The sequence below is a fragment of the uncultured Chitinophaga sp. genome (genome assembly GCF_902168175.1).
GTDB lineage: Bacteria > Bacteroidota > Bacteroidia > Chitinophagales > Chitinophagaceae > Chitinophaga.
Genome location: NZ_CABHOU010000095.1, coordinates 230685 through 288355, shown reverse-complemented (window position 1 = coordinate 288355; position 57671 = coordinate 230685). Strand labels below are relative to the sequence as shown.

General features: G+C 47.9%; 39 protein-coding genes, 1 tRNA gene and 1 riboswitch (1 of these 41 only partly in view). Of the genes, 11 read left to right on the top strand and 29 right to left on the bottom strand.

The window, feature by feature from the left end; genetic code table 11:
• Together QZT80_RS22420 and QZT80_RS22415 are read right to left on the bottom strand one after the other, a co-directional pair.
• Positions 1–1256 carry the 5' portion of a sodium:solute symporter family protein gene (locus tag QZT80_RS22420; RefSeq protein ID WP_295127556.1) on the bottom strand. 595 nt of this gene lie to the left of the window's left edge, so the window shows 1256 of its 1851 coding nt (coding positions 1–1256); it begins with the start codon at positions 1254–1256; the stop codon falls past the left edge of the window.
• A gap of 188 nt (positions 1257–1444) precedes the next feature.
• A complete protein-coding gene (locus tag QZT80_RS22415; RefSeq protein WP_295127553.1) occupies positions 1445–1600 on the bottom strand; it encodes a hypothetical protein in 156 nt (51 codons plus the stop codon).
• Between the two features lie 220 nt (positions 1601–1820).
• Between QZT80_RS22415 and QZT80_RS22410 the strand changes: the two genes are divergently transcribed.
• The gene (locus QZT80_RS22410) at positions 1821–2699 is read left to right on the top strand and encodes an AraC family transcriptional regulator (protein WP_295127550.1); all 879 of its coding nucleotides are present in this window, start codon (positions 1821–1823) and stop codon (positions 2697–2699) included.
• Between the two features lie 254 nt (positions 2700–2953).
• Here the strand turns inward: QZT80_RS22410 and QZT80_RS22405 are convergent, their stop codons facing one another.
• Positions 2954–4759 carry an ATP-binding protein gene (locus tag QZT80_RS22405; RefSeq protein WP_295127548.1) on the bottom strand — a complete coding sequence of 602 codons (1806 nt, stop codon included), beginning with the start codon at positions 4757–4759 and terminating at the stop codon, positions 2954–2956.
• A gap of 596 nt (positions 4760–5355) precedes the next feature.
• On the opposite strand from QZT80_RS22405, the gene QZT80_RS22400 reads away from it, so the two are divergent.
• Complete coding sequence (locus QZT80_RS22400) at positions 5356–8406, top strand: two-component regulator propeller domain-containing protein (protein WP_295127545.1); 3051 nt, start codon at positions 5356–5358, stop codon at positions 8404–8406.
• A 62-nt stretch (positions 8407–8468) separates the two neighbouring features.
• The gene (locus QZT80_RS22395) at positions 8469–9104 is read left to right on the top strand and encodes a response regulator transcription factor (RefSeq protein WP_295127542.1); all 636 of its coding nucleotides are present in this window, start codon (positions 8469–8471) and stop codon (positions 9102–9104) included.
• On the opposite strand, the gene QZT80_RS22390 is transcribed toward QZT80_RS22395, so the two are convergent.
• The 3 genes from QZT80_RS22390 to QZT80_RS26760 all read right to left on the bottom strand — a co-directional run bounded on the left by QZT80_RS22390 (position 9085) and on the right by QZT80_RS26760 (position 10596).
• Positions 9085–9966 (bottom strand): type II toxin-antitoxin system HipA family toxin, encoded by an 882-nt coding sequence (locus QZT80_RS22390; RefSeq protein ID WP_295128112.1) that lies wholly within the window; start codon positions 9964–9966, stop codon positions 9085–9087. The genes QZT80_RS22395 and QZT80_RS22390 overlap by 20 nt on opposite strands.
• Positions 9967–10061: 95 nt before the next feature.
• The gene (locus QZT80_RS22385; RefSeq protein ID WP_295127539.1) at positions 10062–10379 is read right to left on the bottom strand and encodes a HipA N-terminal domain-containing protein; all 318 of its coding nucleotides are present in this window, start codon (positions 10377–10379) and stop codon (positions 10062–10064) included.
• A gap of 7 nt (positions 10380–10386) precedes the next feature.
• Positions 10387–10596, bottom strand: a complete 210-nt coding sequence (locus QZT80_RS26760; protein WP_367112887.1) for a helix-turn-helix domain-containing protein — start codon at positions 10594–10596, stop codon at positions 10387–10389.
• Positions 10597–10892: 296 nt separating this feature from the next.
• Between QZT80_RS26760 and QZT80_RS22380 the strand changes: the two genes are divergently transcribed.
• The 3 genes from QZT80_RS22380 to QZT80_RS22370 all read left to right on the top strand — a co-directional run bounded on the left by QZT80_RS22380 (position 10893) and on the right by QZT80_RS22370 (position 12558).
• Entirely contained in the window at positions 10893–11126 is a 234-nt protein-coding gene (locus tag QZT80_RS22380; RefSeq protein ID WP_295127536.1) for a hypothetical protein, read from the top strand.
• Positions 11127–11265: 139 nt separating this feature from the next.
• Positions 11266–11766, top strand: coding sequence for a hypothetical protein (locus tag QZT80_RS22375; protein WP_295127534.1), 501 nt, complete (start codon positions 11266–11268; stop codon positions 11764–11766).
• Between the two features lie 141 nt (positions 11767–11907).
• Positions 11908–12558, top strand: a complete 651-nt coding sequence (locus QZT80_RS22370) for a hypothetical protein (protein WP_295127531.1) — start codon at positions 11908–11910, stop codon at positions 12556–12558.
• Positions 12559–12627: 69 nt separating this feature from the next.
• Here QZT80_RS22370 and QZT80_RS22365 read toward each other — a convergent pair whose 3' ends face one another.
• Together QZT80_RS22365 and QZT80_RS22360 are read right to left on the bottom strand one after the other, a co-directional pair.
• Complete coding sequence (locus QZT80_RS22365) at positions 12628–13788, bottom strand: aminotransferase class I/II-fold pyridoxal phosphate-dependent enzyme (protein WP_295127528.1); 1161 nt, start codon at positions 13786–13788, stop codon at positions 12628–12630.
• 97 nt (positions 13789–13885) lie between these two features.
• On the bottom strand, positions 13886–15214 hold the full coding sequence (locus QZT80_RS22360) for an APC family permease (protein WP_295127526.1): 1329 nt from the start codon (positions 15212–15214) through the stop codon (positions 13886–13888).
• 273 nt (positions 15215–15487) lie between these two features.
• Positions 15488–15713: riboswitch (cobalamin riboswitch) on the top strand.
• A gap of 103 nt (positions 15714–15816) precedes the next feature.
• Between QZT80_RS22360 and QZT80_RS22355 the strand changes: the two genes are divergently transcribed.
• From QZT80_RS22355 to QZT80_RS22345, 3 genes are all read left to right on the top strand, one after another.
• Positions 15817–17712, top strand: a complete 1896-nt coding sequence (locus QZT80_RS22355; RefSeq protein ID WP_295127524.1) for a TonB-dependent siderophore receptor — start codon at positions 15817–15819, stop codon at positions 17710–17712.
• Between the two features lie 13 nt (positions 17713–17725).
• Complete coding sequence (locus QZT80_RS22350) at positions 17726–18301, top strand: DUF6580 family putative transport protein (RefSeq protein ID WP_295127521.1); 576 nt, start codon at positions 17726–17728, stop codon at positions 18299–18301.
• Between the two features lie 74 nt (positions 18302–18375).
• On the top strand, positions 18376–19311 hold the full coding sequence (locus tag QZT80_RS22345) for an ABC transporter substrate-binding protein (protein ID WP_295127518.1): 936 nt from the start codon (positions 18376–18378) through the stop codon (positions 19309–19311).
• Here QZT80_RS22345 and QZT80_RS22340 read toward each other — a convergent pair.
• Both QZT80_RS22340 and QZT80_RS22335 read right to left on the bottom strand, forming a co-directional pair.
• The gene (locus QZT80_RS22340) at positions 19285–20580 is read right to left on the bottom strand and encodes a DUF5690 family protein (protein WP_295127515.1); all 1296 of its coding nucleotides are present in this window, start codon (positions 20578–20580) and stop codon (positions 19285–19287) included. The two genes, QZT80_RS22345 and QZT80_RS22340, sit on opposite strands and share 27 nt — an antisense overlap.
• Before the next feature lie 335 nt (positions 20581–20915).
• A complete protein-coding gene (locus tag QZT80_RS22335; protein WP_295127512.1) occupies positions 20916–21500 on the bottom strand; it encodes an XRE family transcriptional regulator in 585 nt (194 codons plus the stop codon).
• 164 nt (positions 21501–21664) lie between these two features.
• Here QZT80_RS22335 and QZT80_RS22330 point away from each other — a divergent pair, with 164 nt between their 5' ends.
• On the top strand, positions 21665–22234 hold the full coding sequence (locus QZT80_RS22330; RefSeq protein WP_295127509.1) for a MarC family protein: 570 nt from the start codon (positions 21665–21667) through the stop codon (positions 22232–22234).
• 44 nt (positions 22235–22278) lie between these two features.
• Positions 22279–22350, top strand: a tRNA-Arg gene (locus QZT80_RS22325).
• Positions 22351–22403: 53 nt separating this feature from the next.
• Here QZT80_RS22325 and QZT80_RS22320 read toward each other — a convergent pair.
• The 19 genes from QZT80_RS22320 to QZT80_RS22230 form a co-directional block, all read right to left on the bottom strand.
• Positions 22404–22835, bottom strand: coding sequence for a DUF5362 family protein (locus QZT80_RS22320; RefSeq protein WP_295127506.1), 432 nt, complete (start codon positions 22833–22835; stop codon positions 22404–22406).
• Between the two features lie 110 nt (positions 22836–22945).
• Entirely contained in the window at positions 22946–23926 is a 981-nt protein-coding gene (locus QZT80_RS22315) for an aldo/keto reductase (protein ID WP_295127503.1), read from the bottom strand.
• Positions 23927–23990: 64 nt separating this feature from the next.
• Entirely contained in the window at positions 23991–24839 is an 849-nt protein-coding gene (locus QZT80_RS22310; protein ID WP_295127500.1) for an aldo/keto reductase, read from the bottom strand.
• A 180-nt stretch (positions 24840–25019) separates the two neighbouring features.
• Positions 25020–26012, bottom strand: coding sequence for a hypothetical protein (locus QZT80_RS22305; RefSeq protein ID WP_295127497.1), 993 nt, complete (start codon positions 26010–26012; stop codon positions 25020–25022).
• Positions 26013–26024: 12 nt separating this feature from the next.
• Positions 26025–27185 (bottom strand): histidinol-phosphate transaminase, encoded by a 1161-nt coding sequence (locus tag QZT80_RS22300; protein ID WP_295127495.1) that lies wholly within the window; start codon positions 27183–27185, stop codon positions 26025–26027.
• A 27-nt stretch (positions 27186–27212) separates the two neighbouring features.
• Positions 27213–28799, bottom strand: coding sequence for a flavin monoamine oxidase family protein (locus tag QZT80_RS22295; protein ID WP_295127493.1), 1587 nt, complete (start codon positions 28797–28799; stop codon positions 27213–27215).
• A gap of 163 nt (positions 28800–28962) precedes the next feature.
• On the bottom strand, positions 28963–29877 hold the full coding sequence (locus tag QZT80_RS22290) for a glycoside hydrolase family 43 protein (RefSeq protein ID WP_295127490.1): 915 nt from the start codon (positions 29875–29877) through the stop codon (positions 28963–28965).
• A gap of 6 nt (positions 29878–29883) precedes the next feature.
• A complete protein-coding gene (locus tag QZT80_RS22285; RefSeq protein ID WP_295127488.1) occupies positions 29884–33000 on the bottom strand; it encodes a glycoside hydrolase family 2 TIM barrel-domain containing protein in 3117 nt (1038 codons plus the stop codon).
• 27 nt (positions 33001–33027) lie between these two features.
• The gene (locus tag QZT80_RS22280) at positions 33028–35001 is read right to left on the bottom strand and encodes an alpha-L-arabinofuranosidase C-terminal domain-containing protein (protein ID WP_295127485.1); all 1974 of its coding nucleotides are present in this window, start codon (positions 34999–35001) and stop codon (positions 33028–33030) included.
• A gap of 305 nt (positions 35002–35306) precedes the next feature.
• Positions 35307–36839, bottom strand: a complete 1533-nt coding sequence (locus QZT80_RS22275; protein ID WP_295127482.1) for a RagB/SusD family nutrient uptake outer membrane protein — start codon at positions 36837–36839, stop codon at positions 35307–35309.
• An 18-nt stretch (positions 36840–36857) separates the two neighbouring features.
• Positions 36858–40361, bottom strand: a complete 3504-nt coding sequence (locus QZT80_RS22270) for a TonB-dependent receptor (RefSeq protein WP_295127479.1) — start codon at positions 40359–40361, stop codon at positions 36858–36860.
• Positions 40362–40598: 237 nt separating this feature from the next.
• Positions 40599–41492, bottom strand: a complete 894-nt coding sequence (locus QZT80_RS22265; RefSeq protein ID WP_295127476.1) for a FecR family protein — start codon at positions 41490–41492, stop codon at positions 40599–40601.
• Between the two features lie 66 nt (positions 41493–41558).
• A complete protein-coding gene (locus tag QZT80_RS22260; protein ID WP_295127473.1) occupies positions 41559–42158 on the bottom strand; it encodes an RNA polymerase sigma factor in 600 nt (199 codons plus the stop codon).
• Between the two features lie 136 nt (positions 42159–42294).
• Complete coding sequence (locus QZT80_RS22255) at positions 42295–44685, bottom strand: ABC transporter permease (RefSeq protein ID WP_295127470.1); 2391 nt, start codon at positions 44683–44685, stop codon at positions 42295–42297.
• A gap of 134 nt (positions 44686–44819) precedes the next feature.
• Entirely contained in the window at positions 44820–45305 is a 486-nt protein-coding gene (locus tag QZT80_RS22250) for a hypothetical protein (RefSeq protein ID WP_295127468.1), read from the bottom strand.
• Positions 45306–45321: 16 nt separating this feature from the next.
• Complete coding sequence (locus tag QZT80_RS22245) at positions 45322–45780, bottom strand: hypothetical protein (protein WP_295127467.1); 459 nt, start codon at positions 45778–45780, stop codon at positions 45322–45324.
• 47 nt (positions 45781–45827) lie between these two features.
• Entirely contained in the window at positions 45828–48230 is a 2403-nt protein-coding gene (locus QZT80_RS22240; protein ID WP_295127465.1) for a prolyl oligopeptidase family serine peptidase, read from the bottom strand.
• 770 nt (positions 48231–49000) lie between these two features.
• A complete protein-coding gene (locus QZT80_RS22235) occupies positions 49001–52660 on the bottom strand; it encodes a GDSL-type esterase/lipase family protein (protein ID WP_295127463.1) in 3660 nt (1219 codons plus the stop codon).
• Positions 52661–52895: 235 nt separating this feature from the next.
• Positions 52896–57446 carry a GDSL-type esterase/lipase family protein gene (locus QZT80_RS22230; RefSeq protein ID WP_295127461.1) on the bottom strand — a complete coding sequence of 1517 codons (4551 nt, stop codon included), beginning with the start codon at positions 57444–57446 and terminating at the stop codon, positions 52896–52898.
• Between the last annotated feature and the right edge of the window lie 225 nt (positions 57447–57671).

The window sequence follows — 57671 nt, the reverse complement described above, 5'->3', positions numbered from 1 at the left end:
CCTGAGATGTAATTCATGGTAATGACCTTTTTTGTGGAAGCATGCGGATCTACATACTTCAGGTAGATGTCGTTTACGATATAAGCCTGAGCGGCGTTAAGGGTGCCGGAAAAGGTGCCCATAAAGGCACCGAGTAACCCCGTCAGCACTAACCCTAATAAGCCCACCGGTATAAATGCATTAACCGCTGCCGGTAATATTTTCTCAAAGTCGGTACCGGCCGGCGACTGCAACTCACCACTGATTTGCGGATAGTATAATAGTGCAAGTACCGTTAAACCCATTACCATCGCATATCTGACAGGTAGCAGGATGATGGATACGAAGCCGCTCATCTTACTCGCCTCCTGCGGAGAACGGGTACTCAGTATTTTCTGCATATCATAATTGGGTGCAGGGCCTGCAAGACTGGCGAATATGCCTTTAAACAACATCATCATAAAAAAGATACCGAACAGCGAAAACCCATCTTCTTCTATCTTTTTATTCGCATCGTCCACTATCCCCGCCCAGTTTAAGTCCAGCCTGGCACCGAACAACGGATCGAGCCAGCCTTCGGGCACATTGACAGCACCCTCACTGTGCAGTTTTATCATGGCGATAACCGCTATACTTACACAGGCCACTATCATGATCGCATACTTGATCATATCACCAACTACAATGCTGTGCATACCACCCAGTATGGAATAGAACATGGCGAACAGCGTAAATACAATACCATAGAAGTGTGGCACATATTCGGCCGACACGTTAAAAGGAATGTAAGGCTGCACAATATCCCAGGGAATAAAGATCTGCATGAACTTACCCAGGCCTACAAAGCCATAGGCCAGGAAACCAAGGCAGCTTAACAGCGCGAAGGCGACCACAATGTTATGGGAAGACCTCACGCCCTTACCCGCGCTCCCGAAACGGCCCGCCAGCCATTCGGCACCCGTGGTGGCATTGGAGCGCCGCAACCAGCGCGACAGGAACATCATCAAAAATACCTGGTTAAACACCGGCCATAACCAGGGAATCCAAATGCTTTTTAGTCCGTACACAAAACAGAGGCTCACCATCCACATGGTGCCTGAAATATCGAACATATCGGACGCGTCGCTGAGTCCCAGCATATACCAGGGCAGCGACTTACCGCCCATCAGGTAGTTCTCCTTGTTTTGCCGTGCCTTTTTTCTTAATGCCCATCCTATTACCACCATGGTCACCAGGTAGGTGAGAAGGATGAGGATATCTAATGCCTGTAACTTCATAGGTATCTGATGATATTAAATGCCGCCAGTAATACTTTGGGCGTTGATTGAAATTTTACAAACCCGGCAGCGGACACCAGGTTTTCGAACGGCACATAATAACCAGGATGGTTACCTAACTGCGCAATGACAGTGCAAAGGATTTTTCCTGATGATAATTACTATCACTCTAACTCCTGAATGTACGGCTAATTCAGATTAATTTCCTGCAGCCTGTTACCGGGCATGATATTATAACCACATTGATGCCTGATCGTAACAACGCCGTTACCGCTGCTGGAAAATAACCGGCCGATCCTGTCAAAAAGGATAGATTTAAGTTCGTGGAACACCTGTAATTTCATAACGTCATCTAATATACCCAAATGTATGGCCGCCACGTTATTAATTTAAATACTTTTTTATCCCTTTAAAATGATTTTTCTACTCCGAACTTAAAGGCAACCCACGGCACACATTACAGCACTGGACGCAAGCACTGAAAATATAATACGAAAAATATGGTACTAATTTTACAATGGTTTGTTTATTTTTGATCCGGAGTACGCACAAAAAAGGCCCGTTATGAAAAGCAAACTGCTTAGAGAGATTACGCCATTAACACAAAGTGACTGTTTCACTATTTTTTCCAGGGTAAAGTCCACATTTGATTTTCCGCTGCATTACCACGACGAGTTTGAACTGAACCTGATACAAAACGGTAAGGGAGCAAAGCGGGTGATAGGCGACCATATAGAGGAAATAGACGATTGGGAACTGGTGCTGGTAGGTCCCAATATCCAGCATGCCTGGTTTACCCACAAGTGCGAGAGTACCGAGATCAAAGAAGTAACGCTGCAGTTTCATAAAGACCTGTTCGACGATAAGTTACTGCGTCGTAACCAACTGAGTTTTATCCGCACCATGTTCGAGAAATCGCTGCGCGGTATCCTGTTCTCAAAAGAAACCATTCAACAGCTGGCGCCCCGCATCATAGAACTGCATCAGAAACACGGCTTCGATTCTATACTGGAACTGATGTCCATCCTGCACGACCTGTCTATTTCGAGGAACATCCGTGTGCTGTCGGATTCGTCTTTCAACAACCATGAGCAATTTTCCTATAACAGCCGCCGTATTGAGAAAACGCTGGAGTACATTAACCAGAACTTCGATAAGGCCATTACACTTGGCGAAGTAGCTAAACTGGCCAACATGAGCGAAGTGTCGTTCAGCCGCTTTTTTAAACAGCGCACCGGCAATACGTTTATCGACAGTGTAAATGAAATCCGCCTCGGCCATGCTTCCCGTTTACTGATAGACACTACACAAACTATTGCCGAGGTTGCCTACCATTGCGGCTTCAATAACATCTCCAACTTTAACCGGATATTCCGGAAGAAAAAAGGATGTACCCCGAAAGAGTTCCGCGAAAACTTTTCAGGCACCCGTACTTTCATTTGAAGCGATACAGAAGCTACTCTTCATAACACAAAGGTAGCTTCACCGCCAGCTCAAAACCTTAGCGTTTGAGAGAAAAAACTTAGCGTTTGAGAGAAAATGTTGGCGAGTAATAGGATTTTAACAAAAGAGCCTGAAGCATCCTGAAAGCATGGAGAGAGCAAGGAGAGAGATGGTAGTATTACATCAGTCGGCGCGTACAAAACGGGATTACACCACTGCATAGCTCAGCAATTTCTTCGTTGTACCAGCAATGACTAACATGCCACGGCTTCTTTATCCGTGAGCAGCACCAGCTGTGACTTATTTACATGCCTCACCACCGATTCTACCAACTGACGGCGCAGCACCGGCTTCACGATATACTCGTTAGCCCCCAGCCCCAACATCATTTCGTGCTCTTCTTTAAATGCGTTTGAAGACAATGCAATGATAGGAACACCTGCAAACTGCGGCATGCTCCGTAAAATGCGGGTTGTTTCTTTGCCATCCATTACCGGCATTGATATATCGAGAATAATCAGATCTGGTTTTAATACCTGCGCCACGGCAATACCTTCCGCACCGTTCACCGAAGTAGCTACTTCTACCCCGAGCGGCAACAGGAAGCGCTCGAGTATCATACTGTTCATTTGCTCATCTTCAATCACCAGCACCTTTTTTCCATGAAGGGAAGGATAATGCAACTCATCTCCACGCTGTACCTCTTCGCAGGCGCTTAGCGGCAGGCGCACCCGGAAAGCACTGCCCATCCCCTCTGTACTTTCTACCGTAATAACCCCGCCTAACTGCTCCACATAACGGCGGGTAATCACCAGGCCTAGCCCACTCCCCTTATGATCAGACGACATACCTAACTGTGTGAACGGACGGAACAACATCTGTAGTTTATCCGGCGCTATACCGGGACCACTATCTTTCACCGTAATTATCACTGAGTCCTGTTGCGCCTCTATACCCAGTATCACCACACGGTCGCGGGGCGTAACTTTGATGGCATTAGAAAGCAGGTTATTGAGGATGCGTGTTAGCTTCGACTGATCAATCATCACGCAATCCGGCAGCACGCCCGATGTTTCCACCAACATTTGCACACCCCCCATTTTCGCGATATTAGTATAAGTATTGGCTACAGGCTGCAACCAGCGTTCCAGCACCACCGGCTCCGGACGCAGCTCATCTCCCAGTCCTGCTTCAATTTTAGAAACTTCCAGCACGTTGGTGAGCATACCACGCAAATCATGACTGTTACAGAAAATATCTTCAATGATCTGCCGTGAGCCCGCAGGCATATCGCTATCCTGCGTTTCCTGCAATAAAATATCACTTAAACCAATAATAGCATTGATGTAATTCCTTGTTTCGTGGCTGGTTTCGCTGAGGTAACGCGACTTTTCGAAATTGGCTTTTTCCAGCGCCGCAGTACGCTCCTTTACCTGTGCCTCCAACTCAGCATTATACCTCGCCAGCCAGGAGTTCTGCCACTCCACCTGCCGCTGCAGGTCGTCGTTACTTTTACAATGAAAGGCAATAGCCAGTATGCAGAGCGAAAACACCACCGACATAATAAGCCAGCGGAACACATGTTGTATTTCCTGGGTAAATGGCAAAGCATTAATCACCTTTAACTCATAGTTCAGCTCCAGCAGCACAACACAGGCAATGGGCAACATGGCGCAAAAGAGAATCATCTTTAATTGCTCTACCTTAAAGGAAAGCAACACCACGCAAATGGCAAACACCGCAAACAGTTGCACCTCAGCGAGGCTGCCAAATATTACACCATAATAAAGGATGATACCAGCAAAAACGGCCTGCAATCCAACCTTGGCCTGTAAATAATATCGCTGGCTGTTGAGCCAGATTACGGAAGAAAAAAGCGGACTGAATAAAAAAGCAGGGTATAAGATGCGGGTTTCTCCGGAAAGTGCGAAAAACAAAACACCGTACACGACAACAAGTACCGCGCACAAAAAGCTAATGAGGTTTACAATGCGTATTCTTTTCGCTTCGTATTTGTCCAATCCGGAATGTATACCTGATAAAATCAGTTGTGTTAACATATCTGGGGAGATTACTGTTAAATGGAATCGAAGGTTCTTCTTCTGGTTCTTAACGGGTTAAGGATACTGGTCTGTCACAGCCAGGGTTTTGGTTCATCTAGTGTTGTTCGGGTTTTACTAAAGTTTCAGCTTCAAGAGTTTAAGTGTCCGGGCTAAAATAGAGATCTTTTCTTATTCGATTAAAGTTAATGAATTTTTATCACCAACATCAAATTTCGATATTAACATTACCATATACGATGAAAAATACATCACGGATTTTATAATTTGGGCCATGGACATACGTTCACGGCACAGCAATCGCATCTATATAAATAATGATGGGCTGTTTGTAATTGTTAATGGGTTGTTAGTAGTAGAGAACTACCGCACAGCGACTTCCGGCCTTACTGTTGTTATGGGACTGAGGGCATAGGCCGAATGATACTCGAAAATATCTTTTTTTCCGAAAGCCGCGGTGCGGTAGCAGTAAACGGAGGCATGAACCTCCGATACCTGCAGAAAGCAATGTTAAAGATAAACACGTTGCACGCCACTGGTAGCCACATAAACATGTGAAAACGAGGGATTATCACTATTTTTAATTATTCTTACCCATGCGTTTTTCCCGGCACATATCTACCTATATCTATACCGGCATTTTTATACTGCTGCTGCTTCAGCGCGCAACTGCCCAGCAGCACACCTATGTATACACCCACCGCACCGTGGAAGACGGCCTGCGCAGCAACCTGGTGATATCCCTGCATTGCGATAGTCGCGGTTATATGTGGGTAGGCACCTTTAACGGACTACAGTGTTACGATGGAGTAGAATTTCGGTTTATAGACCTGCCTGTAAAAAACGGGACCGTATCCGGAGAAACCGTGCAGCGGATTTACGAGGACAAAAAACACAAAACCCTATGGTTCGTAATGCTTACGGGTGTGGTAGCCTATAACTACCAGGAAAACACATACAAGTTCTACCCGGTATTACATGGCCGGCGCGAGGGCAGTGTTCAAATATCAAATATCTTCTGCGACAGCAACGACTACCTCTGGCTGATAAGCACCACAGATAATGCCTATATATTCGACAGTACGCAAAAAGCGTTTGTGCTTTATACCCGTTTTTTTCCAGAGGCACCGGGCAAAATCAATAACGTGCTGGAAGAAAAAAGCACCGGGCGGTATATATTTGGCACCAGCAAAGGTCTTTGCGTTTATGACCCTACATCCAAACAGTATTCATACTTCGGACACAACCTGCTCAAAATTCCTTATCTCGATGAGCAGCCACTATCGGAGTCGGTTAACCATATATACATCACACAAAAAGGATTGCTGTATATAAATATGTGGCCCATCGGATCGCCGGAGCCCTTTTTGTATCAATATAATATTGCCGGCAAACGACTGCGGAACATGAGTTACCTGAAGCCCAACAGCGTTAATGGCATTTTTGACGACATCTATGGCAAAACCTGGGTAGTAGGCGATAAGATGTTTTTGTTTGACCAGGCAGGTAATATGGTGGAAGAAATAGTACAGGCAAAAGTAAGCCGCTTTGGGCTCGACTACTCGCAATTGCACTATGTTACCCGCGACAACATGCATAATATCTGGATGGCGACCAATAACGGCATCTTCATCTTCAATAAGGAAAAACAAAAATTCCTCACCACTCACTTCGGTGATGCGGGAGCGCCCAACTATGAGCCAACCGATATACAGGAAGGGCCGGGTAAAGATATTTATGTGAGCTGCTGGGGACAAGGCCTGCTCGTATACGACAGCACCCTCACCCGGCTCAAAAAGCAATACCGTTATACCGGCAGCGACGAGTTTTTTAACCTCAACTGGAACCTCGAACCTGATGGCGACGGCAATATATGGGTTGCCAGTCAGCATGGCCGCTATGGAATACTGAACACCAAAACAGGCATTATGCGGTACGAGCGGTCAGACATTTTTGACAACCGCACCATCCGCTGCCTCGCAAAAGACACCGACGGCAACATCTGGATGGGCACGCAACGGGGACTGCTCATAAAATGGGATATTAGAAAGAAACAGTTTACACGTTACCAGGACAGTCTTTACCATACCCCGGCACCACTTTGGGGCCACATTATGGACATAAAGGGCGATGCGTTCAATAATATTTATGTGGGCACGGGTAGTTATGGTTTATTAAAGATGGATGCCCGCACAGGGAAAATCACCAAACGTTACGGACCCGACGAGCCCGTAAACAAACTGCTGAGCAACGGCGTAAACACCGTACTGATAGCAGGCGATACACTTTTTGTGGGCACGACAAGCGGTCTTTCCATTATCGATATCCAAACCGGGAAGAGTACTAATTACACGGAAAAGGAAGGGTTACCCGTAAGCGTTATCACTAACCTGCAACTCGCCAACCGCAACCTGTTTTTCACTACCAACTTTAGTATGGGAAAGATAAATCTCGACAACCGGAAAGTGGTGAATTACGGCCGAAAATACGGGGTGGTGGAAGAAGCCTTTGAACTGCCTGTAAACCAGCGTCTTTCCGACGGCCGCATTGTTATCGGTTCGGCCAAAAGCCTTATCTCTTTCCAGCCCGATGCGCTGGGCGACCCACAGCCGCCGCCGAATGTACACATCACCTCCTTACAACTGGGGAAGCAGCGGCTAAATGCAGATTCTATATTGGAGCGCAGCAATACAATACAGCTGGCATACGAGGAAAATTCCATTACCATCGGCTACAACTCTATGGCCTACCTCGACCAAGACAACATCAGCTACTACTATCAGCTGGAAGGCGTAGACCCTAATCCGGTGGAGGCGGGGCACCGCGTATTAGTGAACTACACAGGCCTGCCCAGCGGCCGGCACACCTTTAAAGTGTGGAGCGAAAATGGCGAAGGCCTTACATCTCCCAGTGTTACCAGCTTTACCCTCGTAATTGCCAGGCCCTATTACAGGCAATGGTGGTTTTTTGGGCTGATACTGTTGACACTCGGCGCGCTTTCCTACCTCGCTTACCGGCTGCGCATTAACCGCCTGCTGGCCACCGAAAAGGTGCGCCGCCGCATAGCCCGCGACCTGCACGATGATATGGGATCAACCCTCACCTCTATTAATATTATGACCACCGTAGCTAAACGGCATGTTCAAAAGGATACCGACAAAACTGAGGAGTTCCTGATCAAGATAGGCGACAGCACCACGCGCATGATGGAATCGATGGACGATATCGTTTGGTCGATCAACCCCAATAATGACAACATGCATATGATAGTGGCGCGTATGCGTGAATTTACCACCAGCATGTTTGAGCCCAAGGAAATAGGCTTTACTTTTCATGTGGACGAGCAGGTGTACAACCTCAAACTTACGCTGGAAAGCCGCCACGACTTCTTCATGATATTTAAAGAGAGCATCAATAATATTGCGAAACACGCGCAATGCAGCTTTGTGGAAATCGATATTAAATATAAAAAGCGCGTGCTGGTTATGCAGGTAACCGACAACGGGCAGGGTTTTGAGCAAACTACCGGCGATGGCGACGGTCTTTTTAACATGCAGCGCCGCGCCCAACGAATGAAAGGCTCGCTGGAAATACAGTCGCGGCCGGGCAATGGCACCCGTATATGCCTTCGATTCACTACTACATAACTATGTGATTGAATAAACCCCGGCTTCGGGCTACCTTTATAAAAATAACCCTTGCAGTAATTATGATCCGGATCGTGTTGTATGAAGACAATACCAAACTGCGTGAGAACCTCACGTTACTTATCGATGGCTCCTCCGACTTTGAGGTATGCGGTGCATTCAAGAACTGCGACCGCATACTAAGCGAAGTTGCCGAACTGGCCCCCGACGTAGTGTTAATGGACATAGATATGCCCGGCACCAATGGCATTGAAGGCCTCAAACTTGTACGCACCCGTTACCCCCATCTTCCCATCCTTATGCTTACCGTATTCGACGACGACAAAAACGTGTTCGAAAGCATAAAGGCCGGTGCAGACGGTTATCTTCTCAAAAAAACAACCCCCGAAAAGCTATTGGAACATTTGCGCGAAGTGTACAACGGCGGCGCCCCCATGACCTCGTCCGTAGCAAGGCAGGTACTGGAACTCTTCGCCCGCCAGCCCGGCGGCGAAAGGCGCGAACTGTACAACCTTACCGAGCGCGAACGGGAAGTTTTACAGTTACTGGTGAATGGTTATAGTTACAAGATGATTGCCGCGGAGATATTTATTTCCATTGATACGGTGCGGTCACATATCAAAAAGATATACGAGAAGCTGCATGTGAATTCGAAATCGGAAGCGGTGGCAAAGGCGTTTAAGGATAGGTTGTTGTGAGGCGATTGAGCTTTTCGGAGAAGAGATGCAGGTATGCTGCTTTAGACTCCTGATCGAGAAAAGACTGCTCCACCATTTTAATTGCTTTCAGGCTTTTGTCAAGCATCGCTTTTATTAGTAAAAGTGCTCTTGAGGCAGGAATCCCCAGCTTTTCACCCAGGACAATGAATTCGGCAGTGCCGGCGTAACGGTGTTTTAAGTAGTAAGAAGATCTTCTAACTCCGGTGTATAAATCCATTGCTGTATCAGGACTATTGCTATCATGTAATTTTGTACAAAGTAAATCATACGCCGGCGTCAGGGTGTAATCGCCCAGGTGCGAACGCATTATTGAGAATGAGCCAAGTCCGCCATCACCGTTAGAAAACAAATAATTGAATAACAATCTTCTGTAAAAAATAATGATCGCCGGACCCGACGCAGCAACATACTTCCTGATAAGCTTTCCCACATCCTCATAAGTATAGTCCTGAGCTTTAATGCTACGTTCCTTCAACTGTGCAAAGTCCTCCTGCTGAAAGCTTTTGTAGTTAGGTTCCACATCAAAACGCCGGGTTAAATATGCAGGCGTTTCATCGCTAAAAAAAACAAGCGCATTAATAGTGGTACTTATATCGAATACCGACGAAGCAATTTGCATTGTCAGATGTTCATTTTCGGGATACATAGCAGCATGTAAAAAATCGCCTCTTTCCGGTTGGGTTTTGACCAGGAACAATCCTTTTCTATTGCCTTTTGTCAATACTAATTCATCATCCTCCAGTGTAAGAGAGTATTTAGGTTGACTGCCTGGTATGGCCACCTTTAGTATATGCCTTTCGAAAGCCTCGCTATCGCTACCGGCGGGCGATGTAAACCTCATCACTGGTGGTACCTTTACGCCATCAAATAATTTCCGGCGACAATCACTACAATAAATCAGCTTCTTTTGCGGCTTGTAACAACCCGGGCATGCACCTACCATTCTCTGACAGTAATTGCGCCTATCGTGTCAACACCGGCAGTTTCAAGTAATAGGCTGAAATCGTCCGCGGCATCTATTCCCAGGGCTTCCTGCTGCAAGGTCCTGTTCTCTCCTTCCGATAACAAGCCGGAAAAGAAAGGGAATAATACCGGGGAAGAATACTCTGCCCGAACCTTAGATAAGGTGAGGCTTATAGATGGCGCATCCGGATCGTTGAAGTAAGCAGGATCGTATGTGAATATGAATTGCCTTTCATCTTTTTTATAAAGAATGCCAGCCAGCCTGTTGTTGTAGTATACGCCCGCTTTCATAGAAAATTTAAATGCTTTTCTTCACACGAACTACAAGTTCCATCCCCAATGTATTCAGTACACTTTCGAGCGTCTGAAAAGAGGGATTTCCCTTTCCGGTTTCCAGCAAAAAAACGGTTCTCTCCGCAACGCCAGTCATCTCGGCCAAATGAACTCGGTCCATACCGAAACTTTCTCTTCGTTTTCTAATGAGATCACCAACTTCTGATAGCACCATTTTGTAAGTTGTTGAAGACTACAAAATTACAGGCTATAATACACAGTTCAACTATCAATATTCCGATGGAATTATCGAAATGCCAGGGAGAAAATTGATTTGTCTATTTATAAAATCCCATATGATTTTTGACATTTCATTTGAATCCAATATTAACCAGAATAACTATTTTATCATCAAATTGATTGTTCCATTTTCACCATCTACCTCTAACTTTGTTTCTTCGAAACAAAAGATTTTATACGTGCAAAAGAGCAATGCGCACGTTCTATTTTTAAACCATAAAGTAGTTGTACATGAATCCATTTTTTCATGAAGGGAAAAGACTTACTGTGCTTATACTGGAAAGCAACCAACGCTTTACACCACTTTTCAGGGCAGCCGGAATAAAAAAAGGTAATGAACTGCGGTATCTCGAGAAAGAAAAACTCGGAAAAATAACCCGGTTGAAGTTTTGTGGCCTCCTGAAGGTAACAGAAGCATATTTTTACGCGCCGGCATTCATACAAACGGTGAGCAATAAAGTTTGAGCCTCTGTTTTATACCCTACATTCAAAATACGTAATCCGCACATTTTCACATAACTTGCACCCAACAAATCATACACTCAACCACTTTGGCCGTATATTTGTTAATTAACAGCGGACTAAATAAACAACCGATTATTTTATGAAGAAGATCCTCCATGCAATCATGGTTACGGGCCTGATGGCCGTAGCGTTCAGCGCATGTAAAACACAATCGCAGGCGCCCACGGCTAAAAGTGAAAAGAAAAATGTGAAAGGCACCTGGGTGTTGAATAATATTTCCTTTGAGGGACTGCCTAAAACAGCCAGGATAACCACGGTTTTCAGCGACATTCCTTACAAATGCCTCGAAGGCAGCGTTTGGACGCTTCCCAACGCTACTGCCAATGGCACCTACGCTATTACCTCGGGCGAAACAGGCTGCAGCCCTATCACCCAGAACATCGTTTGGTCTACCTACGACCGGGGCGGACAGGTTTATTTCCAGTTTAAGGAACTACTTAGCGGGGTAAAAGCCAAGAACACGCCGGACGGCTACCGTGTAGAACTGATTTCAGCAGGTGATGGCGGTATGACATGGCGCGCTCCCGTTACGGTAGATGGCACCACCGCCTATATCGTGTACGCTTTCAGTCGTCGATAAATAGCATACAAATACTTGATCTTAATCCGGTATATACATCCAAAAAGATGTTTATATACCGGATTTTGTATTTCCACAGCTTATTCCTTTCTCCTTCTTCCCTTTTGTTTATCTTTGCCGTCCTTATATTCAAGACTAGCAATGAAAGCATTTAATTTATTTATCAGATATCGTTTCCCGCTGGGAATAATTTTGTTGATAGCCGGCTTTGCCCTAGGCTTTGCATTTGGCTGGTGGGAAGCTTCCATTGTGCTGGTGCTGGCGGTTATATGTATTGTTACCCACTTCATGTTCGGCCCCATGCGGCTCGTACAGGAGGCTATAGAGGTTGGTGATGTAGAAACTGCCATGGGCCTGATGAACAAGGTTTGGTTCCCGAAACTGCTCTATAAACCCATCCGCTCTGTTTATTACTTCATGCAGTCTAACATGGCCATGTACAGCCAGGACCTGGACAAAGCAGAAGCTACTATCAAACAAAGTATCAAATCGGGCAGCCCGATGAAGGAATATGAAGGTATGCAGTACTTCCAGCTCGGTACGATCGCTTACCAGAAAAACGACATCAAAGAAGCGGACGTGAACCTGAAGAAAGCGCTTAAACTGGGTATGCCCGACAAAGAGAACACCGCAGCAGCATTGCTTACGCTTACCTCTATCTGCATGACCCGCCGCGACTTTAAATCGGCTAAACAATACTTCCGCCGCGCAAAAGAACAAAAACCCACCACGGAACAACTGGTAAGCCAGATCCGTGAAATGGATAAGTATATTTCCAGGATGCCGGGCTGATGCCAGGTTACTGAAAAAGGAAAAGTCCGCTGTAGTACGCAGCGGACTTTTTTTATGTCTTTACATAACCTACATCTTCCCCAATGCCTGTTCCAAATCCTTAATCAAATACCCCGGATCTTCCAAACCTATATACATGCGCACCATGCGGTGTTTAGGCTCATCCGCACTAAAATCTTCCGCAGGCATAGCTGCACAGGCCGGAAACGCCAGCGACTCATGCCCACCCCACGACACCGCCATCAGGAAATGTTGGAGGGAATCGCAGAAGCGCTCTACCTGCTCCAGTTTGTCTGCTTTCAATTGTATGGTGATGAGTCCGCAGCCACCCTGCATTTGCCGTTTGGCCAGCTCATATTGTTCAAATTCAGGATCAAGCGGATAAAAAACACGCTCGATATTGGACTGCGCTTTAAGCCAGTCCACCAGCACCTTTGTACTTTCGGTAATGCGCTGCAGCCTTATCGGCAACGTTCGCAGACCACGCAGCAGTAACCACGCATTAAACGGAGCAATACCACTGCCGATGTTCATGAACTCGGAAGCGAATATCTTACTGATAAGGGCTGACGACCCGGTAAGCACACCCGCTACCGTATCGCTATGCCCGCCAATATACTTGGTAGCCGACTGCAGACTAAGATCGATGCCCATTTTAATTGGTTGCTGGTAAATGGGGCTGCAATAACTATTGTCTATAATAGTAACTATACCACGGCTCTTCGCCAATTTGGCCACGGCTTCAATATCCTGCAACTCATATGTAAATGAGTTAGGCGATTCCAGGTAAATAAGGGCAGTATCAGGCTGAAGTGCTGCTTCGAAGTTCTCAATGCGTGTACCATCAATGTATGTGGTAGTTACGCCGAAACGCGGCAATATTACATCAAACATCCTTTTCGCCCAACTGTACGGGTCGCGTACCGATACAATATGGTCGCCCTGTTTTACCTGCGAAAGTACTGAGGCGAATATAGCCGCAGCACCGCTGCCAAATACCAGGGCAGCTTCTGCACCGTCCAGAGCGGCCAGCTTTTTCTGAAGAATGGCTACGGTTGGGTTATTACCGCGGGAGTACAGAAATCCCTTGTATTCGTCCAGCAACAGATTACGCATGTCGCTTACACTATCGAATGCAAAATTGCTGCTCTGCACAATGGGCGGGGCTACCGCGTTAAAATACTGCTCTCTGTCTTCCCCCAGTTCATTCAAAATAAAGGATAAATCCATCTCGACATTTTGTTTTTAAAATTCATACAAGCCCATTCTTACAAACATATTGTCTTTATTCGGCCCGGGCGAAGCCTATATTGACAATTACTGATACTTATACCGCATTTCTGTTAACCCGCTTCATCAACAGGTACAGCGGAAGTCCTGCCACAAACAGGCTAAGCCCGATAGTGGCACCGCGCCAGTCCTGGATGAAAATATTAACCGTTACGAACAGGTATACCGCAACAAACAATAAGGTAACATAAGGGTACAACTTCATCTTATAAATACCTGTTCCATCCAGGTAGCTGGTTTTTTTTCTGAGGATGAAGATGCTGGCCGCCGCAGAGGCAAGACCAATCGTATCGAACAGCATTACGTACTTGAGTATCTTATCAAAAGTGCCGACAAAAAACAGCACCAGTAGAATGATCGCTACAAACACCGTAAGTGCTGTTTCCTGTACCTGTGTTTTACTGTTCACCCGTTTAAAGGCCGGGGGCAACACACCGTCTTCAGCCATGGCGTAATACATACGCGGGTTCGATATCAGGTTTACATTGGCATATCCCAGTACAGAGAAAAACAGCAGCAGCGAGGTTACCTTAAAACCATAAGGACCGAAAAACGTTTCTGCCATCCGGGCTGCCAGCGCATCGGTATGCTTCAGGTTTTCAAATCCTATCACCTTATAATACGCATAGTTAATAGTCATGTATAAAGTAATAATGATAGCAAAACCGTAGAACACGCCGCGTGGCATATTTTTACCCGGCTCTTTAACATCGGAGCCAAAGTTGATGGTTTGCTGATAACCGCCGAAAGTGAAGAACACCGGCACCAGCGCCGCACCAAAAATATAGAACCAGTTACGCTGTTCGGATTGCGCCGCAACTTCTATCGCATTAGATGGATGCCCGCCACCAAATACCGCCAGGCAAAGCAATACCATCATCGTTATCTTTATTACCGTTAACACATTCAGCGAATTGGCGCTCATCCTGATGCCCATCAGGTTAATGCCATATAATACAAGTACCGCCACCACGCCAATACCCTTTTGTCCCAGGTCATTTTGTAAATAATCGGGGAGCAACACCGGACTGATATATTCGGCGCCGATAAGGCAAACCGCTGCTACCGAAGCCGCGTTCGAGATCAGCAGCATCCAGTTGATCATAAAGCCATAGGCCGGGTGATAACACGAAGACAACACTTTGTAAAACCCGCCCGCCACTGGGAAACGGGAACCTATTTCGGCATAGGTAAGTGCCCCGCATATGCTAACTATACCGCCTATGATCCAGATGGCGAAAAAAATACCGGGATCGTTTGTTTCGCGGGCCACGTTAACAGGCGTACGAAAAATACCCATCCCTATCACGAGGCTCACCACGATCATGGTAAGATCAAAAATGCCAAGCTTTGGTTTGATGCTCATGCCTACAAGATAATGAATTATGATAATGGATACACCGAACACCTTCCTGACATGAGGCGGTATCGAACAAAGTAATCAGATCTCCCGGGGAGCCTATACCGATAGTGCCCCCGTCCTATACCCAAACTCTATCCCATGGCCGATTTTACTATACCCACCCCAGGATACCGGTACAGGATGGCCCGGGGGCTCCTTATAACATCCAGCATCTAAACAAGGCAAACGCGTGTTACAACACCGGCTCTTTTTATCCTGATTATCTATTTTTTCTGTACGTTTGCGGCGGAATACGGTTGTCCGTCAGGACATTAATAGGGAATCCGGTGCAAAACCGGAGCTATCCCCGTAGCTGTAATCCTGCTCCCGGCATACTTTGCCGGGAAGTTTCCCGGGGATTCATCTCTCCATTTTACCACTGTTCCGGCAGACTGCCGGGGCGGGAAGGGCCCTCCCGGGAAGCAGGAAAGCCAGAAGACCTGCCGCAGACCACATTTCTCAATCAGCGCTTTCGGGTGAAAAGCTGGAGATATTAATGCCGTAAGGTGTTATCTATCTGTCTGTTTCATTTATCGGAAGCATAGTTTATCAAGTAAAAACTAACTATGCAAAAGAAGTTCTACGCATTTCTGTCTGGTGGCCTGCTGCTTTTAGTGCAGGGTGCTACCGCACAAGACTCCGCAAACACCAATCTACTGAACACCGTAGTGGTTACTGCTACCAAATTCGCTAAAAAGCAAGGCGAAACCGGCAAAGTGGTAACTGTTATCAACCGCGAACAACTGGACCGCAGTATGGGCAAAAGCGTTGCCCAGGTACTGAACGAGCAGGTTGGCCTGGTAATCGCCGGCACCAACTCCAATCCAGGCAAAAACAAGGAAATCTATTTCCGCGGTGCTACCACCAACTACACTACCATCCTTATCGACGGTGTACCCATTAACGATGCCTCCGGCCTTACCGGCAGCAACATCGACCTCCGCTTCCTGGCTACCGACCAGATAGAACGCATCGAGATACTCCGTGGCACACAATCTACTATGTATGGCGCCGATGCCATTGCCGGTGTAATTAACGTGATTACCCGCAAGGGCGGCGACAAAGCCATCAGCGTAAGCGGTAACCTTGGCTGGGGCAGCAACCGCACCATCAAAGGTACCGTGGGTGCAAACGGGCATGTAGATAATGTAGACTACAACCTGAGCTTTACGCACCTCGAAACCGATGGCATATCCGAAGCCGAAGACACGCTTAATACCGGCAAATTCGACCGCGACGGCTATAAGCAGGATGCGTTTACCGCTACCGTGGGCATCCAGGCGAGCGAGAAACTGCGCCTTAAACCTTTCCTCATCTACTCTAAATTTAATTCCAACTACGACGGCGGAGGTTTTACCGATGGCGCTAACAACACCAAATCCGACTTCGTACATACTGGTCTTAGCGGCGTTTACCAGCTGGATAAAGGTCAGATACAGGCCAACTACGCTTTCCAACGTGTTAACAGGGCAGAAACCAGTCCGTTCGGCGTGTCGCACTACGACGGCCGTAACTGGATAGCCGATGCCTTTGGCAACTATGATATTACCGACTGGCTGCAGGTGCTGGCTGGTGTGGAGTACCGCAAATCACAACTGCTCGACACCTCTTTATCACCACCCAACCCGGCCATGCACAACACCAGCCCTTATGCTGCGTTGTTCTTCCGCAACCTCGGTGGTTTTAACCTGGAACTGGGCGGCCGTTACACGCTGCACTCTACCTACGGCAACAATTTCACTTACACCATCAACCCATCTTACCTGATCAATGACCAGGTAAAAGTGTTTGCTACGTTGGCAACAGGTTTTAAAGCCCCTACGCTCAGCAACCTGTATGGCGCATACGGCGCTAATCCGAACCTGGAGCCCGAAGAGGCTACCAGCTACGAAGGCGGCGTTGAAGTATCGGTGATCAAAAACAAACTGGACCTGCGTGGGGTCGTGTTTAAAAGAGATATTGAGAACGTTATTTTCTACAACAGCATGGGCGAGTACGTGAACCTGAACGAGCAGAAAGACAACGGTTTTGAGATAGAAGCCACTATCAAACCTGCCAAATCAGTACAAATCAATGCTTATTATGGTTTTGCAGAAGGTAAAACCCGCACGGTTTCCAGCGATGGTAAAGACAGTACATCTTCCAATGTATTATACCGCAGACCTAAACACAGTGGTGGTGCTAATATCAGCTACGAAATCTGCAAACACCTGCTCATCAGCACCAACGTGCGTTTCAATGGCGACAAAACCGACCTGCGTTTCGACCCGGTTACATTCGCTTCCAGCCCTGTAAATGTTAAGTCGTTTACCCTGTGGGATATTTATGCAGAATACCGTTTCTCCCAAAAAGGACGTTTCTACATTAATTTTAATAATATTACAGACACGAAATACAACGAAATTTATGGTTACGGAACGCTTGGCTTCAACGTGATGGCAGGCATTTCGTTCTCCCTTTAAAACCAAGGTAAACATGTCATTAAAAACCCTCCATCCCCGTTTTCTAGTACTGCTGGCGTTTATTCTGGCAGTTGGCGTACTACGCACGGTTACGGCCGGCAGCATCACCGCCATCTCCAATTTTTCGCCCGTAGGTGCCATGGCCTTATTTGGCGGCGCTTATTTTGCCGACAAATGGAAGTCCTACGTATTCCCGCTGCTCACGCTGTTTATCAGCGATGTGCTTATTATGCAGATCTTTTTCAGGGACATCAGCACTGGCCTGTTGTACGACGGATGGATATGGAATTACCTGGCAGTAGCCGCTATGGTGCTTTGCGGCCAGCTTATTATCCGTAAGGTAAGCGTGGCCAACCTGATCATCGCCGGCATCGTTTCCGCCGTGGCCCACTGGCTCATTAGCGACCTGGGTATGTGGATGAGCAGCTTAAGCATTTACAGCCACGATTTTAACGGTTTGGTGGAGTGTTACATCGCTGCCATTCCATTTATGAAAAACATGATTATCGGCAACCTCGTTTACGGTGCCATTATGTTTTTCGGGTTCGAATTCACGAAGGCTAAGTACCCGGTACTGGCCCAACAGTAATAGTTTTCTCTTGCGCAATACGGTGTACTTTAACGACCGTATTGCGCATTTTTTTGTTGATCAATACTTTTGCCATGAACGCCTGTTCCTTTCTCCCCGCCGCTACACAAATGATTTACGACATGGGCCTGCAACACCTGTTGAAAGGCATTACGTTCGAATGTCCGCCGGAGGCGCTGGCCGAAAAGGATCGCGTGGTACGCTGTGTGCTGGAAGGGAACAATTACAGCAGCGAGGAAATAGATCGCATTTTCTCCGCCTCCAAAGCGCAGGGCAAAAGCTTATATTATGTGGATGAGGAACTGCTGGGCCGCATAGCCCCTGATGTAATTTTTACGCAGGATGTATGCGAAGTATGCCAGATAGACACACGTTGTACGCAGCAGGCCGTATCTACCTTACCCAAAATGCCCAACCTGGTACCGCTGAGCCCCAACAATCTGCAGGACGTTTTTCAATGCGCCATAGATATTGCCACGGCACTTGGCCAGGAAGAAGCGGCCTATCGTTACCTCACTCCATTACAGCAACGGCTGGACGCGGTGACTGATACTTTAAGACAACACCGTTCTCCCTTACGCCGTGTAATGATCATGGAATGGATGGCCCCTATTTACAACTGTGGTCACTGGATTCCCTACCAGGTGGCTTATGCAGGCGGTGTAGATATGCTTAGTAATCCTGCCGGCGACTCTATCGTTACGCCCTGGGAAAAGATACAACGTTATGACCCGGAAGTGCTGGTGATTGCACCCTGCGGCTTTTTAACCGACAGAAGCGCATCGGAATTATCACTGCTCACTAAACTACCTGGCTTCAACGAGCTACAGGCGGTAAAAAACGGTGAAACCTATCTCGCCGATTACGACTTGTTTACGCAGCCCAGCGCCGGTACTCTGGTAGATGGGGTAGAACTGCTGGCAAAACTTTTCCATCCTTCTATATTCACTATGCCGCAGCACCTGCAACATAAATGGGCGCCTTTACAAACCTCCTGCGTTACTGCTTAACTTATACTTTTTCCGGAAATAGAGGGCTGCAATAAACATCAGCACTATACCCAGCGCACACATCCCCTGTAAAATACTCATGTAAAAATGCAGCCACGAAACATGTAAACTACTCATGTCTTTGATGAGCATCACTGTTATGCTGCCGAGGTACCCATAAGAATCGGCAATATAGAGAATGAAACCCACGTTACTTACATAACGGAAGGTGGCGATGAGCCGTTCGAATAACAGGCAGTTAAAAGGAATGTACCCCATGTATAGCCCCAGCCCGCAAAGCGTCATCCATAAAAACGGGCTGATAAGATGCGCCTGAAAAAGCAGGGTACTGCCGCCCGCCAGTGCAAAGCCGGCAATAATGATAGCATGATTGAGCAAGAGGGCTTTGTAATTATCCTTCACAAATACCAGTAAACTCATCATCATTAATATAGCAATAGAAATAGGGATCTCTGTTTGGGTAAACACACCTGCATTACGCTCATACCCCAGTTGCCGCCACATATCGGCCGCGAAATTATCGCGCATATCGCGCAGGGTGGTAAGCATTACATAACAAATAATGAGCAGTATCAGTCCGGGCAGGAAGCGCATTAGGAAGGTACGCCTTTCCGTACGGTCCATTGGCGCTCGGCGCGTGCGTAGTAATTCGTCCTGCGCTGTTGGTGGCGGTACCTGGTTCAGCAACACGATGAAAATAAACATAGGAATGATAAATACAGCACCTGCCACAAACGGCATCCAAAACTCACTAACGTTCCACCATAACATTACCATCTTACCCACCGACTTTGCAAATCCCGAAGAAAATATAAAACTGATGGCCACCACCGATCCAATAAATTCCGTCATACGCCGGCCCTCCACGAAACTAAGCACAAGCCCGAAAATGAGCCCAAGCGGGAACCCGTTCAGGAAAAGGAAAATAATATTATAAGGTGCGGGAGTAACCGCGAAACCCAACATGGCCAGCCAGGCCAGTACGATCATCACCATGATAGCGCCCGCCCTTCGCGGGGCACTCATTTCTCCTATAAACTTTACGCCGTAGAACTTACTGGCAGCGTACCCCAGCGTTTGAGCTATCACCAGCCATATTTTGTAATTATGCCCGGCGAAAGTCATATCATCGAACACACCTACAGTAAACGGTTTGCGAAAAGCGTACATACACGAGTACACGCTAAAAGCCACAAAAGCAGTATATACAGAAACCAGAAGATGATGCGAATGCTGTAGTCGCTGCCGTAGTGGCTTTATCAGGAACATAAAAGGTAAGTTATGGATAAAGCGTTAGAAATCACAGCGGGCGAAACATTTTAGCATGTATAAACTTTACATTGAGAATTAACCCGTTACTGAGTTCCAATGCACTATCAACTATACAGAACAGATAAGGTTATTAGCGATAAAAAAGGAAGGATGATGGTGATTTGCTACTTTTTATATAATTTAGCCTTAGTAAACAAGTAACTGACTATAAAACATGCACGTTCCTATAACAGCACACCTTTTTATTGTGATCTCATAGCCTGCAAACAGGCAATTAAACGGATTGATCCTGAAATTGTTCCAGGGTAGCGGCGGGGGCATCTCCGCCGTTTTTATTTCCCGAGGTCCTGGAAGAAGTAGATAACCAGTATAAGCGCGTCGCCTGGGCCTACGTTGGTAGGTTTATGGGGCAGGCGGCCATCAAAGAACAGGGAGTCGCCCTCCTCCATAGCGTAACTCTCATTATTGATGAGGTATTCTACCGTCCCCTTTATTACATACTTATATTCGTACGCGTCGGTTTTAACCAACTGCGGCCGTTTAGCCCCCTCTTTTAGTTCAAGCAGTACGATATCGACCGTACTATCTTTAATATTGCGGGTAAGCACCCGGTTATAAAAGAAACCTTTGGCATTCTCCTTCTCGAACGGCTGGTACTCTTCTTTCTTTTTTAGCAGCACCTTGGGCGTATGCTTGTGCTGGTAAATATCGTTAAAGAACTCGTTCATATCCAGGCTCAACGCCCGTATAATGTTAACCAGCACCAGTAGCGACGGCACGGTACGGTTATTTTCTATCTGGGAAATGAGGCCTTTACTCACATCGGCTTTATTGGCCAACTCCTGCACGGTAATACCCTTTGCCTTCCTTTTTTCCTTTATCTTAGTACTGATCTGTATAAGTATGTCTTCCTGCATAGGTAACCTGACTTTAAGATGTTTTTGCTCACAAAGATTTAAATTAATAACAAATTAGATATTTTCGCGCAAACGGGGCGCTTTACTGCTAAAATACGGCGGTATAGGCAGATCTGATACCAGGAAGCAGGGATTGGCTTACATTTAATAAAACTTACCCTATTATGTTTAGTTTCGACCAGATCTTTACCATCAGCTTTACGCTTTTCGCCGTAATCGACATATTGGGTTCTATTCCCATACTGCTGTCGCTGCGGGAAAAGATCGGGGAGATAAGTGCAGCCAAGGCTACACTGGCTTCGGGGGTACTCATGATCGCCTTCCTGCTGGTGGGCGAACAATTCCTGAAATTAATGAGCGTCGATGTACAATCGTTCGCCGTTGCAGGCTCCATCGTGATCTTCGTTATTGGTCTGGAAATGATACTGGGCATAGAGTTTTTCAAAAGCGATAACGATACCAAAACAGGCAGCCTGGTGCCCATCGCCTTCCCGCTCATCGCAGGCTCGGGTACACTTACCACGATCATGTCGTTAAAAGCCGACTTCAACGATTCCAATATATTTGCGGGCATCTTCATCAACCTGGTGATCATTTATGTTGTACTCCGCTCCCTGAACTTCATCGAAAAAATACTGGGAAAGGCCGGGCTGATGGTGATCCGCAAGTTTTTCGGGGTAATATTGCTGGCGATAGCGGTAAAAATCTTCAAAAGCAATATCGGGAACCTCTAAAATTCTAATTAAAAACTTAGCTTTGCACTCCTTCCAGGGAAGCAGGTCTCGTAGTACAATGGATAGGACGAGGGTCTCCGAAGCCCTAGATGCAGGTTCGATTCCTGCCGAGACCACAAAAGAAAAAGGGATGCTGATGGCATCCCTTTCCTTTTATGATCGTTCGCATTTACGCAACTTCCTTCATAATACCTGCGGCCACCCCACCGATAAATACAAGCGCATACATAGCCAGCATAATGATCGTAGCAATACCGATAAACTTAAAACAAGATTTCAGGTTAGCGAACGATTTCGCCAATGTATGTTGGTCTACCGACTGCAATGCCTTCTGCATTTTGCTCGCAAAATTGTACAGGTACAGGTACGGTACGAACATCACGACAGCAAGAACGACGTAAATAGCTGTCAATACACCCGCTCCGCCCGGATAAGCTTCTGAATAGGCTGTCATGAGCGTACCCACGAAAAAAGCCGCAATAAACAGGAAACCGCACATTACAAATCCTGCAACAGCAATAAATTTTGCCCAACGGGCTGTTTGTCCGAGATAAGACGACACTTCTTCATCCACACGAAGGTCGAAAAGTTGTTGATCCATTAGGTTCGGGTTTAGGTTTAGGATAAAATTATAGAAAAATATTACTTGTTTAGTGTTTTAATTGATGGAGATATGGGATAACCTCTATGAATCAACGTCGGTTTACTGAATTACTTATTTGTCAAACGCTCCATTTCCTCGCTATACCGCGCGCCTGTATCAGGGTACTTTTTTAACAGCACCTCGATATCGGCAAGATCTGACCCATTCAGCTCTACATCTACAGCCGCGGCGTTCTCCAGCAAATACTTCCTCTTCTTCGTTCCCGGTATGGGAATAATATTTTCGCCCTGTGCCAGTACCCATGCCAAAGCGAGTTGTGCGGGCGTAATACCTTTTGCTGCGGCTATTTCCTGGAAACCGGCTGCCAGTTGGCGGTTATTATTCGCGTAGGCTTCCTGGTAACGCGGCAGGGAGCGACGGATATCGTCGGCGGCGAGGTTATTCAGATCTAACGTATTGGTCACCAGCCCGCGCGCCAGCGGGCTAAATGGTACAAAAGAGATTTGCAGCTCTTTCATTAATGGTAATATTTCATGCTCCGGACTGCGGGTAAGCAGCGAGTACTCGCTTTGTAATGCAGATACAGGATGCACTGCATGCGCTTTACGGATAGAAGTTACAGAGGCTTCTGACAAACCAAGGTAACGCACCTTTCCTTCCTTTACCAAATCCGCCATTGCACCTACTGTTTCCTCTACCGGCACATTTGGGTCCACGCGATGCGCATAATACAAATCGATACGATCTGTGCGCAAACGTTTTAAACTATCCTCCACCGCAGATTTTATATATGCAGGCGAACCATCTATCTTTCTCGATCCATCGGCCTGTTTACGAAAGCCGAATTTAGTGGCGATAAATATCCTGTTACGATTAGGTACAAGCACCTGTGATATCAGCTTTTCATTTTCACCATCTGCATACATATCCGCCGTATCCCAAAAGTTAATACCCAGGTCCAGCGCCTTATGCAGTGTAGCGATCGACTCGGCATCATCGCCTTCACCATAAGCGTAGTTCATCCCCATACACCCAAGGCCCGTGGCAGAAAGTAATTCTTCCGTATTACCCAGTTTCCTGTATTTCATTTTGTGTTTTTTATACTGATGAAAAAGGCCGGCCTCAACGACCGGCCTTAACTAATGTCCGCATTTATTTCGATAATGCTTCAAACTCTTCTTCGCTCAATTCGATGTTCGCAGCGGCTACGTTTTCCTTCAGGTGAGCTACCGAACTGGTACCTGGTATCAGCAGGATGTTAGCGGCACGCTTCAGCAGCCAGGCCAGCGCAATCTGCGCCGTAGTGGCATTGTGTTTCGCAGCAATGCCGGCAATCTTTTCTGCCAGTGTGTGCGGGCCCGAAGCTAACGGATACCATGGAATAAATGCCAGGTCCTGTTCCGTGGTATAATCCAATACTTCCTCCCACTGCCTGTTACCCAGGTTGTACAGATTTTGTACCGATACAATGGGCACTATTTTGCGCGCCCGTTCGATCTGCTCTACATTTACTTCAGAAAGACCTACATAACGGATTTTACCTGCCTTTACCGCTTCCGCTACAGGCGCCAGTGTTTCTTCTACCGGCACATTCGGATCAAAGCGATGAAGTTGCCAAAGATCAATACGCTCTTGTTTCAGGCGTTGCAGACTACCGTTTATATTTTCGGCAATATGCGCCGGTGTACCGTTTGGCACCCACCGGTTGGGGCCCGGACGATCGAAACCGCCTTTGGTGGCAATTACCAGGTCGCTCTTGTAGGGGTAAAGCGCTTCTGCAATCAGGCTTTCGTTCGTTTTTGGGCCATAGGCTTCCGCTGTATCTATAAAGTTGACACCTGCTGTCACTGCTTCCTGCAATACTTTCTTTGCATTCTCACGGTCTGCCACATCGCCAAACACGCCGGTACCGGTAAGCTGCATTGCTCCATATCCCAGGCGGTTGATTTCCAACTCTCCGCCCAGCTTAAAGGTAAGCGGGGCTTTTACTAATGTTGCCATTGTTAATGTTTTTATTGATGAAGTATTTTATTCGATTTGACACATCAAAGTTCAGGCAATCAGACTTATGGCATGGTAACGAAAACAAAGTATTTTTTATGAAAATCAAATGTCCTGCCACAAAACGCAAAAACGGCAACGGGATCTCCGTTGCCGTCAGCTATAAGGGTTGGATAGATTTTATTTTTGCATCACCATTACGCCATTCATCATGAACGTACTGCCCGCTTCGGCTATTATATTGTACACCTGCTGGGTACCGCCTGCCTTTTCAGTTTTATCGAAAACGGTAAAACGACGATAAGCACCGGGTTGCCCGTCCTTACACATCACTTCCTCATCAATGTTTACTTCCCCAATTTTCTTAAGTCCATTCGCCGTAGTAATGGGATGGTTCGGCGTGGCCTGCAATACTTTAGCATGCAGCTTTACCTCTTTACCCGCGGCCGTTTCACGCTCATCTGCTGCCAGCAGCAACAATTGTGTAATTGCATAGTTTTTAGCCTCGTGCGTAGTCAGTTCTTTCACCAGTACTGCGGATGTTTTTTGTGTGGCCGGATCTACGGTTATCACACGATCACCGGGTTTCACATCGCGCAACTGCCTGTGAGATCCATCAGCCATGGCCACTTCCTGTGTACCGGGAAAACAGATGTCGCTGCCGTAGGTGCCTGATTCTTCTTTCAGATCTTTACCCTGGTGTTGCGCTTTATACAACTGAAAACTGCACTCCTTCGACAAGATGTACGACAGCTTCAGCACGTAGTTTTTCTCTTCTTTATCAATCGCATGTATATCTTCGAAATACTTGTTCCAGACTTTGGGATCTGCGGTAAAATTGGGTACCAGTGCGGTATAGAGTTTGCCCTTTTCATTAGTGTAAAAGATTACAGTGCCCAGGTCGGCCATTCCTTCTTTTGCGAGCAGTTTGTAAATATCCACACGCTTCTTCGCCCCGTCATCACCGGTTATGTAATAGGGTTTACGCATTTCGTAGCGGTCCAGTACATAGGTATTATCGAACTTTGCGTAGGTGTCGTTGTCGAGGTCCTTCACGGTGAATTTCTTCGCCTTTTCATACTCCTCCATGGTAATAGCCCTTGCTGGTTTATCCTGCGCCGTTGCGGCCAGCATACAGCAGGCGAACAAGGCCGTCAATACTTTCTTTTTCATCAAACTTTTTGTTTAGGATATTTCTTTAAATGCCGATGCAAAGGCTTCCATCTCGTCCATACGACCAATGCTGATGCGACACCATTCTTTTTTATTAAACTTCCAGGAGCGAACCCCAACACCACGTTTCATCATTTCCTGTACAAATCTTTCGCTTTCCATTTGTAGCGGGAACATTACAAAGTTGGCTACCGAAGGAATGTAATCGTATCCTTCTGCCTTCAGTGTTTTGTATAAAAACTCTTTGCTTTCGTTAGTCTTGGCCAACGCGGTTTTCAGATACTCTTTATCCTGGTAACCCGCAATGGCAGCATGTACTGCAGGCCCTGAAATAGAGAACGCACCAGGAGTAAGACCTTCCAGTTTCTTAATAGTTTCTGGCAGCGCTATTACATACCCAACACGCAAACCGGCAAAGCCGTACAGTTTCGAAAAGGTACGGGCTACAATAATATTATGGCCGTTCTTTACCGCACCAATCATTGTAGCTGTAGCCGGATCTGGCATATAGTCAATATATGCTTCATCCACCATTACCATTACCTTTTTTGACACCCGCTCGCAGAACGCCTTCAGCTTAGCGGTATCCACTGCCGTAGCGGTTGGGTTATTGGGATTGCAGATGTATACCAGTTTTGTATTGGCATCAATCGCTTTTTCCATTGCCTCCAGGTCGAGTTTATAATCGGCTGTTAGCGGAACTTTTTTCCAGGTAGCACCAAACGACTCAGCACGTTCCGGCAAATCGTCGTAGGTAGGATCGCCTGCTACCACGTTGCCTCCGCCATGGCAAAAAGCCAGGGCCGTAGCCAGCAACAGTGGCGAAGAACCGGAGGAGAACAACAAATTCTCTTTTATCACCCCTTCGTACGCTGTCACCTTACTGGTCAGCTCGTCAAAGTGCATAAACGGGTATTGATAACAGGAAGATAAGTTATCGACGATGGCCTTCCTCGCCTTTTCCGACGGTCCAAAAGGATTTTCGTTGGCAAACAGCCTTGCCTTCAGACCGGGGGGCGCCAGCCTTTCAAACTCAGCATCGCTTAACTGCCGGTTGGGATTACTCGTTCTCCCGGTGCTGGCAAAGCTTCCGAAGGAAGAAAGGAAGGGGAGCCCTCCTGTAACAATTGCGCCAGTTCTAAGCCAGTCGCGCCGGTTCATTAACGTAGGCATAAAAATGATTTATGGTTGATAAGAAATCTATACAATACTACTTGTTGCCGGGTACGCCACCCTTTGGGCCGTAACCCTGGCATGAATATCTGCTACTGTTTTGCGGGCCGATTCAAAAGCGCCCGCCATCCAGGCATTGAGATACGTCATGTGTTCGCCTGCAAAATATACCTGTTTGTCCGGCTGCTGTAACGCAGTGTAAGAGGCCTTTCGGGCTGCGGCAGTGTAAAGCGCCCAGCCACCAAGACTGTATTCCGTTTTCTGCCAGCAAACCGAAAACCCGGTTTCAAATTCCTGCTTATACTGCGGATGAATTAAGCTGCCCTTTTCAAGCGCCAACTGTTGCCGCTGCGCGAAATCCAGATCGCCCATTTTTTTTGCACGCTCGTTAAAGTTGTAATAGCCAATCAGGATGCCCTTTTTGCCAAGATAATCGTAAGAAGGATAAAAGAGCTGCGCCAGTTCGTTGTTAGTATGGGTAATGCCCCCGTATATCTGCTCGTCCTCTTCCCAGAAGCGGCGTTTAAACTGTAAGCCTATTTTACCCGTTTGCATGTACGGCACAAAATCAATGGCCCTGCTCACATCCGGGGAAAAGTTATGTTCTATATTACTGAGTACCGTTAGAGGTATGGTACAAATGCAAAGATCGGCTGTTATTTGCTTTTCGCCGGTTTTATCTTTGTAGGTCACACTTACGCCCTCTGCCTGGTTTTGTATGCTTTTGACCTCGCAGCCAAACCGTACATCTTTCCCTACTTTCTTTTCAAAGGCTTTTGCGATAGTATCCATACCGCCTACTGCCTGGAACATTGTCATTTGCAGCTCATACGCGTATTCTGCCACATTGTAAAAGTCGGGGTCCATAAGGCCCGATGATATAATATCGGCCAGCTTATGTGGGTTGGCGATACTGCCCGACTTATTACCAGCCCCCGGATGTTCTATAAACCCGCGCCTGTCGGACGCTTTGTACAACTTATCTATATCAAGCCCGCCTTCTGCCCGCAGGAACTCAATGATCTTCTGGGTATCTTCCTTCGTGAGTTCCGCATCTACCTTACCCTGATCTATAGCCTTGGCCAAAAGTTCGGCGGTATACCCCCGCACATCGTTATGTATTTCACGAACCCTTACCTTTTTATTACTCAGCGGGCCTTTGCCTTCGCTGAAATAATAAGTGGCCTCGTTAATATTATTATATACCTGTAGCGGAATACCCAGTTCTTTACAATAATGAAGTGTTAGTTCATGGTGATGCGGAATGCGCGAGGGGCCAGCGTTAAAGTACTGTCCATCATCAAAAGCAGCCGTTTGCGCGGCCGCCCCTGTTTCTCTATTAGTGCTGCCTTTCCGTACGCTAAAAACCCTGCCGCCCGCGCGTGTTCTGGCCTCCAGGATAGTGCAACGGTAACCTAGCTTCCCCAACTCATACGCGGCTGCCATGCCCGCCAACCCGGCGCCCAATATCAAAACATGCTTCCCGGCACCGCTACCCTCCAGGTCAAATGCGTGAGCGGGGGCCGTACGCAACATGCCAAGCGCCATCATGGCCGGGTAAGCAGCGATAGCAGATGTTCCTGTCCTCAAAAAGTCGCGTCGGGATATTGGCATTAAATCGAATATTTGCGGTCCTTATAAAAATACTCGATTTTTTGGTTGCTAATGCAAGTATTGATCGGATAGTTAAAAATTGGATATGATTGGTTAAAAAGAAGTGGCCAGGCAAAAAAAACGTCCGCCTGTATGGCGGACGTCCTTATTATCTAAACGGAAATTACAAGAGTTTCTCCAGCACGGCTCTCTTCACCTTAAATACAGTACCGTGGCGTAAGCCCTTTGGCAGTTCCAGGCGATCGCTTTCATCCTTCCAGTTTACCAGGTCGGTGGAGGTAACGGCCCCGTACTTGTGCTGGGTGTATTTATCAAAATAAACCACCCAGGTGTTACCGATCTTCATCGCGGTTGGCCCTTCTGCCCAGTAATTCCCTGTAATGGGCTTCCCGGGTTTACCATAACCGCCAGTAAGTTGCTTACTGGTTACCAGGTACAGCTTCTTTTGCGGTTGCGGGCGCAGGGTTTCGTCCTTCAGGAACATCAGGTAACGTTTGCCGTCGGGCACAATGCTCGCATCAATCACGTTAAACCCCTGGTCGTACAGCAGTTTGGTTTCGCTGTAAGTCTTGAAGTCTTTCGTGGTTACGTAGTACATGCGATGGTTGTTATCGCCCAGCGAGTCCGTGGCCGGAAAGCGGCCCGGGATCGTAGTGGCCCAGTAAATCATGAACTGTTTGCTCTTCGCATCGTAAGTGATCTCGGGGGCCCAGCAGTTCTTCGCGTCTTCGTGTTCCATTACGGGCACGTTCTGCTGTTCGCTCCAGTTTAACAGGTCTTTTGACGATGCGTAACCGATGGTCTTTTCGTGCCAGCTCACGGTCCACACCATATGAAAGGTGCCATCCGGGCCCTCGATAATACAGGGGTCGCGCATCAGTTTATCTTTGCCGGCAGTAGGTTTGAGAAAGGAACTATCGCCCCGCAAAGCTTTCCACTTAAAGCCATCTTCACTGTAAGCATAATGCAACCCATCTTCCCCATTACCCTTAAAATAGCAAAACATGTATACATCGCTCTGCGCAAAGGCTGCGGATGTTGATAACAGTAAGATGAAATATAAGATCAGTTTTTTCATATTCGATTATTTGCCTGGCACTAACCTGATGATGTAGCTGTAAGAATAGGTTTTGTCCAGCAGGCGGTATTGCGTATGCGGCAATGCACCCCAACTGTCGTCGCCACCTAAACCACGCTGCCTGAGATCTACGTGAAGATACACTTCGTCGCGCGGTTTAATGTCTGTCCAGTGCTGCTGTTTTTTAGTCAGCCCCGGGTCCAGGTCTTCGGTCATGCGGTTAAGGGCGGAGAAGCCTAATGGCTGCACACCTTCTACGAGCAAACCTGCACCATCGCTATTCAACAGCCTTAACCAGCGCACGTCTGTTTTATAGCCGTTTTCCTGTGGACGAATATAATTTTCTGTCCCCTGGTTGCTTACACTATCGGTGTATAAACCAATGAACGAAGCGGTGTTGCGGTCGTTGTAATTTTCCCAGGGGCCACGGCCGTAGTACGACAGGTTTTTATACGCCGGAGGCAATTGCATACGCATGCCGAAACGTGGTAACTCTGGCAAATCGCGGCCTGTCATATCAATAGCGGCCGTCACTTTAATAGCGCCATCGTTCTGCACCTGGTACTCCAGGGTGTAAGGCACGCCTATCCCGGTTAATTCATAATTTATTTTGATGTTGATACCTGAAGCATTCTGTTCGCCTATCGTTACATCTTTCACCTTACGGTTGACGTGCGCGGTGCGCCATATACCCATGTTCGATTCCATACCATTACCGAAATCATTATCAGTAGGGGCGCGCCAGAAGAAAGGCTCTGGCAGTTGCGCGAGTATCCGTTTGCCTGCGATGTTGTAGCGGTTCAGCCTGCCCGACCCTGTATCGAATTCACCACTTACGTTTCCAGCGGTAAAGGTCAAACGCCTGCCATCGCGGGTCACCTTCAGCTCTCCGCCTTTATCTGTTTTGCTGCTGAAATAGTTTTCCTTTCCAATCACAAATTGCTCACTGGCCAGGTCGTGACCAGCAGGAATAAGCCGCTCCGCAGTTTTAGTATAAGCGGTTACATTTAAACGATATTCCACTCCTGCCTCGTCGCTCACAGCAGGTAATGCCAGTTGCACGTCTTCACTTTTACCAGGGGCGGCCTTCGCAGCAAACACGCCCTCTTTCATTAATTCACCATTCTTATATAGTACCCATTTGTAAGCAAAACGGTCCAGGGAAGTAAAGTTGTACAGGTTCTTAACGGTGATGGTTCCTTGGGTCAGATCTTTCGCCGTAAAAATAATATCCTGGTATACCTTCTTCACTTCTTTTAAACCCGGATGCGGTACCCGGTCAGAGCCGATAAGACCATCGGAGCAGGAGTTTTCATCGTTCTGTAAATGGTAAGCGCCAAAGTCGCCGCCATACGCCCAGAAGTAACGGCCATCGGGTGTTTTGGTTTTAATACCCTGATCCACCCAATCCCAAATAAAACCACCCTGCATATGCGCACTGCTGTTTATAATATCCCAGTAACGCTGGAAGTTACCGGTACCGTTACCCATGGCATGCGCATATTCGCACATGATATAAGGTCGCTTTTTATCGGTAGCCTTCGCGTAGTTCTCCATGCTGCGGATGCCTGGGTACATAGGACAAACGATATCTGTATTCCAGTCTTCGCCAGCCTGCTCAAATTGAACAGGCCTTGTTTTATCTCTTTCTTTCAGCCATTTGTATGCGTCGTGAAACACAGGACCATTACCACATTCGTTACCCAGCGACCAAATAATAATGGAAGCGTGGTTCTTATCACGTTCTACCATTCTTGTAATACGGTCGATGTGAGCCGGTGCCCAGGCCGGCAGGTAAGCGGGATGTTTGGTTTTATCGAACCAGGCCTGGAATTCGGCGCCCATACCATGTGTTTCGATATTCGCCTCATCTACGAGGTAAATGCCATATTCGTCGCAGAGTTTGTACCAATAAGGATCGTTCGGGTAGTGACTGTTACGAACTGCGTTAATGTTATGCTGTTTCATCAGCTGAATGTCTTTCAACATCAGCGCGCGGCTGGGCAGGTGACCATTATCCTCGTCGTGTTCATGGCGGTTGGTGCCATGCACCGTTAAGGGAACACCATTCAGCAACAGCTGTGAATTTTTGATCTCTACTTTCCTGAAGCCTACTTTCTGGCTAACAATACCCAGCGACTTCCCATTTTCATCCGTCAGCGCCAGTTCGAGGTCGTATAAGAAAGGCGATTCGCCATTCCAGGGTTTTACGCTTTTAATGTTGTTGTTAAAGCTGATGCGGTAACTGGTATCGCCGCCTGGCGTAACACTCTTATTCGCCTGGTAAACGGTTTTACCGCCATCCTTTAACCTTACTTCCAGGCTGGCCTTTTTAACAGCAGCACCGTTAAACTTACGAAGGTCCACATCTACACTAAATACCCCGTTTTTATAACTATCATCGAGGCCTGCCTGTACATAGTAATCCCAAATAGTGAGTTTAGGCTGCGCATACAGGAACACATCGCGCTCAATACCGCTCAATCGCCAAAAATCCTGGTCTTCGAGGTAACTGCCGTCGTGCCAGCGAAACACCTGTACTGCCAGTAAATTCCTGCCCGGCTTCAGGTAACGGGTAATATTGAATTCGGCCTCTGTTTTAGAGGCTTTGCTCATACCTACCTGCTGCCCGTTTACATAAACAAAAGCACAGCCGGTGATAGAGCCGAAGTGTACCAGTATTTCTTTATCGCTCCAGTTGGCAGGCACCGTAAACGTTTTACGGTAAGTTCCTACCGGGTTGTTATCGCCAACAAAAGGTGGGTTGCGGGGGAACATGTAAGTAATGTTCGTGAACACCGGCAATCCAAAACCCTGCAGTTCCCAGTTCGACGGTACGTTTATATCCTTCCATTCATTATCGTCCAGGTCGGGACGATAAAATGCGGTAGGGCGACTGGCCGCCTTGTCTGCATACCAAAACTTCCACTTACCATTCAATGACTGATAGTAGGAAGAGCGGCTGTAGTCATCTGCAGAAATTTCGCCCGCATTGTCGAACACCATAAATCCGGCACGTGCCTTCTCTTTATTTATCTCGTAACGCTTTGGATTTTCCCAGTCGTTCTGCTGCGCAACCGCTACCTGCGTGGCTAGCAGGGCGGCAATCATTAGTACTTTCATTCAAAGAGTTCTATTGCTTAAAGAAACTTATTTCACCGGCACACTTAACACTGTTACCGATGATGGTTCCAGCTGCAGTTTCAGCACGTTTTTCTGTGTTCTTAATGTTTTGGTTACGGGAAATACTTCCTTCGGTTTATCCAGCGTATTGTAGCTATAAAGATCTGCGGCAGACAATACTTCTGCCTTTACTTCGCTGTTGCTTACACTGCCGGTGATGTCCAGGTCGATAGTTTTGGCGGTGCCCGATGCGTTTACCAGTTTGATATAGGCCAGCTTCGCAGGTTTATCCGTTACAGCACTGGCGTACAGGCTATCTTTACCGGTAAGCGTGGCACCACCGCTGGTAATGGGCAATACCTGTGTACCCCTGTAGTTAGAGAACAGCTTTTGCACATAGTAGTTGGGCGTACCCACAGTTTGCAGGTTATCGAACCAGATAAGGTCGGGGCGCCACTGCCAGGCTTCCACGTGTGCGAATAGCGGGGCGTAGGAACACATGTTCACTATATCCGCATTCCTTTCCAAACCGGTCATAAAGGCCGCTTCGGCCAATGCGCTTAACCAGGTGTTGCGCGATTCAGCTTGCGGTTCTTCTTTGGCATGCGCTGCATATTCGCCCGCAAACACTTTAGGTCCTTTACGATCATAGTTATCGTAGCGTGCTGCGTTGCGGAAAAACCACTCTGGTGGCCTGTAGTAATGTTCGTCTATCAGTTTAGCGTCCAGTTTACGCAGCTCTTTCCAGGCGTACTCAAATTCTTTGCCGCTCGCGCCGGGGCCTGAGCCTGATACCAGTACTATTTCAGGATGTTTGGCAGACAATACGTCCGCGAACTTCTTGTAACGTTCGATATATTGCTCATCCCACTGTTCGTTGCCCACGCCTAAATATTTCAAATTGAAAGGGGCAGGATGACCCATATCGGCGCGCAGTTTACCCCAGGTAGTGGAGGTACTTCCGTTTGCGAATTCAATAAGATCGAGTGCATCCTGGATGTAAGGTTCCAGCTGGTCCATGGCTACTACTTCGCCGCTGTTGTACTGGCAGGCCATACCGCAGTTCAGGATGGGCAATGCCGCCGCACCTAAATCTTCGGACAGTAAAAAGTATTCGTAAAAGCCGAGGCCAAAAGTCTGGAAGTAATCGGGGGCCGAACGGTGTTTAAACTCGGTATTCCAGCGGTTGATGATCAGTTTGCGGTCTTCTATCCTGCCTACTGTTTTTTTCCACTGGTAACGGTTCACCAGGTCGTACCCTTCTACGATGCAACCGCCGGGAAAACGTACGAAGCCGGGTTTCAATTCGGCCAGTTTTTCCACCAGGTCTTTTCTTAAACCACCCGGGCGGCCTTTCCAGGTATCTTTAGGAAACAGCGAAATCATGTCCGCTTCGATAGTTCCCTTTCCTTCTATATATACTTCGAGTTTAGCTTTTGCTACCGTTTTGGAAGATGTAATAACTGCCGCGCGTCTTTCCCAATCGTTATTTAAACTTTTCACAGTGGCTTCGCCCAGCTTTTCACCTTCGGGGCTCACCAGCACTGCGCGCAGGCTTACATTACCTTCGTTTTGTTTTACCCAGATGGAAAAGTCGTAAGCAGCTCCCTGCTTTACTCCCATCCCTCTAAACCCCTCATTGACCAGCCCGTAACCGGAAGGGGCTGCATCAACCGTAATAATGGCGTAGCGGGGATTTACATCATTGGTGGCAATATGATTAGTGATCAGGACCTTTCCTTTGCTGCCCTCTTTCCTGATCTCTTTCCAGGCCATCATGGGAGTAGTGAATTCGAACGATCGGTTCTTCACCATTTCGGCATATAAACCACCGTCTGCCCCAAAGTTGATGTCTTCAAAGAAAATGCCCCACATCGTGGGCTCAATGGAAACACCGGGCTTGTTGGCCAGCACCGATATCTTTTGTGTTTGTGCCTGTACGCCGGTCACGGCCTGGGAAATAAGCAGTAATGACAACCCTGCTTTGCAGAAGATATTCATAAGTACCCGTCCTCTTTGCTTTTAATGTTTGATAAAATATGCCCCCGGCCCAAAAGATACGCCCGGCAGCCGCCTTTCCTATGGCAGCAACACGTGGAATAATCGAACAGCAGGGAGGTGTACGATATTAATTGTTAAACTAACACTTAATTACAGACAGCTAAAATAGCCCTAATACGTTGGCGATATTAGCAGTATATTAACCTTTAATTGGCATATTTTAACCCATTGACCAGCGGTAAGTACGGGCACAAAAAGGGCGCGCCGGTAACCGGCACGCCCGTAACATAGTAAAAACTGAGTGGTTAATAATTGTCGTTCTGGCCTATACCAGATACGAGATCGTCGTTATTCGGAATCGGCAGCACTTCGTTTTTATTGGCTGTGAAACCCAGGGGGCCCAATTCTGTAGCTGCTCTGCCCCAGCGAACCAGGTCTACATACCGGTAGCCTTCAAAGGCCAGCTCCAGTTGCCTTTCCAGCACAATCGCTTCGAACAGGGCATTACCTCCAGCGGTTACTTCTCCGAGGTTAGCACGCAGCCTGACTTTCTTTAACTCTGTGCGGGCACGGTCTTCATCGCCTGCGCGATAATAAGCTTCGGCCGCCATCAGTAATACATCGGCATAACGTAACAGGCGCCAGTTGGTACCATAGTTCAATTCGCCTACTGCACCGCCGGAACTGTTGGTTTGCCCGCCATACGAACCGTACTTGCGCTGCAGGAAACCTTCAAAATCCCAACTGGTTGGGCTCGTCCAGTCGCCGCCGGCTGCTTTTAACTCTACTACCGACATCACTGTATTTGTTCTTCTCTTTACATCACCCGCAGCAACGTAGGCGTCGTACAGTTTGGCTTTGGGTACGTTAAAACCCCAGCCGGCCACCAGTGAATCTGCTGGTGCTTTCTTGTAGTAATCGCCACGTGGCCCCATCAACTGAATGTGAATGTTGCTTTCCAGCGCACGGCCGTTATCCCACGGGAAATTACCCCAGTCGTAAGGCACATTGGAAATGTAGTTCACTTCGAACAATGACTCTAACCCAAACTCGCCTGCCAGCGAAAACACTTTGGCAAAGTCGGGCTCCAGGTCGTACTGACCGGATTTTATCACCAGGTCGAATGCTGCCGCAGCAGGCGCCCATTTCTCCTGGTATAACAGTGCTTTACCTAACAGTGCCTGCGCTGTGCCTTTTGACATGCGGAACTTATCGGCGGCACTGTACTCGCTTTTTAAAGGCAAATCGGGAATGGCTTCGTTCAGGTCTTTTTCGATCTGTGCATACACTTCTGCTTTAGGCTTACGTGGTGTTTGCTGGAACTCACTAAGACCAATCGTTTTAAGCACAATGGGCACATCACCCCAGAGCGATACCAGCTCCAGGTAATTGTAAGCCCTTATGGCTTTACTTTCTGCGATAAGCCTTTTACGCAAAGTGTTTTCGGGCTTTACGTTGTTGATCACTAAGTTGGCGCGGGCTATGGTATAGTAACTCATCCGCCATGCTCCAAACACGGCTTCGTTTTGTGAGTCGAAGGTAAAATCGTCGAGGGCCTGGTAACCTGGCTGGTCGCCGGGGCCGCTACCGCCCGCGTTGCTTTCATCGGAAGGAAAGGTTTTAACCAGCGTTATACTGGACCATCCGAAGTTGTAGTGTTCCGATAAGAAGTCGTACACGGCACTGGTAGCCTGCATAGCGTCAGCATCTGTTTTATAAAAGCCGTCGATTGGTGCCCTTCCCGGTATCTCCTGGTCCAGGAAGCTTTTGGAGCAGCCACCTGCCAGCATGATCGTGGCAAGACTAAGTGTAGATATTTTTAAGATCGAATTTTTCATGATAACGTGTTTTTCAGATTAAAAACTCACATTCAAACCAAACATCACTTTGCGCGGGATAGGATATACACCGCGGTCTATACCCAAACTGTTGGCGTTGTTACTGCCCGCTTCAGGGTCCATACCGGGATAATCGGTAAAGGTGAAGAAGTCGTCGAGCGAAACATACAGGCGTGCACTTTTGATAGAGGCGCGGTTCAGCAGTGTTTTGGGAACGGAGTAACCGAGTTGCAGCTGACGGATACGGGCGTACGATCCGTTAAAGATCATCTTATCGCCATTGTACACGTACTCGCTGTTGGTGTTTGCACTAAACCAGCTATTGGTGCTGCCTGCGCCTGTCCACCGATTGGTGTAGAAGAACGCTGGTTTGTTTGCTGTGGGCCTGTCTACACGGTTAAAGCCCATAAAAATATCATTACCGGCCTGGCCCTGCAGGAACATCAGGAAGTCGAAGCCTTTATAAGACATGTTGATGCGGCCGCCATAAATCAGTTTCGGATGTGGTGAACCAATGTAGGTATGGTCTGCATTCGAAATGGTTTTATCGCCATTGTTATCTACTACGATAGGATCGCCGGGTTTAGGATTGTACCCGGTTATACCTGTAGTAGCCAGGTATTTGGTAATCTCCGCCTGGTCCTGGAAAATACCTGCGGTTTTGTAACCACGGAAGTACCAGATAGGATAACCTACTTCGAAGAAGGTAGCGGTATAACCTGTACCTAAACCTGTACCTGGTAAACGTTGTACAAATGGATTGAGGTAAGTTACTTCGTTATCAAGTGTAGCCAGGTTACCGCCTATTTCCCATTTAAAGTCATTATCGTCGTTGCGGTAACTAACATCAAATTCCCAACCTTTGTTTCGCACGTCGCCACTGTTCACGAATGGCAGGGCAAAACCCGCAAAACCTGGGGCAGTACCGGGAGATATCAGGTCCTTGGTGGTTTTGTTGTAGTAGTCTACAGAAAGGTTCAGGTGATTGTTAAACATGGCCATATCGAAGCCGATGTCTACATGGTTGCTTTCTTCCCATTTCAATGCGGGGTTGGCAATATTGGCTGCTTCAGCCCCTACCAGGAAGTTACCGGTAGCATCGGGATAGCGAAGGCCCTGGGCGGTAATTACCGAAGCCCACTGGCCGATACCGATGTTGGAAAGGCTACCGTTAATGCCCCAGCTCGCACGCACTTTGAGGTAATTGATGAAAGGCACGGCTTCTTTAAAGAATGACTCGTTGGAGGTTACCCAACCTGCAGATACCGAAGGGAAGGTTCCCCACTGGTTATCCGGAGGTAATACAGAACCACCATCGCGGCGCAGGGTAAGATTTAAGAGATATTTATCGTTGTAGTCGTAAATGATCCTGCCATAATAAGAAAGCAGTTGCTTGTAGTTCTGCTGCCCGGCGATACGGTCTACATCATCTGGTGTAAAATCGCTGTAGCCGAATTTATCCTCTTCTGCAAACATACCGGAAGAGCTGCCGTTCAAACGGTTGTAGCCCATTTTTATGGCCGACATACCTGCCAGCACGGTGAAGTTATGTTTACCTATACGTTTGCTGTAGTTCGCAAAGTTCTCCCATTGCCAGTTAAACCAGCTCTCGTTATTATCGCTTACCGACGAAACGGTGTTAAGTCTTTCGGCAGAATACCAGAAGGTAGGCGTCCAGGAGTGGTTACGCTGGAAAGCAGCATCTATACCAAAACGGGTGGTCAGTTTCAGTCCTTTAATGGGTTCCAGTTCGCCAAATACGTTGCCTACTATTTTGCTTTGTTTGGTTTGCTGATTGGTATTATGCATCTGGGCGATCGGGTTAGATATTTCTCCTTTGATGAAATTGGAAATACCATAGTACCGGCCCTGATCGTCCCTGCTTAAGGGATGACCTGCATCCAGTGCGGCCTGCGCGTGCGCGGGTAAGGTGCCATCATATACCACGGGAGTAATAGGATCGATGAGGATGGCATTATTGATCACACCGCCAAACTCAGAATCTTCTGTTACTCCTTTCCTGGTGAAGTGGGAGAAGGAAAAACGGTTACCAACGGTTAACCATGTTCTTACCTTATAGTCTGTATTAATACGCAGTGTATAACGGTCGAACTGGGCTTTGCTGCCACCTACTACACCGTCTTGCGAAAAGACGGTACCACCAATAAGGTAGTTTGATTTATCGGTGCCGCCGCTGAGGTTCAACGCATAACGCTGCAAAGGAGCTGTTTCAAATATCTTGCCCAGCCAGTCGGTAGTTTGTACGCCGTTTATATCGGCCGGGGTAGGGCGGTTGGGCGTATTGGACTCGGTCAGGTAAGTGGAATATTGTTCTACGTTCATCAGCTTCATCGGGTTTTTTAACGACTGCTGACCGTATTGCATACTGAAGTTTATTTCGCTGCTGTTGGCCTTCCCGGTTTTGGTAGTAATGATTACTACACCGTTAGCACCTTCCGCACCGTAGATAGCTGCCGAAGCGCCATCCTTCAGCACTTCCACACTGGCTATTTCGGAAGGGTCCAGGTATTCTATACCGCCTGCCCTTACACCATCAATAATATACAGCGGTTCGGCAGAACCGTTGGAGCCTGTACCGCGTACCCTTACACGCATACCGCTGCCTGGCGAACCGGAGGCCGGCAACACACTAACACCGGGCGTACGGCCCTGTAAGGCCTGCTCTATACGGCTGGACGATACGGTGGCGATCTGTTCTGCTTTTACAGAAGAGATAGCACCTGTTACCAGGCTCTTTTTCTGGGCGCCATACCCTACTACTACTATTTCATTCAATGCTTTATTGCTGGCTTCCAGTTGTATGGCAATATTGGTAGCGCTGGTCACCAGCACCTCCTTTGGGTCGTAACCGATGAGGGAAAACACCAGGGTTTTGCCCACAGGTACATCCAGGCTAAATGTGCCATCTGCTTTTACCTGCGTACCCCTGTTCTCGCCTTTGATCAATACGTTGGAACCAGGCAATGCATCGCTGCTGCTGTTATCGGTTACAGTACCGGTAACTCTTACCGGGCGCACGGTATCGGCCACTTGTGTATAGCCATTGCCGGCCCCTGTTTTAGGAACAGACATCAGTAACAGGATATCGTCTTTTTTGTCTTTTGATACCGGTGTAACGGGTATGCTGGTACGAGGTGCGCTTTCGCCCGGGGCGGGCACTATGGCATATGTGTTAGGTTGTACTACCTGCGCGTCCAAACCCAGCGGGGCCAGTAACGCACGTAACATTTCATCTACGGCGCGGTACTTTGCGGGGTCGAAATCTACCTTCACATCGGGCAATTTCTTTGCTTCGTAAAGCAGATCTACTTTATAATTTTTGTGAATTTCTTTTAACAGTACTACCAGGGTTTTCTGCTTGGCTTTACCCCCTTGTTTTTCTGTGAAGTTACCGCGATTCAGTGCCAGGTCTTGCGGAATGCCCGCAAATGACGAATAGCTGATTGCTGCAAATGCCGCGGTGAGCAGGCTTTGCCGGCAAAACAAAATTCGCTTTTTCATGATGTGGAATTTGTTTGTAAGCGTTAATGATTTTTTTCTTCTACCTAGTTTTAGTTGATTTGTGCATTTAGCAGTTGTTCAGATTCTCACGGGTACTTTCTACCCGATCCTGATGTAAGATCCGTTTGCCAGGAACTATAACGTGCGTCTTCTAATAGGTCAATAAACAGTCCTGTTTCCAGGTTTCTCTCATAATCAAAGCCGTATACCGTGCTTGAAAAAAGCTTATAAGCAGATTTAGTTCTTTGTTTTAAAAATCAATTGCTGATCTTTCTTTTCGATTTTGATATTCATGGTAATTGACAACGCTTTTGTAAACTGGTCGATATCGTTGGCGGAGAGGTCGCCACTGATGTTACGACCATTAAGGGCCGTATCGGCGATTACTACTTCATAACCAAACTTCGTGCGTATCAGTTCCGTAATATCTGCCAGTGTAGTGTTATCGAAATGATAACGGTGATTGCGCCAGTCCGCTATCTGTTCTACATTGGTAAATACTTTATGAAAAGGTTTCTTTTCCGAAAATTGTACTTCTTCGCCAGGACTCATCACATAAGTCCCAGGGCCCGCCTCGGGCACCTCTTTCGCCATCAGCTGCACTTTACCTTCTTTTAGCGATACGGTGGTTTTTTGGGAAAGGATATTTACGTTAAACTTTGTACCCAATACCTCCACATCTACATTATTAGTATGAACGATGAATTTCGCATTACCCTGCCCCGGCCTCTTCGTAATCTCAAAATACGCTTCCCCTTTCAGCCACACACTCCTGCTTTCTTCCGAGTCCCATACCGCAGGAATACTAATAGAGGAGTTGGCGTTGAGGTATACAATGGAACTATCGGGCAGCACCAGGCGTTTAATTTCGCCGTAAGCGGTGGTAAAATTAGTTGTACGGGCGCAATAGATCATCCGTCCAATATAACCGCCTGCGGCTAACAACAACATAATAGAAAGCACTGCGACCGCACGGCGCATAGTCCCCCGCTTTTTAGCAGAGGTATACTCCTTTTCGATACCCGCTTCCACGTTACTCCAGTTCTCCTTGGTCATTTCCTCCGTCACCGGTCGTTGTCTGAACCGGATGGGCATCGATCCATCTTTGCCTGGCACAGAACGCTCTTCCATAATTGCGCGCTTTTGTAAGTAAGACACCCGATTAAATACCCGGATACTCCTTTTTGTTAAAGATTTTTAAAAAATAATCGTGGACACCAGCCAAACTGGCCCCAGTAAAGGAATTTGAGACACAAGGCCGCGCAGTTGTTTAATCGCTTTTTGCATGAGATTGAGTACCGACTGGTAATTAATCTCCATAATGGCCGCTATTTCTTCGTAGGAAAGTTCTTCGTAATAGTACAGGTACACAACCTCCTTCTGGCGTTTAGGCAATTCGTTGAGGTAACGGGCCAGTTTATCGCGCAGGTCCTGCTTATGCTCTTCTTCTATAATAATATCTTCTGCGGAAAATTCAATATCCGGCTCGGTAGGGGCCAGTATCTGCAGGCGGCGCAAACTTCGTAGCTGGTTCAGCGTTTGGCGGCGCAGGGAAATCAGGAAATAGGCCTTCACGCTCTGCAGCATACCTATGCGTTCTCTGCGGAACCATATCTTTATGAAAAGGTCTTGCACTACATCGTTGGCCAATGCATCGTCGTTAAGCATAGCAAAGGCGTACCGGTACAATACCGGGTGCAGCAGCTCATGAACGTGTGCATATGCCTGTGTATCACCATTCAAGACCGCCTCCCACCAGCTGCGTAAGATTTCATCTGTACTACGGATCTCTGACATGTATTAGACAAAGCTAACCAAACATTATTCCTGTAAAATAAGGAAATGAATTGGACTTTTAAAGGAGGAGAGGCTGGGTGGGAAAAAGAAAGCCGGGAGCTGTACAACTCCCGGCTTCAACATATAAAATTGGCAGTTACTCTGCTTTCAGACTTTTCACCGGATTGGCCAGCGCAGTACTCAGCGCACGGCCGCCTACTGTTAACCAGGCAATCATCACCGACAATGCGATGGCGGCCAGGAAAATACCTGCCCCCAGTTTAATGCCGAACTCAAAGTTCTCCAGCCACGATTTCATAAAATATCCTGCCAACGGTGCTGCTATCACGAAAGCAATCAGTGTAAGAATGGTAAACTCCCTGGAAAACAGGTACAATATGTTGGAGATGGAAGCTCCCATCACCTTACGGATACCCATTTCCTTCTGCCGCTGCACAGCCATAAACGATACCAGGCCATATAATCCCAGGCAGGAAATAAAGATGGCGATACCCGCAAATATTTCGTACACTGTTGCCAGCTGCTGCTCTTCTCGGTAAAAACTGGCTACTTTATCATCGAGGAACTGATAGGAATAAGTGTAATCCGGATAAGCGGCGTTCCAGTACTTTTCAATATGTTCCATCACCGGTTTAACATTGGCCGCAGACAGGCGTATATTCAGCGTACGGTATTGGCGCATGGCCGACGACATCAGCATCGGGGCGATGGCCTCATGCAGTGAGCTGCCATGAAAATCTTTTACTACACCTACTACGGGCGCATCTATCTTATCCCATAAATTAATTCGTTTCCCAATGATCTCCTGCGGACTTTTTAACCCCAGCTTGCGCACCAGTGCCTCGTTTACAATAAACTCACGCACGGTGTCCGACTGCATGGAATAACTATGCCCTGCTACAAACTGTATATCGTACACTTTAAAGAAATCTGCATCGCCCCATTTAATAGTAGTAGCCCAACCAGTGCCTTCGGCCCGGTTATCGTACCGGAAACCCGACCACCAATGCCCGAAATCGGAAGGCGTTACGGAACTGGCGCTGATCATAGTAATGCCCGGATATTCGAGCAATTGCTGGCGTAACACTTCTACTTTCGAGCGACTGGCACTGTCTGGTGGTATAGGCACGTTTACCACCGATTCTTTATTATACCCCATGGATGTGCTGCTGAAATAATTCATTTGCTGCAATACCACCAGGGTGCCTATAATCAGCGACTGCGCGATCATGAACTGGAATACCACCAGTACACGGCGCAACGACAATCCGCCGATAGTCCTGGTCGTAATCCTGTTCTTCAGCGCCATCACCGGGTTAAAGCCCGATAATACAATGGCCGGGTAAAACCCGGAGAGAAGCGTCACCACAAGCGTGATGCCTACCAGGAACAGGCCCAGTGGTAATATGTTTTGTGCGTTCAGACTTACACGTGTTTCCAGCAGATCGTTTATAAAAGGAAGGGTTACCACTGCAATGATGGCCCCAATTATCATAGCGGTAATGGTAATGAGCAGCATTTCGCTCATAAACTGGATAATGAGCTGCCGGCGGCTGCTACCCAGTGTTTTGCGCACGCCTATTTCACAGGAGCGGCTTACGGCCTGCGCTGTGGCGAGGTTGATAAAATTCACGCAGGCGGTAATGAGCAGGAACACACCGATCAGTATCAAGGTGATACGGCTTGCTTTACTCACCACGGTACCGCTCAGGTTTTCATAATCGGTATCGAAATGTACTTCGTTCATCGGTTGCAGGAAAGGCGTGCGCTTCGAATTAGCCGCATGGCGTACCACCAGCGCCCGCATTTCGCGGCGCACCAGTTCGTCAGATACACCAGGGCGCAGTTTCACGTACAAGTTGGAGCCGCTGGAGATACTCACCCAATCCTCAAACCCGCCGAAATAGGTATTACGATGACGAAACGCCATCTGGATATTAAAATCTGTATTTGCAGGTGGATTTTCGATGATAGCAGCTACTTTACAATCCTGGCGATTACGGTACTTAAAGGTTTTACCCAAGGCGTTCTGCCAGGAGCCGTACATCCGTTCGGCCGTTTGCCTGCTCAGCACAGCATTATCGGGATCGTTCAGTACCGTTTTATCCCCTGCCAGGAACTTAAAACCAGTCATGCTGAAGAAGTCCGGGTCTATGAAAAACACATTGTCCTGCGAAAACTTCTTTGGCTCGCCACTACCTTCTTTCACCAATATCTGATCGCCATCGGTTTTAGCCACACCGCTTACGTACTCGAACTGGGTAAGTTCCTGTTTAAACGCGCCGGGCATGGGTAATGCAATTGCATCTGTGCGGCTGGCACCGGTTACTCCGGTATCCGCCACCACTACCCGGTACAGGCGTTCGCTATCGGGATGAAAGTTATCGAAACTGAGCTGGTAGTGCAGCACCAGGAAAATGAGTACACAGGCGGCAATGCCTGTTGCCAGACCAGCAATATTGATGATCGCGTAACTCTTGTTACGCTTCAGATTGCGGTAAGCGATCTTAAAATAGTTCCTGAACATGTTTGCATAAGGTTTTGGGTAACCTGTCACTGCATCCCCCATACCAAAATGCATTTCCCTAATAATGAATCTGATTAAACATTATTATAAAAACGCAGATGTACGATATTGGACATTGCCCGTCCGGTTACGCCTTACTTTACCGCCGTAGCCGGCACCTGTTTCGTCGCAGCCAGTTCTGCCTGCAACTGCTCCTTTAACCGTTCGGTTTCGGCATTGTTAAAATGATTAGAGATCGGAAAGAAGCCGGTGGAAAGCGGTGCGGAGATCACTGGTGTACTTATCAGCTGATTGCCTGCTATGATCGCCATCTTTTTGCCTACAAAGCGGCCTGTCAGCTTCTTCAGCAGCACTGTGCCCGCGCTATCGAGTTTTACACTGATGAGCGGCGAGGCGTCATTGATATCATAATCTTTGATCAGTTCCACGCAATGTTTGATGGTAACGGCTGTTTTAGGTTCTACGAATACGGGCTTGCCGGTAGTGGCGTCTTTGAAGCCGAAAGCACTTTTAGGTACAATTTCGTATATGCCTGTAGGTAATTTCTTTGCGCTCTGCGCTTTTACGTTGAGGGGTGCCATGGCGATGAGGGCCAGACCAATTTTTAACAGGTGTTTCATAGGTAAGGTGATTTGGTTATTTCTTTTGTGCAGATTTCATTTCTTTGTCCAGTCCTTTCTTCATCGCATCTACTTCCGCAAAACTAAAGGAGCCGCTAACACTCAAACTGCCACCAGTAATAGGCGACATTACCTGAGGGGCCATTACCACTTTGCCATTCACCAGCACCGCCAGTTTTTTGCCTACATTCTTCTGCGTTAGTTTTGAAAAAAGGAGTTTACCCGCCTCATTAAGTTGTATCGTTAATTCTGCATAACCGTTGCTGGCGATGCCCGTTGCTATCGACTTCATATCTTTTACGGTAACAGCACCAGCGGCGCTAAGGTAGTAAGTCTCATTGGTGCTTTGATCTTTATAGGCGTTAGTTCCTTTGGGTACAATACGGTAAATGCCCGAAGTAAGTGGCTTAACGGTTTGGGCATGCAACTGCCATGCGCCCAGCATGCAAAACAGGGTAATCAGGATACGGTTCATAAAGTAAAGATAAAAAAAATGCCGGGCGATCATCACCCGGCATGTTACTATTTAGCGTCTTTCACATACTTGATTAACCAGTTGTCCATTTCCCACAACATGTGCAAAATGCTTTCTTTTGCCGCATAACCATGACTTTCCTGTGGCAGGAACACCAGGCGGGCGGTGCCGCCATTACCTTTGATGGCATTGTACAACCTTTCGCTCTGTATCGGGAAGGTGCCGGAGTTGTTGTCGGCCTCTCCGTGTATCATCAGTATCGGTTCTTTGATCTTATCTGCATAAGAGAAGGGCGACATTTTATAATAGATGTCCGGAGCCTGCCAGTAAGTACGTTGCTCGTTCTGGAAACCAAAAGGGGTAAGCGTACGGTTGTAGGCACCACTGCGGGCAATACCGGCCTTAAAGATGTCGGTATGCGCCAGCAGGTTAGCGGTCATAAACGCGCCATACGAGTGCCCACCAACTGCCAGGCGATTCCTGTCGCCAATACCCATACCGGTAATTTTATCGGCAGCGGCTTCAGCATTCATGACCAGTTGCTCGAGGAAGTTATCGTTCGGCTCCTTATTACCCTCGCCTACAATTGGCATTTCGGCGGCATCCATCACGGCAAAACCTCTTGTTACCCAAAAGATGGCGGAGCCGTAACCTACACGTGTAAAGCGATATTGCGAGCCTCTTACCTGTGCTGCATCGCTGGCGTTTTTATACTCGCGGGGGTAAGCCCACATGAGTACAGGCAGGCGGCCGTCGCGGGTGGAGTCGTAACCTTTGGGCAGGTACAACATCGCGGTAAGGTCTACACCGTCTTTGCGTTTATACTTCATCAGCTGTTTCGTTACACCCAGCAATTGTGGTTGCGGGTGGGTAAAGAAAGTGAGCTGGGTTGATTTCTTTTTACTGATATCGCGCAGGAAATAGTTCGCAGGTTCTGTTACAGATTCGCGGCTGGTAATTACCAGTAACTTTGCAGGATCGATGATCTCTGCCGGCGACTCGTAATAAGGCGCTGCGCTGCGCCATTTGATCGTTTGTTTGCCTGTTTCCAGGTTCCAGGTGGCTACAAATGGCATATCGCCTTCGGGCGAAGCGCCCTCGGAAGTAACCAGCAGATCTTTAGCAGGAGAGATGTACAACACCCGCGCACCAAAGCTGTTCTTCACCGTAACCGGATCACCGGGATCGTTGTAACGATCGTTGTCGGAACGTTCGATAAACGTAACTGGCTCCTTCGCCGGGTTAGACGGATCTATCTTACTAATCTTTGTTTTCTGCAGGCTGCGCATACCTTCTGCCAACAGCGCCAGCTGACTGTTACCCCACTGGATGCCACGGTAACGCATGGCGGTGCGGGCCAGGCTTACCGGCTCTCCCGTAAACGGAGCCGCCAGCATTTTCACCTCATCACGTATCGCAATACGTTTACGCGGATCACCACCATCCAACGCCTGTGCCCATACGATAGTAGCCGCTACGTCCGCCCGCCAGTTAAAGGCGCGGGGAAAGCTAACGGTGGCATCAAAACCGGTGGGACGAATTTCATCCAACGGATTCTCTGCCAGTGTTTTTACTTTTTCACCGGTAACTTTCCATACTTCCACATTGGTAGGAAAACGTTCGGCAGGTACCAGGTAGGAATATGGTTTACGCAGCTGGTTGATGAGTAAATATTGCTTATCGGGCGATGGACGTACGCTGGTGTATATACCGGCACCGCCAATGACTTTCTCCGCTCCACCGCCCACAACTACCAGCTCCGTCTGAAAGTAATAGTCGAACAGCTTTTCGTCGTACGGGTTCTTTAACAGGTCCTGGTAGGTAGCTGCGGGTGCTGCCTTACCCTTCGTTTCCTGTACGGTAGGCCCTTCTGCGGCCAAAGGTTTGGGAGGTGCGGCGCCAAGGGCGGCGGGTACCGATTGTATTAAAATATGTTCATCATCCAGCCACACGGTAGGATTGCCCAGGGTGGCGTTTATTTTACGCTGGCTAACCTGGGTGGCTATCTTCGTTGCCACGTCTGCTTTCCAGAGCGTAATGCCGTTTGCGCCTGTAACCAGGAAGGCAATATACTTTTCGGACGGCGACCAACTGATAGCGCCAATGCGCGCATCGGCAGGCAAACCGGTAACGGGAGCCTGTTTTTTCGTAGCAGGATCTACTACGGTAATGCTGGTATAATAAGCGCTGCGGCTTTGCCCGAATGTGGCAGGATTAATCCTTACCCCTGCCAGCCTGTACTCCGGCTGCGACAGCTCTTCTATAGTGGGGTAAGTGCTGCGCCCCAGCAGCAGCATGATCGTTCCTTTCTCATTAAAATTGGCTGCGGGCGTGGCCGGCGCCATGGCAAGGTCGTAGATCGACTGGTCGGGCCGCTGGTACCTGAGCTCGTCTTGTGCAAACACCGGATAAGCCGCCAGCAGCAAGGCTGAGAGTAATAATTTCTTCATAAACAATAGCTGTTGTAACGGTCTAAGATAGTGATTATTTATTGTTACCGCGCAGTAGTAGAGCGTTCGCCACAGTACCTATTCATCTCAGCGCCATCCCTGCCGGATCCGGTCACGTCCTAAAAAAGGTTTACACCTTCAAAAGAGTAAACATGGATAAAATCCAACAAAAAAAAGGGGCGGCTCCTTTAAGTATGAGCCAACTTTCATGCGCCAGGTTGTATCTGCTTATTTAGCCAGTACTGGAGGCTATGGCTCTATTGCCAAAGAGTTCAACGTGACTTATTATCATGGAATACCTAAAAAACAATGGAAAGCACCTCCAAAAAGAGGTGCCAACCTCCAACAGGACTATTCATGAAACCTGTAAACCGGCCTCAGGACAACCAAGATCTTTGTAAACCCAATTCAGTATTTCCTAACAACAGGTGTAAACCTATAGCAGTACGAGGCCCCCTGCCGAATCCCCGCTGGGAGGGTTGCAGGATAGTTGCTCCATTCTAGGTTCATCCTAGGTTCATCCTAGGTATGATAGCCTAGAATCAACCTAGTATCCACCTTACTTGTACGAAGTATATAGCCAGGATCCTTAAAGGATCCTTGAGGCATCCTGCATCCATCGGCTTACAGGTGTATACACCGCCCCCTTGGAGCGGTGGGCATTCTATACAAGCAGAGTACGGCTTCGTTCCCGCCAGGGGAAATGGTATCATAATGAAAAGACCGCCTCATTACAAGGCGGTCTTTCTTATCCTCCAAACAATCAACTGTTATTGTTTTACGAGCGTGAGTTTTACGGCACCTCCGTTTACCACAATGTAGTAGAGGCCCGAACTCCAGTTGCGGACATCAATGTTGCTGCCGCCTGCGTAGTTGCGATGGCGGAACACCAGGGCACCGCTGCTGTTGTACACTTCTACCAGGTGCGCACCGGCAGTGAGGCCGGTTATGCGGAAAGTGGAAGCGGTGGGGTTAGGTGTAAGAACGCCGGCGGTTACTTCTTCATATAACGCAGGTGCTGAAAAGGCGCCTATGCGGGAAGTCTGACCGGGATTTACTGTTATAGCGGCACTGTTAAAGGTGCGCGCCGCCGAATCTTCAATACGTATGCGATACTGTGTGGCCGCGGTAACAGTGAAGTTATCGTTGTAAGTATATGCTCTGTCGGTATTGGAGCGCCCTGCTGCATTTTGTGTACTTACGGTTACCCACTGCCAGCCGTTGGTGCAACGTTGTAAGATCATCTTCGATGATTTCTTTTCTACCGTAGTTACCCAGTTCACGGTCGGTTTACCACCTACCAGTACCGCAGTGAACGATTTTAACTGTACAGGTTGCAGCATTACGGGATCGGGTACTGTTTTCAATGCAGGACTGTAAGTAGCGGCACCGCTGGTAGTTTCCATTTTTAACCGATAGAAGAAGTTGATGGCAGGCACCATCGGATCTCTGTAACTATAATCGCGGGGCGTGGTGCTTGTACCGGCTGCATTTACGAACGCCAGTATTTGCCAGGTTACGGAATCGGTACTGCGCTGCAATACGAATTTGGCGGTACTGGTTTCCGAAGCAGTTTGCCAGTTCATGTAACTATCGTCATAATCACGCGTAACGGTGAAGCTGTTAAGGGCGAAGGGGCCAGTGGCGTATACCAGTGTTGCAGTGGCGCTGTAAAATGCACGGTAGCCGGTATCTTCCATCTTCAGGCGATAGTGTACGTTTTGCGTGAAACTGGTGTTATCGGTAAAACTGTAATTACGTGCAGTAGTGGAATTACCGGCTGCGTTCACAGTACCGGCGGTAGTCCAGGTACTGTTATCCAAACTGCGTTGTACAGTAAACAACAACGTATTTTTCTCGCGGGTTGTCGACCAGGTTACATAAGGGAAGTTGCCCTGGCTGGTAACGGTTGGCCCTGTGTATATAAACGGTTGCGCGAACAGCGGATCTGGTTGTATTTTAATACCCGCGCTGTAGTAATGGGCGTTAGTGCTGTCTTCCATCTTCAAACGGTAGTACCATACCTGCTGCGGCACATTTACATCAGCGTAGGCATAATGAATGGGGGTGGATGAAATACCACTGGCAGGCACATTACCCAGCACATTCCAGGTAGCCGAGTCGGCACTTCTTTCTACTATAAACCGGAGCGACTTCTTTTCACTGGCGGTTGTCCAGCTAAGGTTACGCTGGTTGAAGTCGGCAGTACCGCTAAAGGCGGTGAGGACAAATGGCTGTACCAGTTTGGCGAGTACTACCGAATCGGTGTAGAAAGCACGCAGGCTGGTATCTTCCATCTTTAAACGATAGTATACATCTTCGTCAAACACGGTATTATCGGCAAAGCTGTATTGCCTTACAGTACCGCTGTTGCCGGCAGCATTCACCGTGCCGACCGTAACCCAGGCCGTTGAGGCCTGCCTGCGTTGTACGGTGAAACGCAGGGTATTCTTTTCTTTGGATGTAGACCATTGTACTAAGGGCAGGCTGCTCTGTCGTGTAACCGTGGGGCCCTGGTATACGAAAGGTTGCAGGTAAGCACTGTCGGGCAGGGTTTTAACAACATCTGAAAAGGAGTGACGTTGCCAGTTATCTTCCATATTCAGCCTGTAGTAAAACACCTTGAAGGGTACGTTTTTATCTGTGTATGAGTAATTACGGGCTGTGGCGGATGTACCGGTGGCATTCACCAGGCTGACAGCATTCCAGGTAATGGAATCGGCGCTGCGCTCTACGGTGAATGATAACGCACCATTCTCCGAACTGGTTTTCCAGCCCAGTTTACGCTGGTCCCAGTCGGAGGTTACGTTAAAGCTGTCGAGTACAAAGGAAGGCTGTAGTTTGCCGAGTTTAATTGAGTCGGTGTGCCAGGAGCGGCCCAGCGTATCTACCATACATAAACGATAATGTATATCATAAGTGTAGCGCGAGCTGTCGGTGGCGGAGTAGTTGCGTAATATGCTGGAATGGAGTGCGGCGGCAATGGTATCGATGTTAAGCCAGCCGGTACCGGTATTGCGCTGGACGATGAAGCTTTGGGTATACTTCTCTTTAATGGTTTGCCATTGCAGGTAAGCTAAGTTAACAGCGCCTGTAACGGTAAAGTTTTGAATAGAAAAGGGTTTCCAGTAACCACTGTCGGCTACTACCTTTATACTATCGGTATAGAACTGTCGTCCGCTGCTATCGCTGAGGTGCAGGCGATAGTAATAAGTAGTATCGGAAGTAAGCGTATCCGTGTAAGTATAATTACGTGGTGTGGTAGAATTACCATAGGCCGCAAAGTCGGCCACCTGCGACCAGCCCACGACCGCAGTTCTGCGTTGTACCTTGATACGTGCCAGTTTTACTTCCAGGCTGGTTGTCCAATCGAGCTTCGCGGTGTTCAGGCTGGCAACACCGGTAAACGACGATACCTGGTATGGAATGGGCTGCGCATCGTACTTCACCCCCCTTGTATAAAACACACGGTTACGGGTATCGCGTAGTTTAAGGCGATAGTACACTGCGGCAGATTGTGTACTGTTATCGGTAAAAGCGTAATTAATAATATTGATATTGCTACCACCTGCATTCACCACACCAACAGAATCCCAGGTAAGCGAATCGAGGCTGCGCTGAACGGCGTACTTCGACATCAGTCGTTCCCCCGTAGTACGCCAGGTTACCTGGCGACCAGCACCCGCGGCGGCCACCGTGAGGTGTTGCAGGCGGATGGGGCCTTTGCACAAAGTATCCGGTATACCTTCTGCAGCAATCCGCTCGAACATTATTTTATGGGCAAGATTGTTCAGGTGGATACCGTCGCCATAAGCATAAGTACTATTAATAGTACCGTCTGTATTGGCAAAGCCCGACCAGAAGTCGATGTACTTAGCACCAAAGCGTGTGGCCAGCCAGTCGCGCATATCCATTAACGGCTGCCTGGGTGCGCCCCACATCTGATCGCGCGGTTGTGTAGAAGTAACCCACACGGCGATGTTCATTGAATCGGCCGTTGCCCAGATGCGGTTAAAGTTGGCCTGTTGTTCGGCCAGCGGATAACCTGCAGCTGCATCATTAGAGGGTAGGGCAATCAGAATTGCATCGGGACTAAATTCATTAATAGCCCTTGTAATGTTGATGGCCGGATCGGGTGAGGGGCGCGAGTCGCCGGGAATTACTGGCGGTTTGTACCAGTTAGGCTGCACACTGTAACTATTAATACCGCTGGACGCAATGTTGTGTACCCGCCAGTCGGGGTGAATAGCTTCGAGATGACGTTTCAAACGGCGACCGAAGGAACTATCAATACTGGTGGGGCCAGTCCACCCCGCAGCGGTGGAAGATCCAACAATCACTAATCTAAACCCCTTATCTGTACAGATCTGGGCATACGTGGAGGAGGCACTGACAAGTGCGCATAGCACCAGTGCATAAAAACGTTTCATGCTAAGCAATTTTGAGGCTCAATAAAAAATAGCTGTTTCCGGGGATCTTCTAAAGTATGGCAAATTATCAGGCGTACCTTATTAAAGGTCGACACTACTAAAGTAATCCCACCGCACGTTGATTTATATAGCACATTCATGCTATTACCCTTAATTTAACTCCATTTAAAGGCACGAAAAAGCCCGTTCAGCGGTAAAACTGAACGGGCCGTGTAGATGACTGCCATATTATTGCCTACATCTTAATAAGACTAAGCCTGTATTTGCCTTTTTCGAGGATGATGAAGTATAGACCTGCAGGCCATGCTGAAGTGTGAATTGCTTCGCCGTTGTACTGCATGTTCTGGTACACTCTTATACCTTTACTGTTATAAATCTCCGCATCCACCGCATTGGCGAAGCCGGCGATCTTTACATGCGATGTTACCGGGTTGGGGTAAGCAAATACCTTACCGGCGGGCTGCTGCGGGCCATCAGGGTTAGCAGTAATGAGTGCTACCGTTTTAACGGCGTTACTGATCTTACGTTCGCCTTTGTTATCTACCATTACCAGTCTGTAGTACACCCATACAGTCTGGGTATTGTAACTGTCGGTGAAGCTGTACACCTGGTCTGCATCGGAAGTACCTTTCGCCAGGATACTGTCTATCCTGTTCCATTGTACAGAATCGGTGCTACGTTCTATCACGAAACGCAGGGAACCGTTTTCGGTAGCGGTAGTCCATTGCAGCAGGCGTTTTTCGTTCTGGCGTGCTACGGACAGGCCTCCTTTCAGGTTAAAGGCGTTGCGGTAGCTAAGATCAGGCGTGAGCGTTACGCCCGGACTGTTAAAAGGACGGCCCAGTTTATCGATGGCTACTACGCGGTAGGCCACTTGTTTGTCCTGCGTTTGCATGTCGGTATATACATAAGAAGAAGAGCCGCCTTTAGCAGGCACGGTCGCTATTACTTCCCAACTCACCTCCATCTCGCGACCATTCGACGCGGACACAAGCTGACGTTGTACTTCAAAACTTTCGATATTGAATTCTTTATAAGTACTCCATGAAATAACCTGCTGATCTTTTTTCTGCGCAACTGTAAACGCATTTATACCGAAAGGTTTGGTATAGTTAGTATCTGCCGCAAACCGGTACTCCTGGCTGTTAAACACCCGACCGGAAAGATCGGTGAGCTGGAGGCGGTAGCTAATGGCTGCCTGTACGAAAGGAGTATCGGTAAAGGAATAAGTTTTACCGGTCATAGCTAGTCCTGCAGCGTTTACAACACCCGCCTGTATCCAGTTACCGGCTGCATCTTTACGCTGAACGGCAAACTGTTCAGACCGGAATTCCTTAGTTGTAGCCCAGTTGATCACCTGCCCGGTAGCCGCTCTTTCGCCGCCTACAGAAGCCCACCTTACCGGCGTATTGTAGTTACTGTCAATCCGTACAAACATTTCATTTGTAATAAAAGAGCGTCCGAAATCATCACGCGCTTCTACTTTATAGTAGGTTTCTTTTTCCTTGTAAGCGGTATCGATGAAATTGTAGGTACCTGCGCCTGTAGCCGGCACACTGTCTATCCTTACATTCACACTACCTTCCATACGGATAATGCGGAACTGTTTTAGCCTCCACTCTTTATTGGTCGTCCAGGTAATGGCCTGTTTATCGAGTTCGCGTTTAACGGAATAAGGGCCGTAGCGAACCGGCGTGGTATAGTTGGTATCCAGGGGCTGTGATGCTATCGGGCTCGTAAAGGAACGGCCGTAAGTATCATTCATTACCAGGCGGTAACTATGATCGAGGTGAGTGTAAGCTGTATCGTCAAAGCTGTATGTTTTCACTACGGTCGACATGCCCGCTGCAGCCACGGAATCGATGACCGTCCAGGCGCCGGAGCTTACCCTGCGTTCGATGCGGAAGTTGCGCGTATTCCATTCTTTGGCGGTAGACCAGGCAAGGCTTTGTTTGGTGGCCTGCCTTGTTGCGGTGAACGTTGCCAGGCGGAATGGATTGGCGTAGTTACTATCTGCAGCGATCCTTACCGTTTCGGTAGCGGTGAAATAACGGTTAAGGCTATCTACAAAACGCACGCGATAATGCACTGCGTTGGTTGTAGTGGATATGTTGTAAGTGTATGTTTTAGTATACAGTCTGCCATTCGCACTGGTACCTGCTTGCAGGGTATCAACGCCAAAAGCCCAGTTCGTGCCGTCGTTACTTCTGTCTACAAACATCCTAACCGTCTTTTTCTCTACAGATGTTTTTACTGCAATAGTTTGCTGGTTCGCATTCTGTGTGCCGGTGATGCTCGCTATGCGGTAGGGTTTGGCGTACAGGGAGTCGGGGTGTACCAGGATGTCTGGTAAATAGTAAGTGGTACGGCCGTTGGTCCCCTCAATGCCTACACGATAGTAGAATGGTGTTTGCGGAACGTTAGCATCTTTGTAAGTATATTCTTTCCCGTTTATGTTATTTACCGCAGTCTGGTAGCTGATGGCCGGCCAGGTTTGTTTGTCGGAACTGCGGCGAAGCACAACAAGTTTCGAGTTTACTTCTTTGGAAGTTTTCCATTTTAAGTTTACGCTACCAAAGTCACCTTCGCCGGTAAAGCTTTCCAGTACGTGTTCTGCCACGGATGGATCTGCATGAACACCCCCTTCGTAGAACTTGCGTCCCAGTCTGTCTTCAAACACCAGCCTGTAATAAACGGTTTTATTGTACAACGCGGGCTCTTCTACCGAATAGCCGGACCAGGAATTATTGTTAGTGGCCCATCTCGAACCATTTGCCACTGGCTCCCAGTTCGATGAATCGGCCGACCACTCAAGATTAATTTTTACCAATGCCTTTTCCCTGAGGGTGATCCATTCTACCGCCGGCAGGTAACCGCCCCCCCTATAGTAAAACTGTTCTAACCAGTAGGGTTTCGCGTACATTGGATCTGGTGTTACCTTAATTCCTTCCGTATAAAAATGTGTACTGTTACCATCTTCCAGATTCAGACGATAGTACACCGTGTTCTGCGCATAGCTGCTATCCAGGAATTCGTAAGGATGGTAAGCACCCCAGGCCGCTACTTTTTTTACGGCAGTCCACTGCGCGGAATCCAGGCTCTTTTCAACCGTAATTGTTTTCAGGTTCTTTTCTGAAGTGGTACTCCAGTTCACCCGTGCCACATCCATATCCGCTGCCGCCGTATAAGCGGAAAGCACGTAAGGGTCCGAGTTATACAACAACACCACCTGTCCGCTTATCACATGCACACCTGGTGCACTTTCCATATCCAGCCGGTAATATACATCCTGTGTTTGCAGGTTATCTGCGTACTGATAGTTCTTTAAAGCCGCACTGTTCCCGGAGGCATTTACCGAAGCGATGGTCGTCCAGGTTGTACCGTTCAGGCGTTGTATGTTAAATTTCAGGGTCTTAATTTCAGCGGTGGTGCTCCAGCTCAGTTCTGCCTTATCATTTACCTTCAGCACTTTAAATGAAGCCAGCGCGAAAGGGTTCCAGTATGCACTGTCTGCCTTTACCGACACCGATTCGGAAAACACCGTATTACCGGCGTTCGTTCTGCCCATGAGGCGGTAATTACCAATTACATTGCTGGTGCCGGCATGTACAAAGCTGTAAGCCGAAGCGCCAGCTGCAGGCTTCTGACCAACCGAGTCCCAGTTTTGTCCGTTTTGGTGTTGAATCACATAACGGGCGAGATTGTTTTCGGCGGTCGTCGTCCAGTTCAGCTGTACCGTATTATTCACCGCCGCGCCACTGAAAGCAGCGAGAGCGAAAGTGCCTTGCCCGGCTTCCAATTCAACACGGTTATAAGTATAAAATTTACGGCCCCTGGTATCTATAGCCACTAATCTGTAAGCAGCTTTAGAAGCAGGCGGCGTATTGTCGTCTATTGCATATTCAAAAACACCTGGTTTACCTCCCTTTGCCAGCGCAACACCTACCGAATCCCAGCTGGTCCCATTGTTTATGCTACGCTCGAGGTTAAACCGTGCGAGCGAACGTTCGGTGTGCGTCTGGAAAGTAATGCGGTTCCTGCTGGGCATAGGAGTGGCCGTGAGTTGTACGAGCCTTACCATACTGTTATACAGCGAGTCGAGCAGGTTGGCCTTCAATACTTCCTGGTAAAGCACCCGGTGCGCCGCATTGTTTACGTGAATACCATCATTCTCCGTTCCATCGCCGCTGGAGTAAATCGTTTTTATCCGGCCATTTTCATCGGCGAGTGGAGTCCAGAAGTCGATCGTTTTCGACGGGAAACGGGTGAGCATCCAGTCGCGCAGCTGTAAGAGGTTATTACGGAAAGTAGCGTCGGCGTTACGCGGTTGCGGCAAACATATCCACACCATAATGTTCAGTGAGTCGGCCGCCGCCACTATACGGTTGAAGTTCGCTTTTTGTTCGTCCAGCGGAATACCCTGCGCAGCATCATTGTTGGGGAAGCTGATAATGATACCATCCGGCTTGTAACTAAGCGCCCTTGTGATGTTCATGGAAGCATCGCCCCGGGGTTTACCCGGCTCGTTGAACCAGCTGGGGTTAGCATCGTAGGTGGTGGTACCCGCCTGCGCAATGTTGTAAACAGCAGTTTTACTCTGCAGGCCTTTTACATACCTGGAATATATGAACACCCAGGCGCTATCCTGCACCGAAGCACCCTTTCCCCAGGCAGTAGAACTGCCCATTACTACAATGTTAAAAGCGGTGGTGTCCCACGGGTTCTGAGCGCGCAGGCCGGAAAAACTGGTTAACAATACCAGGACAAGGGTAAAAATTCTATTCATGCACATAAATTTGGTTGCCGGCGGGTAGCGGGTATACGGTAATGGAGGTATAGGCCATTGGGCAACCGGTTAATTAAACTAATTCTCTGCGAACATTCATCGCGGTGGTTTCTTCATTGGAATGGGTAAAAAACAACGGGGCGAAATTACATAAACATACGCTATCCGGAGTAGCACTTTCATGTTAGCTAACAAAGGGAAGGAATTCTGTAAATGGTTGATTAT

Excerpts from the sequence above, each read along its gene's own strand:
- QZT80_RS22290 (WP_295127490.1), bottom strand. The coding sequence starts at position 29,877 with ATGAAAAAACTGATCTTATATTTCATCTTACTGTTATCAACATCCGCA.
- QZT80_RS22380 (WP_295127536.1), top strand. The coding sequence starts at position 10,893 with ATGAATCCATTTTTTCATGAAGGGAAAAGACTTACTGTGCTTATACTG.
- QZT80_RS22350 (WP_295127521.1), top strand. The coding sequence starts at position 17,726 with ATGTCATTAAAAACCCTCCATCCCCGTTTTCTAGTACTGCTGGCGTTT.
- QZT80_RS22270 (WP_295127479.1), bottom strand. The coding sequence starts at position 40,361 with ATGAAAAAGCGAATTTTGTTTTGCCGGCAAAGCCTGCTCACCGCGGCA.
- QZT80_RS22355 (WP_295127524.1), top strand. The coding sequence starts at position 15,817 with ATGCAAAAGAAGTTCTACGCATTTCTGTCTGGTGGCCTGCTGCTTTTA.
- QZT80_RS22295 (WP_295127493.1), bottom strand. The coding sequence starts at position 28,799 with ATGCCAATATCCCGACGCGACTTTTTGAGGACAGGAACATCTGCTATC.
- QZT80_RS22335 (WP_295127512.1), bottom strand. The coding sequence starts at position 21,500 with ATGCAGGAAGACATACTTATACAGATCAGTACTAAGATAAAGGAAAAA.
- QZT80_RS22250 (WP_295127468.1), bottom strand. The coding sequence starts at position 45,305 with ATGAAACACCTGTTAAAAATTGGTCTGGCCCTCATCGCCATGGCACCC.
- QZT80_RS22415 (WP_295127553.1), bottom strand. The coding sequence starts at position 1,600 with ATGAAATTACAGGTGTTCCACGAACTTAAATCTATCCTTTTTGACAGG.
- QZT80_RS22340 (WP_295127515.1), bottom strand. The coding sequence starts at position 20,580 with ATGTTCCTGATAAAGCCACTACGGCAGCGACTACAGCATTCGCATCAT.
- QZT80_RS22275 (WP_295127482.1), bottom strand. The coding sequence starts at position 36,839 with ATGAAAAATTCGATCTTAAAAATATCTACACTTAGTCTTGCCACGATC.
- QZT80_RS22395 (WP_295127542.1), top strand. The coding sequence starts at position 8,469 with ATGATCCGGATCGTGTTGTATGAAGACAATACCAAACTGCGTGAGAAC.
- QZT80_RS22315 (WP_295127503.1), bottom strand. The coding sequence starts at position 23,926 with ATGAAATACAGGAAACTGGGTAATACGGAAGAATTACTTTCTGCCACG.
- QZT80_RS22320 (WP_295127506.1), bottom strand. The coding sequence starts at position 22,835 with ATGGATCAACAACTTTTCGACCTTCGTGTGGATGAAGAAGTGTCGTCT.
- QZT80_RS22405 (WP_295127548.1), bottom strand. The coding sequence starts at position 4,759 with ATGTTAACACAACTGATTTTATCAGGTATACATTCCGGATTGGACAAA.
- QZT80_RS22360 (WP_295127526.1), bottom strand. The coding sequence starts at position 15,214 with ATGAGCATCAAACCAAAGCTTGGCATTTTTGATCTTACCATGATCGTG.
- QZT80_RS22375 (WP_295127534.1), top strand. The coding sequence starts at position 11,266 with ATGAAGAAGATCCTCCATGCAATCATGGTTACGGGCCTGATGGCCGTA.
- QZT80_RS22305 (WP_295127497.1), bottom strand. The coding sequence starts at position 26,012 with ATGAAAAAGAAAGTATTGACGGCCTTGTTCGCCTGCTGTATGCTGGCC.
- QZT80_RS22285 (WP_295127488.1), bottom strand. The coding sequence starts at position 33,000 with ATGAAAGTACTAATGATTGCCGCCCTGCTAGCCACGCAGGTAGCGGTT.
- QZT80_RS22390 (WP_295128112.1), bottom strand. The coding sequence starts at position 9,966 with ATGAGGTTTACATCGCCCGCCGGTAGCGATAGCGAGGCTTTCGAAAGG.
- QZT80_RS22385 (WP_295127539.1), bottom strand. The coding sequence starts at position 10,379 with ATGAAAGCGGGCGTATACTACAACAACAGGCTGGCTGGCATTCTTTAT.
- QZT80_RS22260 (WP_295127473.1), bottom strand. The coding sequence starts at position 42,158 with ATGTCAGAGATCCGTAGTACAGATGAAATCTTACGCAGCTGGTGGGAG.
- QZT80_RS22300 (WP_295127495.1), bottom strand. The coding sequence starts at position 27,185 with ATGCCTACGTTAATGAACCGGCGCGACTGGCTTAGAACTGGCGCAATT.
- QZT80_RS22280 (WP_295127485.1), bottom strand. The coding sequence starts at position 35,001 with ATGAATATCTTCTGCAAAGCAGGGTTGTCATTACTGCTTATTTCCCAG.
- QZT80_RS22345 (WP_295127518.1), top strand. The coding sequence starts at position 18,376 with ATGAACGCCTGTTCCTTTCTCCCCGCCGCTACACAAATGATTTACGAC.
- QZT80_RS22370 (WP_295127531.1), top strand. The coding sequence starts at position 11,908 with ATGAAAGCATTTAATTTATTTATCAGATATCGTTTCCCGCTGGGAATA.
- QZT80_RS22230 (WP_295127461.1), bottom strand. The coding sequence starts at position 57,446 with ATGAATAGAATTTTTACCCTTGTCCTGGTATTGTTAACCAGTTTTTCC.
- QZT80_RS22255 (WP_295127470.1), bottom strand. The coding sequence starts at position 44,685 with ATGTTCAGGAACTATTTTAAGATCGCTTACCGCAATCTGAAGCGTAAC.
- QZT80_RS22265 (WP_295127476.1), bottom strand. The coding sequence starts at position 41,492 with ATGGAAGAGCGTTCTGTGCCAGGCAAAGATGGATCGATGCCCATCCGG.
- QZT80_RS22330 (WP_295127509.1), top strand. The coding sequence starts at position 21,665 with ATGTTTAGTTTCGACCAGATCTTTACCATCAGCTTTACGCTTTTCGCC.
- QZT80_RS22245 (WP_295127467.1), bottom strand. The coding sequence starts at position 45,780 with ATGAACCGTATCCTGATTACCCTGTTTTGCATGCTGGGCGCATGGCAG.
- QZT80_RS22400 (WP_295127545.1), top strand. The coding sequence starts at position 5,356 with ATGCGTTTTTCCCGGCACATATCTACCTATATCTATACCGGCATTTTT.
- QZT80_RS22365 (WP_295127528.1), bottom strand. The coding sequence starts at position 13,788 with ATGGATTTATCCTTTATTTTGAATGAACTGGGGGAAGACAGAGAGCAG.
- QZT80_RS22235 (WP_295127463.1), bottom strand. The coding sequence starts at position 52,660 with ATGAAACGTTTTTATGCACTGGTGCTATGCGCACTTGTCAGTGCCTCC.
- QZT80_RS26760 (WP_367112887.1), bottom strand. The coding sequence starts at position 10,596 with ATGGTGCTATCAGAAGTTGGTGATCTCATTAGAAAACGAAGAGAAAGT.
- QZT80_RS22240 (WP_295127465.1), bottom strand. The coding sequence starts at position 48,230 with ATGAAGAAATTATTACTCTCAGCCTTGCTGCTGGCGGCTTATCCGGTG.
- QZT80_RS22310 (WP_295127500.1), bottom strand. The coding sequence starts at position 24,839 with ATGGCAACATTAGTAAAAGCCCCGCTTACCTTTAAGCTGGGCGGAGAG.
- QZT80_RS22410 (WP_295127550.1), top strand. The coding sequence starts at position 1,821 with ATGAAAAGCAAACTGCTTAGAGAGATTACGCCATTAACACAAAGTGAC.